This window comes from Pseudomonas sp. P4_B3 (assembly GCF_056402295.1).
Map to the genome: position 1 here is coordinate 57,672 of NZ_JBFUHR010000022.1, position 44,294 is coordinate 101,965.

43 protein-coding genes and 1 pseudogene (1 of these 44 only partly in view) are annotated in these 44,294 nt (G+C 59.5%); 16 read left to right on the forward strand and 28 right to left on the reverse strand.

The window, feature by feature from the left end; all coding sequences use genetic code 11:
• On the forward strand, window positions 1-144 hold the final stretch of the coding sequence (locus AC1DWG_RS24055; RefSeq protein WP_477764640.1) for a sigma-54-dependent transcriptional regulator. Its footprint begins 1,194 nt before the window's first position; only the last 144 of its 1,338 coding nucleotides appear in the window; its start codon lies beyond the left edge, outside the window; it ends in the stop codon at window positions 142-144.
• A gap of 91 nt (window positions 145-235) precedes the next feature.
• On the opposite strand, the gene thiO is transcribed toward AC1DWG_RS24055, so the two are convergent.
• From thiO to AC1DWG_RS24090, 7 genes are read right to left on the reverse strand one after another with little or no spacing between them, the layout of a single operon-like run.
• The gene (gene thiO, locus AC1DWG_RS24060) at window positions 236-1,336 is read right to left on the reverse strand and encodes a glycine oxidase ThiO (protein ID WP_477764641.1); all 1,101 of its coding nucleotides are present in this window, start codon (window positions 1,334-1,336) and stop codon (window positions 236-238) included.
• Window positions 1,337-1,388: 52 nt separating this feature from the next.
• Window positions 1,389-1,790 (reverse strand): type IV pilin protein, encoded by a 402-nt coding sequence (locus AC1DWG_RS24065; RefSeq protein WP_414875864.1) that lies wholly within the window; start codon window positions 1,788-1,790, stop codon window positions 1,389-1,391.
• Between the two features lie 14 nt (window positions 1,791-1,804).
• Complete coding sequence (locus AC1DWG_RS24070; protein ID WP_477764642.1) at window positions 1,805-2,203, reverse strand: hypothetical protein; 399 nt, start codon at window positions 2,201-2,203, stop codon at window positions 1,805-1,807.
• Entirely contained in the window at window positions 2,190-2,669 is a 480-nt protein-coding gene (locus tag AC1DWG_RS24075) for a pilus assembly PilX family protein (protein ID WP_477753707.1), read from the reverse strand. Before AC1DWG_RS24075 ends, AC1DWG_RS24070 begins: the two co-directional genes overlap by 14 nt.
• Before the next feature lie 10 nt (window positions 2,670-2,679).
• The gene (locus AC1DWG_RS24080) at window positions 2,680-3,387 is read right to left on the reverse strand and encodes a PilW family protein (protein WP_477753708.1); all 708 of its coding nucleotides are present in this window, start codon (window positions 3,385-3,387) and stop codon (window positions 2,680-2,682) included.
• Window positions 3,384-3,833: a type IV pilus modification protein PilV gene (gene pilV / locus AC1DWG_RS24085; protein ID WP_477753709.1), complete on the reverse strand. Its 450-nt coding sequence runs from the start codon at window positions 3,831-3,833 to the stop codon at window positions 3,384-3,386. Before pilV ends, AC1DWG_RS24080 begins: the two co-directional genes overlap by 4 nt.
• Entirely contained in the window at window positions 3,830-4,303 is a 474-nt protein-coding gene (locus AC1DWG_RS24090; protein ID WP_477764645.1) for a GspH/FimT family pseudopilin, read from the reverse strand. The genes pilV and AC1DWG_RS24090 overlap by 4 nt, the downstream gene beginning before the upstream one ends.
• A 130-nt stretch (window positions 4,304-4,433) precedes the next feature.
• Here AC1DWG_RS24090 and AC1DWG_RS24095 point away from each other — a divergent pair, with 130 nt between their 5' ends.
• Window positions 4,434-4,973, forward strand: a complete 540-nt coding sequence (locus AC1DWG_RS24095; RefSeq protein ID WP_477753711.1) for a GspH/FimT family pseudopilin — start codon at window positions 4,434-4,436, stop codon at window positions 4,971-4,973.
• On the opposite strand, the gene ispH is transcribed toward AC1DWG_RS24095, so the two are convergent.
• The 5 genes from ispH to ribF all read right to left on the reverse strand — a co-directional run bounded on the left by ispH (window position 4,942) and on the right by ribF (window position 10,752).
• Entirely contained in the window at window positions 4,942-5,889 is a 948-nt protein-coding gene (gene ispH, locus AC1DWG_RS24100; RefSeq protein ID WP_477753712.1) for a 4-hydroxy-3-methylbut-2-enyl diphosphate reductase, read from the reverse strand. The two genes, AC1DWG_RS24095 and ispH, sit on opposite strands and share 32 nt — an antisense overlap.
• A 129-nt stretch (window positions 5,890-6,018) precedes the next feature.
• Complete coding sequence (gene fkpB / locus AC1DWG_RS24105) at window positions 6,019-6,456, reverse strand: FKBP-type peptidyl-prolyl cis-trans isomerase (protein ID WP_172435403.1); 438 nt, start codon at window positions 6,454-6,456, stop codon at window positions 6,019-6,021.
• Window positions 6,457-6,463: 7 nt separating this feature from the next.
• Window positions 6,464-6,976 (reverse strand): signal peptidase II, encoded by a 513-nt coding sequence (gene lspA / locus AC1DWG_RS24110; RefSeq protein ID WP_477764647.1) that lies wholly within the window; start codon window positions 6,974-6,976, stop codon window positions 6,464-6,466.
• The gene (ileS, locus tag AC1DWG_RS24115; protein ID WP_477753714.1) at window positions 6,969-9,800 is read right to left on the reverse strand and encodes an isoleucine--tRNA ligase; all 2,832 of its coding nucleotides are present in this window, start codon (window positions 9,798-9,800) and stop codon (window positions 6,969-6,971) included. Before ileS ends, lspA begins: the two co-directional genes overlap by 8 nt.
• 13 nt (window positions 9,801-9,813) lie before the next feature.
• Window positions 9,814-10,752, reverse strand: a complete 939-nt coding sequence (gene ribF / locus AC1DWG_RS24120) for a bifunctional riboflavin kinase/FAD synthetase (protein WP_477753715.1) — start codon at window positions 10,750-10,752, stop codon at window positions 9,814-9,816.
• Here ribF and AC1DWG_RS24125 point away from each other — a divergent pair.
• Window positions 10,660-10,905 (forward strand): hypothetical protein, encoded by a 246-nt coding sequence (locus tag AC1DWG_RS24125; RefSeq protein WP_458237013.1) that lies wholly within the window; start codon window positions 10,660-10,662, stop codon window positions 10,903-10,905. The two genes, ribF and AC1DWG_RS24125, sit on opposite strands and share 93 nt — an antisense overlap.
• On the opposite strand, the gene murJ is transcribed toward AC1DWG_RS24125, so the two are convergent.
• The gene (gene murJ / locus AC1DWG_RS24130; protein WP_477753716.1) at window positions 10,883-12,421 is read right to left on the reverse strand and encodes a murein biosynthesis integral membrane protein MurJ; all 1,539 of its coding nucleotides are present in this window, start codon (window positions 12,419-12,421) and stop codon (window positions 10,883-10,885) included. The genes AC1DWG_RS24125 and murJ overlap by 23 nt on opposite strands.
• Before the next feature lie 252 nt (window positions 12,422-12,673).
• Here murJ and rpsT point away from each other — a divergent pair, with 252 nt between their 5' ends.
• Window positions 12,674-12,952, forward strand: a complete 279-nt coding sequence (gene rpsT, locus AC1DWG_RS24135; protein ID WP_007970922.1) for a 30S ribosomal protein S20 — start codon at window positions 12,674-12,676, stop codon at window positions 12,950-12,952.
• A 97-nt stretch (window positions 12,953-13,049) separates the two neighbouring features.
• On the opposite strand, the gene AC1DWG_RS24140 is transcribed toward rpsT, so the two are convergent.
• The 5 genes from AC1DWG_RS24140 to rplU form a co-directional block, all read right to left on the reverse strand.
• The gene (locus AC1DWG_RS24140) at window positions 13,050-13,514 is read right to left on the reverse strand and encodes a CreA family protein (RefSeq protein ID WP_008022496.1); all 465 of its coding nucleotides are present in this window, start codon (window positions 13,512-13,514) and stop codon (window positions 13,050-13,052) included.
• Window positions 13,515-13,526: 12 nt separating this feature from the next.
• A complete protein-coding gene (gene proB, locus AC1DWG_RS24145; RefSeq protein WP_150727089.1) occupies window positions 13,527-14,645 on the reverse strand; it encodes a glutamate 5-kinase in 1,119 nt (372 codons plus the stop codon).
• A 137-nt stretch (window positions 14,646-14,782) separates the two neighbouring features.
• Entirely contained in the window at window positions 14,783-16,006 is a 1,224-nt protein-coding gene (cgtA, locus tag AC1DWG_RS24150; RefSeq protein ID WP_008052064.1) for an Obg family GTPase CgtA, read from the reverse strand.
• Between the two features lie 195 nt (window positions 16,007-16,201).
• On the reverse strand, window positions 16,202-16,459 hold the full coding sequence (rpmA, locus tag AC1DWG_RS24155) for a 50S ribosomal protein L27 (RefSeq protein ID WP_003281574.1): 258 nt from the start codon (window positions 16,457-16,459) through the stop codon (window positions 16,202-16,204).
• Between the two features lie 35 nt (window positions 16,460-16,494).
• Complete coding sequence (gene rplU, locus AC1DWG_RS24160) at window positions 16,495-16,809, reverse strand: 50S ribosomal protein L21 (protein ID WP_003176051.1); 315 nt, start codon at window positions 16,807-16,809, stop codon at window positions 16,495-16,497.
• A gap of 239 nt (window positions 16,810-17,048) precedes the next feature.
• Here rplU and AC1DWG_RS24165 point away from each other — a divergent pair, with 239 nt between their 5' ends.
• The 3 genes from AC1DWG_RS24165 to AC1DWG_RS24175 all read left to right on the forward strand — a co-directional run bounded on the left by AC1DWG_RS24165 (window position 17,049) and on the right by AC1DWG_RS24175 (window position 19,030).
• Window positions 17,049-18,017 (forward strand): polyprenyl synthetase family protein, encoded by a 969-nt coding sequence (locus AC1DWG_RS24165; protein ID WP_477764648.1) that lies wholly within the window; start codon window positions 17,049-17,051, stop codon window positions 18,015-18,017.
• A 207-nt stretch (window positions 18,018-18,224) separates the two neighbouring features.
• Window positions 18,225-18,566 (forward strand): zinc ribbon domain-containing protein YjdM, encoded by a 342-nt coding sequence (locus AC1DWG_RS24170; RefSeq protein WP_095946014.1) that lies wholly within the window; start codon window positions 18,225-18,227, stop codon window positions 18,564-18,566.
• 206 nt (window positions 18,567-18,772) lie between these two features.
• Complete coding sequence (locus tag AC1DWG_RS24175) at window positions 18,773-19,030, forward strand: PA4570 family protein (RefSeq protein ID WP_223528321.1); 258 nt, start codon at window positions 18,773-18,775, stop codon at window positions 19,028-19,030.
• Between the two features lie 132 nt (window positions 19,031-19,162).
• Here AC1DWG_RS24175 and AC1DWG_RS24180 read toward each other — a convergent pair whose 3' ends face one another.
• From AC1DWG_RS24180 to AC1DWG_RS24190, 3 genes are all read right to left on the reverse strand, one after another.
• Window positions 19,163-19,780, reverse strand: coding sequence for an FKBP-type peptidyl-prolyl cis-trans isomerase (locus AC1DWG_RS24180; protein WP_477764649.1), 618 nt, complete (start codon window positions 19,778-19,780; stop codon window positions 19,163-19,165).
• A gap of 121 nt (window positions 19,781-19,901) precedes the next feature.
• Window positions 19,902-20,192: a DUF6482 family protein gene (locus AC1DWG_RS24185; protein WP_477755803.1), complete on the reverse strand. Its 291-nt coding sequence runs from the start codon at window positions 20,190-20,192 to the stop codon at window positions 19,902-19,904.
• A gap of 135 nt (window positions 20,193-20,327) precedes the next feature.
• Window positions 20,328-20,816: a TIGR00645 family protein gene (locus AC1DWG_RS24190; RefSeq protein WP_007990463.1), complete on the reverse strand. Its 489-nt coding sequence runs from the start codon at window positions 20,814-20,816 to the stop codon at window positions 20,328-20,330.
• 170 nt (window positions 20,817-20,986) lie between these two features.
• Between AC1DWG_RS24190 and AC1DWG_RS24195 the strand changes: the two genes are divergently transcribed.
• A complete protein-coding gene (locus tag AC1DWG_RS24195; RefSeq protein ID WP_477764650.1) occupies window positions 20,987-22,816 on the forward strand; it encodes a hypothetical protein in 1,830 nt (609 codons plus the stop codon).
• Window positions 22,817-22,822: 6 nt separating this feature from the next.
• On the opposite strand, the gene AC1DWG_RS24200 is transcribed toward AC1DWG_RS24195, so the two are convergent.
• Together AC1DWG_RS24200 and AC1DWG_RS24205 are read right to left on the reverse strand one after the other, a co-directional pair.
• Entirely contained in the window at window positions 22,823-23,164 is a 342-nt protein-coding gene (locus AC1DWG_RS24200) for a PA4575 family protein (RefSeq protein ID WP_477755805.1), read from the reverse strand.
• Window positions 23,165-23,484: 320 nt separating this feature from the next.
• Window positions 23,485-25,923: a Lon protease family protein gene (locus AC1DWG_RS24205; protein ID WP_477755806.1), complete on the reverse strand. Its 2,439-nt coding sequence runs from the start codon at window positions 25,921-25,923 to the stop codon at window positions 23,485-23,487.
• 254 nt (window positions 25,924-26,177) lie between these two features.
• Between AC1DWG_RS24205 and AC1DWG_RS24210 the strand changes: the two genes are divergently transcribed.
• The 3 genes from AC1DWG_RS24210 to AC1DWG_RS24220 all read left to right on the forward strand — a co-directional run bounded on the left by AC1DWG_RS24210 (window position 26,178) and on the right by AC1DWG_RS24220 (window position 29,562).
• Entirely contained in the window at window positions 26,178-26,666 is a 489-nt protein-coding gene (locus AC1DWG_RS24210; RefSeq protein WP_007970900.1) for a DUF3015 domain-containing protein, read from the forward strand.
• Between the two features lie 244 nt (window positions 26,667-26,910).
• Complete coding sequence (locus tag AC1DWG_RS24215; RefSeq protein ID WP_477764651.1) at window positions 26,911-28,764, forward strand: Lnb N-terminal periplasmic domain-containing protein; 1,854 nt, start codon at window positions 26,911-26,913, stop codon at window positions 28,762-28,764.
• Window positions 28,765-29,067: 303 nt separating this feature from the next.
• Window positions 29,068-29,562, forward strand: a complete 495-nt coding sequence (locus tag AC1DWG_RS24220; RefSeq protein WP_477756669.1) for a GreA/GreB family elongation factor — start codon at window positions 29,068-29,070, stop codon at window positions 29,560-29,562.
• Here AC1DWG_RS24220 and AC1DWG_RS24225 read toward each other — a convergent pair.
• Window positions 29,559-30,686: pseudogene (locus tag AC1DWG_RS24225) on the reverse strand (glutamate dehydrogenase). The gene AC1DWG_RS24220 and the pseudogene AC1DWG_RS24225 overlap by 4 nt on opposite strands.
• Window positions 30,687-30,839: 153 nt before the next feature.
• A complete protein-coding gene (gene ettA, locus AC1DWG_RS24230; protein ID WP_108216411.1) occupies window positions 30,840-32,504 on the reverse strand; it encodes an energy-dependent translational throttle protein EttA in 1,665 nt (554 codons plus the stop codon).
• Between the two features lie 288 nt (window positions 32,505-32,792).
• On the opposite strand from ettA, the gene AC1DWG_RS24235 reads away from it, so the two are divergent.
• The 5 genes from AC1DWG_RS24235 (at window position 32,793) to AC1DWG_RS24255 (ending at window position 41,249) form a co-directional block, all read left to right on the forward strand.
• Entirely contained in the window at window positions 32,793-36,641 is a 3,849-nt protein-coding gene (locus tag AC1DWG_RS24235; protein ID WP_477788440.1) for a sensor domain-containing protein, read from the forward strand.
• Between the two features lie 238 nt (window positions 36,642-36,879).
• Window positions 36,880-38,133 carry a serine hydroxymethyltransferase gene (gene glyA, locus AC1DWG_RS24240; RefSeq protein WP_477788441.1) on the forward strand — a complete coding sequence of 418 codons (1,254 nt, stop codon included), beginning with the start codon at window positions 36,880-36,882 and terminating at the stop codon, window positions 38,131-38,133.
• Between the two features lie 340 nt (window positions 38,134-38,473).
• Window positions 38,474-39,787, forward strand: a complete 1,314-nt coding sequence (locus AC1DWG_RS24245; protein WP_477764654.1) for a C4-dicarboxylate transporter DctA — start codon at window positions 38,474-38,476, stop codon at window positions 39,785-39,787.
• Window positions 39,788-39,835: 48 nt separating this feature from the next.
• The gene (locus AC1DWG_RS24250; protein WP_477755053.1) at window positions 39,836-40,540 is read left to right on the forward strand and encodes a FadR/GntR family transcriptional regulator; all 705 of its coding nucleotides are present in this window, start codon (window positions 39,836-39,838) and stop codon (window positions 40,538-40,540) included.
• A 25-nt stretch (window positions 40,541-40,565) separates the two neighbouring features.
• Complete coding sequence (locus AC1DWG_RS24255; RefSeq protein WP_477764655.1) at window positions 40,566-41,249, forward strand: GntR family transcriptional regulator; 684 nt, start codon at window positions 40,566-40,568, stop codon at window positions 41,247-41,249.
• A 131-nt stretch (window positions 41,250-41,380) separates the two neighbouring features.
• Here the strand turns inward: AC1DWG_RS24255 and yjiA are convergent, their stop codons facing one another.
• The 3 genes from yjiA to AC1DWG_RS24270 all read right to left on the reverse strand — a co-directional run.
• Window positions 41,381-42,355, reverse strand: a complete 975-nt coding sequence (yjiA, locus tag AC1DWG_RS24260) for a GTPase (protein ID WP_477788442.1) — start codon at window positions 42,353-42,355, stop codon at window positions 41,381-41,383.
• 56 nt (window positions 42,356-42,411) lie between these two features.
• On the reverse strand, window positions 42,412-42,609 hold the full coding sequence (locus AC1DWG_RS24265) for a YbdD/YjiX family protein (protein WP_007895266.1): 198 nt from the start codon (window positions 42,607-42,609) through the stop codon (window positions 42,412-42,414).
• 15 nt (window positions 42,610-42,624) lie between these two features.
• The coding region (locus AC1DWG_RS24270) for a carbon starvation CstA family protein (RefSeq protein WP_477788443.1) at window positions 42,625-44,294 on the reverse strand (1,670 nt) is incomplete at its 5' end.

A 44,294-nucleotide genomic window follows, 5' to 3' on the forward strand; every position in this document is an offset into this window, starting at 1 on the left:
GAAACCTACCTCGAAAACGTCGAACGCCAATTGCTGCTCCAGGCCCTGGAGGAAACCCGCTGGAACCGCACGGCGGCGGCTCAGCGGTTGAACCTGTCATTCAGGTCGATGCGTTACAGGCTCAAGAAGTTGGGATTGGATTGATGCTTTAAAAAGATCGCAGCCTGCGGCAGCTCCTACCTGGGAGCGTACATTCTGCAGGAGCTGCCGCAGGCTGCGATCTTTTGTGCTTGCTTCAAAGTCTTCCGGCAGGCGCATAAGGCGCCGGATCGATAATCGGCGCCCGGCCCAGCATCACATCGGCAAACAGCTGGCATGACGCCGGAGCCAACACCAGCCCGTTACGGTAATGCCCGCAGTTGAGCCAGAGCCCGTCAAACCCCGGCACCGGGCCGATATAAGGAATGCCCTCGGGTGATCCCGGGCGCAATCCGGCCCAATGCCCCACCACTTCAGCATCGACCAGCGCCGGGATCAATTCCACCGCGGACGCCTTCAGGCTTTCCAGTGCCGACCCGGTCGGCGTCTTGTCAAAGCCTTCATGCTCCAGCGTGCTGCCGATCAGTATGTGCCCGTCGCGCCGGGGAATCGCATAACGGCCCTTGGCCAGGACCATGCTCGGCAGGAAATCCGCCGCACACTTGTAGAGAATCATCTGCCCTTTCACCGGCTCGACCGGCAGCGTCAGATCAAGAAGCTTGAGCAAATCACCGCTCCAGGCCCCCGCCGTCAGGACGACTTGATCGCCCAGGACAGTACCAGTGGAGGTCTGTACGCCGACCACTTTATTGCCGTCACGAACAAACCCGCTGACTTCGCACTGCTCATGAATCGTCACGTTCGGCAGCGCCAGCAACGCGGCCTTGAGTGACTTCACCAGACGCGGATTACGCACGTTGGCGACGTTGGCCATGTAGATCGCCCGGGAAAAACCGCTGCCCAGCACCGGCACGGCGTCATGGGCCGCCAAAATATCCACCGCACTCAACGGACGATTTTCCCGGGCGGCCCATGCCAGCGCTTCAGCCTCGTCATCCAGATCCAGCCAGTACAGACCAGTGGTGTGCACTTCAGGATCAACACCGGTGGCGGCAAACAAGCGCTCGCCCAGTTGCGGGTAGAAGTCCTGGGACCAGTGAGCCAACGCGGTGACCGCTGGGCTGTAGCGCCACGGGTAAAGCGGCGAAACGATGCCGCCACCCGCCCAGGACGATTCCTGGCCGACGCTCGAGCGATCCAGCAGCACAACGCTTTGCACTTCGGAGGCGAGATTGAAGGCCGTCAGCAAACCAATCACCCCACCGCCGACAATCACCACTTGCTGTTGCCTGGTCATGTTCTGATCCAATCGTTAAATAGACAGAGAGTGCAAAGGCACCCGAAAAAACTCAGCGCCCCCAGCAGTCTTTGCTGGTCAGACCGGATTTTGCGTTGACCATGCCGAGGACCCCGGTATTGGTGATGGTCAGATCACCACACTTGTCAGTGGCCATGCTCGAGTCAGCCTTGCGCACCGCCGTCAACAGGAAGGTCTGGTCGGTCAGGGTCGGTGTGATGGCATAGTAATCATTGCCGGCACTGAGGCCCGTCGCATCGGTGTAGGCATTTTTTTGCGAGTAGAAGCGCTCCAGCAGCTGCGCCTGCTCCGAGAGCAGACCGGCCACTTCTGCGCGACGGCCCTTGTTCAGGTATTCGGTGAAACTCGGGGCAGCAATGGTCATGACAATCCCGATGATCGCAATCACGATCATGATTTCGATCAGGGTAAAACCGCGGTTGGAACTACGCATGCCTCAACTCTCACTTACTGTATTTGTCGCCACATGATGCGACGGCTGCCGCCGGATTTTTCCATCCCCGCAGTACCGTCGCCAGTGGAATCGTTCACGGCCCCGTCCTGGGTCGAATGCTCGCCGATAAAGATCACGCCATCGGATAGTGTGTCGCTGTTGTCGACCACTCCATCGGCGTTGCTGTCGAGCATCTTAACGCTGATCGCCTCCGGCAGCTTCAGGCAGACGGCTTTCAACCCCTGATTGCTGTGGTAAAAACCGTACCAGTTGCCATTGGCCAGACAGGTTGGCCGGTTCAGCGCTGGCGAATCCGCTGACGTGGCAGCGTGCGCCGACATCGACAGGTCAAGCGCGACTACGACATAGATCAGTTGTGACCATAACCTGACAGGTCGCTCAGTACTTCGCATAGATGCTCTCCACCACACTGCGCGAATGCCCTGCGATGCCGACCGCCGTTACCCGATACAAGGTCGCCGGGGTATTGATGGGCACATTCACCGCATTTCGGCTGACACCGATATTTTGCACGCCATAAAAGCCCTTGCCCGATGCAACCCAGGTCACGCCTGAAGAGGCGTTGAAACCGGCAGCAGTAATAGTCGAAGACTCGGACGGTGGTGCGCATTGAACGATGCCGCTACAAACAGGTAACGCATAACTGTCCCGCCGCACGGCACTCTCGCCCACCCGCAATGCGGCTTCGGCACTCTGGAACGACTGATTGCGCAAGGCGACGCCACCGGCCATTTTTTCCTGCAGGGTAGCGCTCTGCATCGATGAAAGACCAATCAACGTCAGCAAGAGCAGGAACACCAGACTGACCAACAGTGCCATGCCGCGCTGGGTATCACACGTCATGGGAGACCGACTCATTGGCACCCTCTCATGGCAAGCGGTTGCGCAGAGCGGCAACCACGTTGAAGGTTTGATCGCTCACCCGGTGATTCGGATCGAAGAGGGTCAGGCTCAGGCGAACGCTACGAATCAGCGCGGGGTCCGGCGGGTTGCTACTGTAGCGCGAGGCAGCCAGATCAGTGGCTGTACTGGCCAGGCCGAAGCTCACGTCGAAAGCGCTGACGTTGTCCACCAATACCTGGTCTGCTGCGGCCCCGCCTTTCATCAGCAGTTGGTTGTTGCTGAAGCTGTAAATCAGCCGCCGGATCGGAAAGGCCAGTTGCCCTGCCACTGGCGTCCGACCTTCACTGTAGGCCGTCGAATTGGTTCGACAATCGGAAAGCACGGTCCAGTCCGGCTTGCCGCCATTGCCGCCGACATCCGCCGTAACCAGCGTCAACTTGCGGCCGCCGTTGTCCCAACGGATCGGTGCTAGCTGACTGGCATGGAAATCACCTTTCTCACTTGAATCGGTGATCGTTTCCAGACAACCGAACATCCCGACCATGCGGACTTCCTGAATCATTTTGCTCAACACGAAACGTGCGTCCTCCTGCATGTTCGCGGCAGCGTTCTGGCTGAGATAAGTGTTCTTGGCTGCGATAAAAACCTGTACCACGCCCAGCACCACAACCAGGCTCAAAGCCATGGCGATCAGCAGCTCGACCAGGCCAAACCCCTTGCTGCGGCGACTCACGGGGTCACCACCGGATCAATGGCCGTGCGACTGGTCAGGACGAAGCTGCGCCGCGAGTCGGCGGCCTTCGCAGCCCGTGAGTCGTCCCAGGTTATCGTGATGGTGTACACCTTCTGATTGACGGTGACACTGCCCGTCGCGGAGGCACCGAGTGAACTGACAATGCTGGCGTTGAAATCAAACAGGTCCTGATCCCGGGTAACGTCCGGATTGCCCGAAGCCGGCGGCGCAATCGTGTAATCCGCAGCGGCGTTGGCGCGAATGCGGTCCATCAGGTCGTAGGCGATAAAACTGGCCTGACTGGTCATGCGCGCGCTGTCCGTGTATTTCAACGCATTGAGCTGAAACGCCGCTGCCCCCAGCAACCCCACTCCCAGAATGACTAACGCCACCAGGACTTCGATCAGCGTCATGCCCTCTTGCGTGCGCTTGCTCCCTGCTTTCATCCGCAATTTCCACCCAATAGAATTCGTCCGTTCAAACACACCGTCAGCGTCCTGCCTTGTGCTCCCCGCCCATAGCTGATCACCACCTCTGAGGACGGTGATGACAATCCGCCCATACTGTTGAAATCGATGAAAGTCAGGCCTGAGGTTAGCGCCAGAGTTGCGCTGCTGCTCATCGCCGGAACAACCCGCAATACATTGGCCAAAGCGCCTGTACCGTCGTAAACCGCCAGCTCCCCGCTCCAGGCATCCCCACCGGCCGTCGGGCGCACCCGTGTGGTGTTGCCCCGATCGATGGCTTCGAGCCGGGCAAAATTCAGGGCTCGTCGCAGGTCAGCGATTTCAGTATCAGCCCTGGTTGTTTGCGTCGAGCGGGTAAACGCCGGAACAGCCAGAGTCAGCAAAATCAGAAGGATCGCGAGCGCGACCAGCAACTCGATCAGCGTGAAACCTTTTGTAGGATGATCCATCGGGGCCTTCTGTTTCCTTCAGCTATACCTGCCCTTACGCGGCACAACATTCGAGCGATGCGGTGCGTTTGCGTTGGCATTTCTCGCGCAGGGATTGCGCGAGCCACAGCACGCCACGGAGGGATATGTCATGCGGCAACAAGGCTTCAGCCTGATCGAACTGCTCATGGGACTGGCAATTACGGGAATTGTTCTGCATTTGGTCAGCCCGACATACGGAGCACTCATCGAGTCGAACCAAAGAGAGCAAGCGGCACAGGCTCTTTCCAGCGGTATTCGCACCGCCCGGACTGAAGCCATCGTCCGCAACCAGGCCGTGGTGATTCACGGCATCAATGGCGACTGGAGCCAAGGCTGGCGGATGATTCTGGATATCAGCGGCAAGGGGGAAATGGACAGCGACAATCCACTGCTGGCCGAACGCCAGAGCGGCGCACGAGTGTCGATTGTGGGGAACGGTACGGTCGAAAGCTCAATACGCTTCAGAGGTCAGGGCGAGCCACTGTTTGGAGGGACATTGCACATTTGCGCCGTTCGCGACCCGGTGAGCCAACATCAAGTGGTGTTGGCACGGACCGGTCGCGTCAGCCTGCGCAACGACAAGGCTGAGCAGGCGTTATGCAAAGAAAGGAATAAATTCAGAGCAACGAGCGAACGCGCAGTTCTTTAGGCATCGAGAACGTGATGTTCTCCTCGCGACCGGCCAGTTCATCGGCACCGGTAGCCCCCCAGGCCTGCAACTGCTGGATCACGCCGCGCACCAGGACTTCCGGGGCAGAGGCGCCAGCGGTGATGCCGATATGCTCGACACCGTCGAACCAGCTCTTTTGCAGGTCTTCGGCACCGTCGATCAGGTAGGCCGGAGTGGACATGCGTTCCGCCAATTCGCGCAAGCGATTGGAGTTGGAGCTGTTCGGGCTGCCGACCACCAGCACCACGTCGCACTCGTCGGCCAGTTGCTTGACCGCGTCCTGACGGTTTTGCGTGGCATAGCAAATGTCGTCCTTGCGCGGCCCACCGATGGCCGGGAAGCGCGAACGCAGAGCGTCGATAACGCGGCTGGTATCGTCCATCGACAAGGTTGTCTGGGTCACGAAGGCGAGCGTTTCAGGGTTGTTCACCTGCAACGCCGCGACATCTTTCTCGTCTTCGACCAGGTAGATCGCGCCACCACTGCTGGCATCGTACTGGCCCATGGTGCCTTCGACTTCCGGGTGACCGGCGTGGCCGATGAGAATGCACTCTCGGCCGTCACGGCTGTAGCGCGCCACCTCAATGTGGACTTTGGTCACCAGCGGGCACGTGGCGTCGAACACTTTCAGCCCACGGCCAGCCGCTTCGCTGCGCACAGCCTGGGAAACGCCGTGGGCACTGAAGATCACAATGACGTCGTCCGGCACCTGGTCCAGCTCTTCGACGAAGATCGCACCACGGGAGCGCAGGTCTTCGACGACAAACTTGTTGTGAACCACTTCATGGCGCACGTAGATCGGTGGCCCGAAGACTTCCAGGGCGCGGTTGACGATTTCGATCGCCCGGTCCACACCGGCGCAGAAGCCACGGGGATTGGCGAGTTTGATTTGCATGCTGTGCCTCGTGTCTTGCCCTGTAGGAGCGAGCTTGCTCGCGAAATCCTAAAGGACACCGCGTTAATTCAGAAGAACGCGTATTCGTTAACGATCATCGCGAGCAAGCTCGCTCCTACTGAAAAGCAGTTACAGCGCTTTGACGGAAATGATTTCCACGTCAAAGGTCAGCGTCTTGCCAGCCAGCGGGTGGTTGAAGTCGATGGTCACTTGCGCATCATCGAACTCTTTCACCACGCCTGGCAACTCAGTATTGGCCGCATCGTTGAAGATCACCAGCAAGCCAGGCGACAGTTCCATGTCCTGGAACTGCGAGCGCGGGATGATCTGCACGTTTTGCGGGTTCGGCTGGCCGAAAGCGTTTTCCGGCTCGATGCTCAGCGTACGCTTGTCACCGGCCTTGAAACCGAACAGGGCCGCTTCGAAACCTGGCAACAGGTTGCCGTCACCGACCTTGAAGGTCGCCGGGGCCTTGTCGAAGGTGCTGTCCACGGTGTCGCCGTTCTCCAGGCGCAATGCGAAATGCAAGGTGACTTCCGTGTTCTGGCCGATGCGTTGCTCAGCCAATACCTGTTCAGTCATGAACGGTTTCTCCGGTCTTTTTACTTTTGAACATATCCAGTGCCAGCATGACAGCACCAACCGTGATTGCACTGTCGGCAAAGTTGAACGCCGGGAAATACCAGCGGTTCTGCCAATGCACCAGAATGAAATCGATCACATGGCCCAGGGCAATGCGGTCATACAGATTGCCCAGTGCGCCGCCGAGTACCAGTGCCAGCGCAACCGCCAGCCAGGTCTCGTTGCGCCCCAGACGCTTGAGCCACACCACCAGCACCGCACTGACCACGACAGCGATCAACGCGAACAGCCAGCGCTGCCAGCCGGAGCTGTCAGCCAGAAAGCTGAACGCCGCACCGGTGTTATAAGCCAGGGTCCAGCTGAAGTAATCGGGGATCACCACGATTTGCTGGTACATCTTCAGCGAGCCTTCGAAGTAGAACTTGCTGGCCTGGTCGATGACCAGGACCAGCAAACTCAACCAGAGCCAGCTCAGCCGTCCGAAACGGCCAACGGCATTAGGCATAGTGACGGACCTCGCCAGCGCCGCTGATGTTATCCACGCAACGGCCGCAGATTTCCGGATGCTCCGGGTTCACACCGACGTCTTCACGGCAGTGCCAGCAACGGGCGCACTTGGCGAAGGCCGACTTGACGATCTTCAGCTTCAGGCCGCTGACTTCGGTGACCACGGCATCGGCCGGTGCCTGCACCAATGGCGCGACACTGGCGGTCGAAGTGATCAGCACGAAGCGCAGTTCGTTGCTCAGCTTGGCCAGGTCGGCGGTCAGCGCGTCTTCGGCGAACAGCGTCACTTCGGCTTGCAGGTTGCCACCGACAGCCTTGGCCGCGCGCTGGATTTCCATTTCTTTGTTGACCGCGACCTTGACCGCCATGATCCGGTCCCAGTAAGCGCGATCCAGCTCGAAGCCTTGCGGCAATTCGGTCAGGCCTTCGTACCAGGTGTTGAGCATGACGGACTCGTTACGCTCGCCCGGCAGGTACTGCCACAGTTCGTCGGCGGTGAACGCCAGGATCGGCGCGATCCAGCGCACCAACGCCTCGCAGATGTGGAACAGCGCGGTCTGGCACGAACGACGGGCCTTGCTGTCGGCGCCAGTGGTGTACTGACGGTCCTTGATGATGTCGAGGTAGAAGCCGCCCAGTTCCTGCACGCAGAAGTTGTGGATCTTCGAGTACACGTTCCAGAAGCGGTACTCGCCGTAGTGCTCTTGCAGCTCGCGTTGCAGCAGCAGGGTACGGTCTACGGCCCAACGGTCCAGAGCTAACATTTCTTCGGCTGGCAGCAGGTCGGTGGCCGGGTTGAAGCCGGTCAGGTTCGAAAGCAGGAAACGCGCGGTGTTACGGATACGCCGGTAGGCGTCCGCACTGCGTTGCAGGATCTGCTCGGAAACCGCCATTTCGCCCGAATAGTCGGTCGAAGCAACCCACAGACGCATGATGTCGGCGCCCAGGGTGTCGTTGACTTTCTGTGGCGCGATCACGTTGCCCAAAGACTTGGACATCTTGCGGCCGGACTCGTCGACAGTGAAGCCGTGAGTCAGCAGTTCGCGATACGGTGCGTGGTTGTCGATGGCGCAACCGGTCAGCAGCGACGAGTGGAACCAGCCACGGTGTTGGTCCGAGCCTTCCAGGTACAGGTCGGCGCGTGGGCCGGTTTCGTGGCCCATCGGGTGCGAACCGCGCAGGACGTGCCAGTGCGTGGTACCCGAGTCGAACCAGACGTCCAGGGTGTCGCTGATCTTGTCGTATTGCGGCGCTTCATCGCCCAGCAGCTCCGCGGCGTCCAGCTTGAACCAGGCTTCGATGCCTTCTACTTCAACGCGCTTGGCAACGATTTCCATCAGCTCGACGGTACGTGGGTGCAGCTCACCGCTTTCCTTGTTCAGGAAGAACGGGATCGGCACGCCCCAATTGCGCTGACGGGAAATGCACCAGTCCGGACGATTGGCGATCATCGAGTGCAGGCGCGCCTGGCCCCAGGCCGGAACGAACTGGGTCTCTTCGATGGCTTTGAGCGAGCGCTGGCGCAGGGTGTCGCCGGTGGTCGGCTGCTTGTCCATGCCGATGAACCACTGCGCGGTGGCGCGGTAGATCAGCGGGGTCTTGTGGCGCCAGCAGTGCATGTAGCTGTGTTCAATGATAGTGGTGTGCAGCAGCGCACCGACTTCGGTCAGCTTGTCGACGATGGCCGGGTTGGCCTTCCAGATGAACTGGCCACCGAAGAACTCCAGCGACGGTACGTAAACGCCGTTGCTTTGTACCGGGTTGAGGATGTCGTCGTTGACCATGCCGTACTTCTTGCAGGTCACGAAGTCGTCTACGCCGTAGGCCGGAGCGGAGTGAACCACACCGGTGCCGGCGCCCAGTTCAACGTAGTCGGCCAGGTAAACCGGCGACAGACGGTCGTAGAACGGGTGACGGAAGTTGATCAGTTCCAGCGCCGAACCGGAGGCAGTAGCGATTACCGAACCTTCCAGCGAGTAGCGCGCCAGGCACGACTCGACCAGCTCTTCGGCCAACACCAGCAGTTTGTCGCCGGCATCGACCAGGGCGTAGTTGAATTCCGGGTGGACGTTCAGCGCCTGGTTGGCCGGGATGGTCCACGGGGTGGTGGTCCAGATCACGATCGAGGCAGGCTTGGCCAGCGATGGCAGACCGAAGGCGGCAGCCAGTTTGGCTTCATCGGCAATCGGGAAGGCCACGTCGATGGTCGAGGACTTCTTGTTCTCGTACTCGACTTCCGCCTCGGCCAGGGCCGAACCGCAGTCGAAGCACCAGTTAACAGGCTTCAAGCCCTTGAACACGAAACCGCCCTTGACGATTTCGGCCAGGGCACGGATTTCCCCGGCCTCGTTCTTGAAGTCCATGGTCTTGTACGGGTTGGCGAAGTCGCCCAGCACACCCAGACGGATGAACTCGGACTTCTGCCCTTCGATCTGCTCGGTGGCGTAGGCCCGGCACAGCTCGCGGGTCTTGTCTGCACCCAGGTTCTTGCCGTGGGTCACTTCGACTTTGTGCTCGATCGGCAGGCCATGACAATCCCAACCCGGGACATAAGGCGCGTCGAAGCCCGACAGGGTCTTCGAACGAATGATCATGTCCTTGAGAATCTTGTTCAGCGCATGACCGATGTGAATCGAGCCGTTGGCGTACGGAGGGCCGTCGTGCAATACGAACTTCGGACGATCCTTGCCAATCTCGCGCAACTTTCCGTACAGGCCAATGCTGTCCCAGCGCTGCAGAATCTGCGGTTCGCGCTGAGGCAGGCCGGCCTTCATTGGGAAGGCGGTGTCCGGAAGGTTTAGCGTGGCTTTATAGTCGGTCATTTAAGGCTCTTCATTAGCGATGGGCGCTAGGTGCGGCTAGTGCACGGGCGGCGGCGACATCCGCGTTGATCGCCGTTTTCAACGCCTCCAGAGAGGCGAAACGCTGCTCTTCACGCAGCTTGTGGTGGAAAACCACCGTTAAACGCCGGTCATACAGATCGCCGGCAAAATCTAAAAGATGTATTTCGAGGTGGGCCTTGCCATCACCTTGAACCGTGGGCCGCACGCCGATATTGGCGACGCCGGGCCAGGTCTTGCCGTCGATGTCGACGTTGACCAGGTAAACCCCGGAAAGCGGAACGCGACGGCGCTTGAGTTGTATGTTGGCCGTGGGCGTACCCAACTGGCGAGCCAGTTTCTGGCCGTGCAGCACCCGCCCGGTAATCTGGAACGGCCGACCGAGCAGTCGCTCGGCCAAGGCAAAATCAGCTGCAGCCAGGGCATTGCGGACCTGAGTGCTGCTGACGCGAATACCGTCCAGCTCAACGGTTTGCGCCGCCTCGACGGTAAAGCCCTGAACGATGCCGGCTTGTTGCAGGAAATCGAAATCCCCTACGCGGTCGCAGCCGAACCGGAAGTCGTCACCGACTTCAAGGTGCTGTACGCCAAGGCCGTCCACCAGGATGGTATCAACGAATTCGCTGGCGCTGAGCTTGCTCAGCCGCTGGTTGAAGGCCAGGCACAGGACGCGGTCGACACCTTCGTCGGCCAGCAGCTGCAGTTTGTCCCGCAGCCGGGCCAGACGGGCCGGGGCCGTGTCCGGGGCGAAAAATTCTCGCGGCTGCGGCTCGAAAATCACAACGCAGCTGGGCACGCCCAACTCGAGCGCACGTTCACGCAGCCGCGCCAGGATAGCCTGGTGACCACGGTGAACACCGTCAAAGTTGCCAATAGTGGCGACACAGCCCCGATGCTGGGGGCGCAGATTGTGGAGGCCTCGAACCAGCTGCATAACGCGCTTCTTGCTCATAAAGTGGTCGATTATAACCACACCCGGCGGCCGACGACAGGCAACACCGTAACCCAAAGTGATCGAGCCGACAAAACTGTCGGCTCGCCCGTGTTTATCGAAGCCAGAACCTCTATTCCAGCGTCTTGCGATTGAAGTCGCGCAAACGGAAACCCATCAACACTAACATGCCGAAATAAGCCACTACACCCGCCGCCACCAACGCCCCCAGACGCAAGAAGCGCTCGAGCATATGTCCCTGATCCCAGGCTGGCATAAAGTGCATCACACCCAACAATACCGCGGACATCACCGCCACCGCGACCAGCAGTTTGAACGCGAACTTCGCCCAGCCCGGCTGCGGCTGGTACATCTGCTGTTTGCGCAGTTGATAGAACAGCAAACCGGCATTGAGGCAGGCGCCAGCACTGATCGCCAAGGCCAGGCCCGCGTGAGCCAGCGGCCCGATCAGCATCAAGTTGAACAACTGGGTGACCACCAGGGTGAAAATCGCAATTTTTACCGGTGTGCGGATGTTTTGTTGCGCATAAAAGCCGGGGGCCAGCACTTTGATCACGATAATCCCGAGCAAACCGACCGAATAAGCGATCAGGGCACGCTGGGTCATCGATGCATCAAACGCATTGAACTGGCCGTACTGGAACAAGGAAACCGTCAACGGCTCCGCCAGAATCCCCAATGCCAGCGAGCAAGGCAGCACCAATACGAAGCACAGGCGCAGACCCCAGTCGAGAATGCGCGAATACTCGTGACGATCCTTGTTGGCGTAGGTCTTGGCCAGGGTCGGCAGCAGAATCGTCCCCAGCGCGACGCCCAACACGCCGGACGGTAGCTCCATCAAACGGTCGGCGTAGTACATCCACGACACGGAACCGGCAACCAGGAACGAAGCGAAGATGGTGTTGATGATCAGCGAAATCTGGCTAACCGAGACACCGAGGATTGCTGGCAGCATTTGCTTCATTACGCGCCAGACGCCGGTGTCGCGCAGGTTCAGGCGTGGCAGCACCAGCATGCCGATCTTTTTCAGGTGCGGCAGTTGATAGAGCAACTGCGCCAGGCCACCCGTCAGAACCGCCCAGCCGAGCGCCATTACGGGCGGATCGAAATACGGCGTCAAAAACACCGAAAAGATGATCATGCTGACGTTCAGCAGGGTCGGCACGAAGGCTGGCACCGAAAAGCGATTCCAGGTATTGAGGATCGCGCCAGCCAACGACGACAGGGAAATCAGCAGGATGTAGGGAAAGGTCACCCGCAGCAGACTGGAGGTCAGCTCGAATTTTTCCGGCGTGTTGGTGAAACCCGGCGCGGTCACCCAGATGACCCACGGCGCGGCAATCATGCCCAACACGGTAACCAGCGCCAGCACCAGCGTCAGCAGGCCCGAGACGTAGGCAATGAAGGTTCGGGTCGCTTCCTCGCCCTTCTGGCTTTTGTATTCGGCAAGAATCGGCACGAACGCCTGGGAAAACGCCCCTTCGGCAAAGATCCGCCGCAGCAGATTGGGCAGTTTGAAGGCGATAAAGAAGGCGTCGGTCGCCATTCCCGCGCCAAATGCGCGCGCGATGAGGGTGTCCCGAACAAATCCCAGAACCCGGGAAAGCATCGTGATAGAGCTGACGGCGGCCAACGATTTGAGCAGATTCATGGAAAGAGTTTGTGCCTGTCGATAAACAGCAGGCGAACTACGCGCCTACTTATGCGATACTCCGCGCCGCAACAGCACAGAGCCAAAGCTCGCGAGTTTACAGGTCGCACGCTGGAAAGAAATCTCCAAGCTTGCTTCACCTACCACTTAGCGGAACGTCTCAACCGCCCTTGACAAGAACTCAACTCATCGGCATGATTCGCGGCCTATTTTGTTTGCTATTTCCTAAAAAGTCTTTCGAGGAGCTCGACGGTGGCCAACTCACCTTCCGCCAAAAAACGTGCAAAACAGGCTGAGAAGCGTCGCAGCCACAACGCCAGCCTGCGTTCCATGGTTCGTACCTACATCAAGAATGTAGTTAAGGCCATCGACGCAAAAGACGCTGCCAAAGCTCAAGCCGCTTACGTTCTGGCTGTGCCAGTTATCGACCGTATGGCCGATAAAGGCATCATCCACAAGAACAAGGCCGCTCGTCATAAGAGCCGCCTGAATGGCCACGTCAAGGCCCTGAACGTTGCCGCTGCCGCCTAAGCGACTCGTTCATTAAAAAACCGACCTCAGGGTCGGTTTTTTATTGCCTGCGATTTGTAGGAGCGAGCTCGCTCCTACATTGGCGATTTGCGTCAGATTATTGGGCGTGGGCCCACGGCAAAATCGGAATCGCCGTCACCGCATTCTGCGGACTGCCCTCGATCAAGCGATCGCTGTAGACCAGATACACCAGCGTATTGCGCTTCTTGTCGAGAAAGCGCACCACCTGCATGGTCTTGAACACCAGGGACGTGCGCTCCTTGAACACCTCGTCGCCATCCTTGAGTTCGCCCTTGAAGCTGATTGGCCCAACCTGACGACAGGCGATAGATGCCTCGGCACGATCCTCGGCCAACCCCAGACCACCCTTCACGCCGCCAGTCTTGGCCCGCGACAGGTAGCAGGTCACACCATCGACCTTGGGGTCATCAAAGGCCTCGACCACGATCCGGTCATTCGGCCCGACAAACTTGAACACCGTCGACACCTGACCGATCTCTTCGGCCGAAGCCAGCAGGGGCATCGCCAACAGCAACCCCAACAATCCTTTTGCCACGCGCATTCAGGTATTCCTTCAGACCAGAATCAGGTTATCGCGGTGAACCAGTTCCGGCTCCGCCATGTAACCCAACAGACCGACAATCGCCTCAGACGACTGACCAATGATTTTTTGTGCTTCCAGCGCACTGTAGTTGGCCAGGCCACGAGCGATCTCGCGACCGTCCGGCGCCACGCAGACCACCATCTCACCGCGACGGAAGCTGCCCTGCACCAATTTGACCCCAACCGGCAGCAAGCTCTTGTTGCCCTGGGACAACGCAATCACCGCACCCGCATCCAGCACCAGGGTGCCACGGGTTTGCAGGTGACCGGCCAGCCACTGCTTGCGTGCCGCCAGCATGCCGCGCTCCGGCGAGAGCAAAGTGCCGATGCGCTCGCCCGCCTTGAGGCGATCCAGCACGCGCTCGATGCGCCCACCAACGATGATGGTGTGAGCACCGGAACGGGCCGCCAGACGCGCAGCACGCAATTTGGTCTGCATGCCACCACGCCCCAGCGCACCACCGGTGCCGCCCGCCACCGCGTCGAGCGCCGGATCATCGGCACGCGCCTCGTAAATCAGCTGGGCATCCGGATTGTTGCGCGGATCAGCGTCGAACATGCCGTCGCGATCCGTCAGAATCACCAGCAAATCCGCCTCGACCAGGTTCGCCACCAGCGCTGCCAGGGTGTCGTTGTCGCCAAAACGAATTTCGTCGGTGACCACAGTGTCGTTCTCGTTGATCACCGGAATGACTTTCAGCTCGACCAGTGCACGCAAGGTACTGCGAGCATTCAGGTAGCGCTTGCGGTCGGACAGGTCGTCATGGGTCAGGAGAATCTGCGCGGTATGCCGGCCATGCTCGGCAAAGCTCGATTCCCAGGCCTGCACCAACCCCATCTGACCGATTGCAGCAGCGGCCTGGAGCTCGTGCATCGCACTGGGTCGCGAGGTCCAGCCCAGACGGCTCATACCGGCCGCCACCGCCCCGGAGGACACCAGCACCAGCTCGACACCCGCCTCATGCAAGGCCACCATCTGCTCAACCCAGACACCCATTGCCGCGCGATCCAGGCCTTTGCCGTCCGCCGTCAGCAAAGCGCTGCCGATCTTCACGACCCAACGCTGCGCACCTGTCACCTTGCTCCGCATCATCTTCAACCTTAGCTTGAGGACAGCGCGACCTAGCACTGCCCGTGACGTTATTCGTGGTTATTCGTGACCAACAATCGATTTCCAGATACCAAAACGCCGCTCGATTGAGCGGCGCTTAAGTTTATCGCAACGAATCAGTCACGCACGTAAATGATTTCCGGACCGTCTTCGTCATCCACATCTTCTTCGTCCCAATCATCGTCACCGATGTCGTGGACCGACTTCACGCCGCTGCGACGCAGGGCACGCTTGTCATCCAGCGCCTGCAGTTGCGCGCGAGCTTCGTCTTCGATGCGCTGATCGAGATCGGCCAGCTCTTCCTTGTAAGCTGGGTCATTGGCCAGGCGATCAGCACGATCTTCCATGTAACGCATGATGTCGTGGCACAGACGCTCGGTACCGAGCTTGGAGATGGCCGAGATCACGTAGACCGGACCAGTCCATTCCAGGCGATCAACGATTTCCTTGACGCGAGCATCGTGCTCCTCATCAAGGATCTGGTCGCACTTGTTCAGGACCAGCCAGCGATCACGCTCCGCCAGGGACGGGCTGAACTTGATCAGCTCGTTGACGATCACTTCAGCGGCATCCGGTGCGCTGGCGTCATCCAGCGGCGCCATGTCCACGAGGTGCAGCAGCAGGCGCGTACGCGCCAAGTGCTTGAGGAAGCGAATACCCAGACCAGCACCTTCGGAAGCGCCTTCGATCAAACCCGGAATATCGGCAATGACGAAGCTCTTCCAGCGATCGACGCTGACCACACCCAGGTTCGGCACCAGCGTGGTGAACGGGTAGTCGGCAACTTTCGGCTTGGCAGCCGAAACCGAACGGATAAAAGTACTTTTACCGGCGTTCGGCAAGCCCAGCAGACCTACGTCAGCCAGTACCTTCATTTCCAGCTTCAGGTCGCGCTGCTCACCCGGCTTGCCCGGAGTAGTCTGGCGCGGCGCACGGTTGGTACTGGATTTGAAACGGGTGTTGCCCAGACCGTGCCAGCCGCCCTGCACTACCATCAATTTCTGACCAGCCTTGGTCAGGTCACCGATGACCTCCTGAGTCGCGGAGTCGATCACCGTGGTGCCGACCGGAACGCGCAGGATCAGGTCTTCACCCTTCTTGCCGGTGCAGTCGGTGCTGCCGCCGTTGGAACCACGCTCGGCATCGAAGTGCCGGGTGTAACGGTAGTCCACCAGGGTGTTGAGGTTTTCGTCGGCCATCATGTAGATGGAACCGCCGTCACCGCCATCACCGCCGTTCGGACCACCGTTCTCGATAAATTTTTCCCGACGGAAACTCATGGCGCCATTGCCGCCGTCACCAGCCTTTACGCGAATCGATACTTCATCAACAAACTTCATAACAAACGCCTCTCGCCATACGGACGAGCCGAAAAACAATCAAGACATAAGACTCTTGCAAAAATGAGCGCAGCGACCCCAAACCACGACACCTACATCGTACGCCAACAGCCCATACAAACAGCTTTGCAAGAGACTCACCCCACAAACGAAAAAGCCCCGTCGCGAGACAGGGCTTTTCCAGCGATCGCGCAATTAAGCCGCGACTACGCTCACGTAACGACGACCGAAGGCGCCTTTTACTTCGAACTTGATCACGCCTTCGACTTTAGCGAAGAGGGTGTGATCCTTACCCATGCCAACGCCGTAGCCAGCGTGGAATTGGGTGCCGCGCTGACGCACGATGATGTTGCCTGCTTTGATAGCCTGGCCGCCATACATCTTCACGCCAAGGCGTTTGGCTTCTGAGTCGCGACCGTTACGGGTACTACCACCAGCTTTTTTGTGTGCCATGAGTTCAATTCTCCTAGTGAGGAATTAGGCTGAAATTAAGCCTGAATACCGGTGATTTTGATCTCGGTGTACCACTGGCGGTGGCCCATACGCTTCATGTGGTGCTTACGACGACGGAACTTGATGATGCGGACTTTATCGTGACGACCTTGGGAGATCACTTCAGCCACAACGGTAGCACCAGCAACAACTGGAGCGCCGATATTCACGTCGTCACCGTTGGCAACCAACAGAACGCGATCAAAGGTAACGGATTCGCCGGTAGCGATTTCCAGTTTTTCGATCTTCAGGTATTCACCTGGGGCGACTTTGTACTGCTTGCCGCCAGTAACGATTACTGCATAAGACATGGTATTTCTCCGATAATCCTGCTCACCCAGCTCTTTATAAGAAGAGGTATTGGCTGGCATGGCTGCATGGGGCTGGAGGCCCGCTTGCAATTGCGTAAGGCAGGTGCTGCCCAGGAAGTTCAGGGTGCGCGATTGTACGCAAGCCACGAGCGCCTTGCAAGGGGCCGTCCATCGCGCCTTGACAGGCCCGGACGCGGGTCCTAGCATGCCGCGCAACCCTTCTGGAGCGACTGTCGCTGATGCAACCCCAAGCTTTCTACCGCGCGGTGGCGGACGATTTTAGCGCCGTCGACGGCATCATCAAGAAGCAGCTGACTTCGCGCGTGCCGCTGGTCTCGAAAATCGGCGATTACATTACCTCGGCCGGCGGTAAACGCCTGCGTCCTTTATTGGTGCTGCTGTGTGGCAAGGCCCTGGGTCGCGAAGGCGATGACCTGCGCCTGCTGGCCGCGACCATCGAGTTTCTGCACACCGCCACCCTGCTGCATGACGATGTGGTCGACATGTCCGGCATGCGCCGTGGCCGCTCGACCGCCAACGCCATGTGGGGCAACGCGCCAAGCGTGCTGGTGGGTGATTTCCTGTATTCGCGCTCGTTCGAAATGATGGTCGAGCTGGGCTCGATGCCAGTGATGAAGATCCTGTCGCAGGCCACGCGCATCATCGCTGAAGGCGAAGTGTTGCAGCTATCGAAGGTTCGTGACGCCAGCACCACCGAAGAAACCTACATGGAAGTCATCCGCGGCAAGACCGCGATGCTCTTCGAAGCCTCGACCCACAGTGCTGCCGCCCTGTGCGAAGCCACGCCGAAACAGGCCGAAGCCCTGCGTACATTCGGGGATCACCTGGGGGTGGCCTTCCAACTGGTCGACGACCTGCTGGACTACAAAGGCGACGCCGAAACCCTGGGCAAGAACGTCGGTGACGATCTGGCCGAAGGCAAGCCGACCCTGCCGCTGATCTACACCATGCGTGAAGGCACACCGGAGCAGGCCGCCCTGGTGCGCAAGGCGATCCAGAAAGGCGGAATCGAAGATCTGGAAAGCATCCGCGAAGCCGTGGAAGCCTCGGGCTCGCTGGAGTACACCGCGCAACTGGCCCGCGATTATGTGGCCCGTGCGATCAAGTGCCTCGAAACGCTGCCGCCGAGCGAGTTTCGCGATGCCTTGGTCGAGTTGAGCGAGTTCGCGGTAGCCCGCACGCATTGATACGCCCTCTGTAGGAGCTGGCTTGTCGGGTCGCCGCATCGCAGCGAAGGCGGTGTTTCAGACACACCGCGTCGCCTGGTTCGCCGGCAAGCCGGCTCCTACAGGAAAGCGGCACCGCAGCGTTCGCCGGCAAGCATCCCGCCCCTCTCCCGCTTAAAACCCTATACAATGTGCGCTTTTTAGCGATCCTGAATCCAAGGAGCCTTAGTGAGCACGTTGCCACCCTGCCCAAAATGCAATTCCGAATACACCTATGAAGACGGCGCGCAGCTGATCTGCCCCGAGTGCGCCCACGAATGGTCCGCCAGCGGTGAAACCGAAGCGGTGTCCGATGACGCGGTGAAAAAGGATTCGGTCGGCAACGTCCTGCAGGACGGCGACACCATCACCGTGATCAAGGACCTCAAGGTCAAGGGTACGTCTTTGGTGGTCAAGGTCGGCACCAAGGTCAAGAACATCCGCCTGTGCGATGGCGATCACGACATCGATTGCAAGATCGACGGCATCGGACCGATGAAACTCAAGTCCGAGTTCGTCAGGAAAGTCTGAACCTGCTGTCTTCCATCCCGCGCCCGGCCGCGGGATGGCGCCTCACCCTCCCCCGCTTGGCCCAGTCAATCCTCGCAATAGCCAGACGCCAGTCGTTTTTGACCTGACGCAATCCTTACCTGGAAAAAAGCGCAAACCGCCAATAGGCTCTTGCTATTTAGTGAATAAGAATTATTCTCATAAAACCTTCAGTGGAGATGAGAACCATGACTTATCTGATCGATGCCTGGCTGGACCGCCCACACCCTTACCTCAGAATCCTGCATCGGGAAACCGGGGAAGTCTGTGCGGTGCTTGAAGAAGAAGCCTTGAACGAACTGCAAGACCAGGGTGATCTTGACCTCAATGGCCTGAGCTCCAGCGAGCCGGTGGTGCTCAAGGAACTGGTGCGTAATCTGTTTCTGTTCTGCTATGCCCGGGCGTTGCGCCCGACGACGGATCTCAATGGCAAGTTTCATCCATGAGAGACACTGCAAAACACTGTAGGAGCGAGCCTGCTCGCGAAAAACTCAAAGACACCGCGTTCATTCAGAATGGCCACGTTATCGTTGACGCCCATCGCGAGCAGGCTCGCTCCTACAGGTAATCAGCGGGTATTACAGAACGTCGAGCAGTTCGACGTCGAACACCAGTACGCTGTGCGGCGGGATGCTGCCAACGCCTTGAGCGCCGTATGCCAGTTCGCTCGGCACGTACAGGCGCCATTTGCTGCCGGCGTTCATCAGTTGCAGGGCTTCGGTCCAGCCGGCGATCACGCCGCCAACCGGAAATTCTGCAGGCTCGCCGCGCTCGTAGGAGCTGTCGAACACAGTGCCATCAATCAGGGTGCCGTGGTAGTGAGTACGCACAGAGTCTTCACGGGATGGCTTGACGCCTTCGCCAGCGGTCAGCACTTCGAACTGCAGACCGGAAGCCAGAGTGGTGATGCCGTCACGCTTGGCGTTTTCAGCCAGGAAAGCCAGGCCTTCGCCAGCAGCCGCTTCAGCCTTGGCTGCAGCTTCGGCCTGCATGATTTCGCGGATGACTTTGAAGCTGGCGGACATTTCTTCCTGACCCACACGGCTTGGCTTGCCGGCGAATGCGTCGGTCAGGCCAGCCAGGATCGCGTCCAGGCTGACGCCCGGTGGCGGGTTGTCGCGCAGTTGGTCGCCCAACTGACGGCCAATACCGTAGCTGACGCGGGTTTCGTCGGTGGACAGATTTACTTCGGACATGACACTGCTCCGCTGTGCGGACGGCTCGGGAACTTGCCATGCGTGCACAGCGCGTCCCGGAGCGCCCGGAACCAAAAGGGCCAGCAGACTAGCACAGATGTCATGCCATTGATGAGGGACCTCAGGCGATCGGCACCTTCAGGTTTTCTTCCACGTCGGCAACCAGCCCGCACATTTCGTCATGCACGACCGTGTGCACAAGGTTGAAGTGCAACTTGGGAAAGGAGCGCAGCACATCACGGGCATGCTCCACCGAACGCAGGCTCATCATCTGGCCGTGCGTATCGCTCAGGGGGTACGCCGCGCCATGCATCCGTGCTTCCAGCAGGTAAATGCCCCCCTCCATGGAGATCAGGTTCAGCTCATCGACCTTTCCGGCGATGGCATACGCATTCAACTCATTCAGGGTCATGAACGCACCTCACGCAGTGGCGAGCCAACATACTTACAGGGATAGGCCTCGGCGCATCAAAGCACAAGCCACAAACGACGCCGCCCGTCTGTTTTGCAACAGACGGGCGGCGTGTTTCATGGGGCCAGCAATGGATCAGTGCTTGGTGACTTTATCCAGGTAACCCATGGCGAATGCCGATACCACGAAGGTCATGTGGATGATCACGTACCACTGCAAATGCTCGGGATCGACGTTCTTGGCATCCATGAAGATGCGCAGCAGGTGAATGGACGAGATCGCCACGATCGACGCCGCCACCTTCATTTTCAGCGACGAAGAGTCCATGGTGCCCAGCCAGTTGAGCTTTTCCTTGGAGTCGTCGATGTCCAGCTGCGAGACGAAGTTCTCGTAGCCGGAAATCATCACCATCACCAGCAAACCGCCCACCAGCGCCATGTCGATCAGCGACAGCAGCACCAGGATCAAGTCCGATTCGGCCATCGAAAACACGTTCGGGATGACGTGAAAGACTTCCTGGAAGAATTTCAGCGCCAGCGCCAGCAACCCGAGGGACAGGCCGAAATAGATCGGCGCCAGCAGCCAGCGCGAGGCGTACATTGTATTTTCGATAAAGCGTTCCATTGAATCTCACATGTGGGCTGAAAATGGCCGCGAGTATACCAGCCGCCCGTCTATACCCAGAAGCAGCCAGAAACCGTCGAAAAATCCGCCACCTGCGCCTGTGTATCAAAATTTTTCTGCTAGTGTCCAAATCATTGACCGCTCAGTGATATCGGACAGGAAGACTGGAAATGGATGTGCGATTGCCTTTGACGAGTGCCGGAATTTGCATGGCGCTGCTTCTAAGCGGCTGCTCACCCAGCGATGAAAAACGCCAGGTCAGCCTCGAAGAAAAAACCGCGCAATTCGAAAAGTCGCTGGACGCCATCCAGGATCCGAAGCTCAAGGATGCCGTGTCGGAGCTGGGCGGCTCACTGCTGCTGCTCGAGCGCGCGCAACTCAAGCTCGAGAGTAAACAGGTGGAAACCGAATACGGCGAAGACGCCCTCGCCATGCTCAAGCACTACCCGACCCCGCAGGCCCTGGTCGACGCCTACATCAACGGGTTGTTCGTGCTGCAAAAAGACTCCAGTTCCGACTATCTGACCGATCTGCAACCGGTGTTTCCCTTCACTTTCAGCGTTCCTGCCGCGTTTTTGTTTCCCCATGGCCTGGAATGGCAGTCGGTCACACTAAGCAATAAACGAGTGATCCCATTCCAGCCGGAATGGTCAGAAACCGACCCCGGCATTCAACTCAGCCCATCGAGTTCCAACCTGACCACCCCCGATGACCTGACTGTGGCCTACCCCTTCATCGAAGGCCTCGACATCGACAGAAAGCAGCAACCGCAACCGGTGAGCCTGCAGGGCAAAGTCGAGGTCATCGCGCCACGCCGCCTCTACAGCTTCGACCTGACGAAAAAGGACATAGGCCAGACCCGCACCAATGACAACCTGAGCGTCACCCTGCTCACACTGACGAACAACTACGCGGAAATCGAATACAACAACAGCGCGCCGCTAGCCCCCGAAGTCAGAGAAACACCGCTGAACCCACTGATCGTCCAGGCCACGGACAGCACCGGGCAATTCCTCTCGCGCGCCGGCTCAATCAACGAAACCGCGGTACAAATTGCGTTCTATCAGCAGCAGCTGGCCAAGATGCAGCAGCAAAAAAACTGGAGCGAGGCCCTGGAAAAACAGCTCGACGAAGAACAGCGCAACTTTGAGAAACAGCAGACTCGACATTATTCGAAGGTGTACTTCAACGGGACGATCGAAACCCTCGAAGTCAGCATGCTGGATTTTTCCGCCGTCACGGTCACCCGCAAGAGCCTCGACCTGCCGGTCCGGCACTTCGATGCCGAGACCACGGACAAGACCATCCAGCCCTTGAACCTGCCCGTGGTGGTCTATGACGACCAGGCGCCCGGTTGGCTCAAAGGGGCAACGCTGAGCGAGGATCAACTGAAAAAGAACGTCAGCATCAGTCAGTCGGTCGATGACCCCAGTGCTGCGCGAATCGAACTCACTCATCTGCGCAGCTTCAACGATGAACTGCTCGGCACATCGTTCAACCCCGGTGAAAGTCCGGTGAGTTTCTTTACCGAAGACGCGAGTGGCAAACGCGACGAGCCGATCGAGTTGCCGCCCGAGGCGTACCAGATCGATCCCCTGCGCGGCACCATTACCTACGATCTGAATCTGTTTCCGCAAACGCCGGCCTATGCGGTGGGGTCGATGCCGCTGTTCCTGGCCACCGTCGAGCAAAAAACCGTCGACGCCCGCCAACTGCCCAAAGGCCTCGAACTTAAAGCCAATGCTCTGGTGGTTGATTTGAAGCAGTTTCCCGCCCAGGACTGGCGCTTTTTCGCCAAGGACGACACCGGCAATTACTTGAAGGAGATTCTATCGGTCAGCCATGGCGCGAGCGCACAAGGGCCGGCGCAGTTTGCCGTGCATTACTTCTACGGACAGCCTACGCGCCTGGAAACCTATCAGCGCACTGACCTCGCCACCGTGCAGTATGGTTTCGAGGTCAAACTCGACAAGGCCGACATGACGCGCCTTGATCAATAGTGCGAATCAGTACTCGGGGTGAAACTCGAAGCCGCCCATGTTTCGGCAGCGACCACCGTTGATTTCCCGCAGTTGGGCTTGCAGGTGCAAGCACCAGATTTGCGGATCGTTGGCCAACTCGTAGCCGTGCAAGGTCAGGCTTTCAACGATGGTGTCGAGGATTGATTCAGCGACGAACGGACCGTGAAACGGGCCTTGGGCCTTGATGGCCGAAGGTTGTTCACCGGCCATTCCGGCGGCGAACAGCAGAGTCCACATGCCCGTATCTCCCGCCAACGGACGGATGGCACACTCGATACGGGTCTCAAGGCCCAGGCATTGACGGGTAAGGCAGAGGTTGCGCGACATGGCGGCGACCCTCGGTAGATCCGGTATTCAGCCCCCATGTGAAGGCTGTTTCGATCCTGTGATTACTGTCGACATCCCTGAGCTGAGAATAGAAGAAAAGTCTGGCTTGCAGGCAGTGCGATACCGAAAGGCGCCGAATGGTCACCGCGTGAATGTTGACGTCATTTCGATGACGCTTTTCGACATTCACCACAAAAAACCGTGGGAGCGAGCCTGCTCGCGATGGCGGACCTTCAGTCAACATAGGGGTTGAATGTCAGTCCTTCATCGCGAGCAGGCTCGCTCCCACAGTACCGAGGTGAGCCAGACTCAAACAGGTATCAAGCCGGTTTGGTTTCCGCCAAAGCCTCTTGCGCCAACTCCTTCTCGGCCTCTTTCAGATCATCTTCACTGATCATTTCCGCGATAACCCGCAGGCGCTCCACGACCCGTGCGTTCACGCTGCCTTCAGGGAATTCGCCATTCTCGTCCGGCTCGCCGGCTGGCTCGCCAACCAGCAAACTCAAGGCTTCGTCGGCCTGACGGACCGCGTAGACATGGAATTGCCCCGCACGTACCGCCGCCAGCACCTTCTCGTCGAGCATCAGCGTGGCGACGTTGGCGTGAGGAATGATTGCCCCCTGCTCGCCGGTCAACCCGCGGGCCTCGCACAGACGGAAGAAGCCCTCGATCTTCTCGTTGACTCCGCCGACCGCCTGCACTTCGCCGAACTGGTTGATCGAACCGGTGATGGCAAAGCACTGCTTGAGCGGGGTTTTCGACAAGGCCGAGATCAGGGTGCAGGCCTCGCCCAGGGAAGCACTGTCGCCATCGACATAACCGTAGGATTGCTCCAGGGCGATACTCGCGGAAATCGCCAGCGGAAACTCCTGGGCGTAACGACTGCCCAGATAACCGGTAAGGATCATCACGCCTTTGGAGTGGATCGGCTGGCCGAGGTTGACCTCGCGCTCGATGTCGACAATGCCGCTGCCGCCCGGGTACACCGTGGCGGAAATCCGCGCCGGTATACCAAAGGCCGAATCGCCGACTTCCAGCACGGTCAGGCCGTTGCACTTGCCGACTGCCGCGCCCGCGGTGTCGATCAGGATGATCCCGGCCAGCATGTCGTCGAGAATCCGCGCCGAAACCCGCCCGGTCCGCGTGGCCTTGGCTTTGAGTGCCCGTTCAATGTGCCCGGCATCGGTCATTTCATCACCGGCCAGATGGCGGATGAAGTCCGCCTCGCTGACCAGTTGGAACAAGTCACCGATACGCGCCGACAAGCGCCCCTGGTGCTCGGCCAGACGCGCACTGTAGGTTGCCAGGCGGGCCACCGCATCGGCGGTCAGCGGTGCCATGCCTTCTTCGGAAGTACGGGTTTTGAGCAACTGGGCGAACTGCTCCAGGCTCTCGTCGACCATCGGGATGTCTTCATCGAAATCCACCAGGACGCGGAACATTTCCTGGAAGTCCGGATCGAGGTCTTGCAGCGTGTAATACAGCTGACGGGCACCAATGATGACGACTTTGACCTGCAACGGAATGTGTTGCGGTGTCAGGGTCACGGTGGCCAGACGGCCCAGCTCACCCAGCGGCGACTCCATTTTCAGCTTGCGCGATTGCAGGGCGCGTTTGAGCGCATCCCACACGAATGGCTCGCTGAGCATCTTGTCCGCTTCAAGGATCAGGAAACCGCCATTGGCCCGGTGCAAAGCACCCGGCCGCAGTTGGCGGTAGGTGGTGTACAGCGCGCCCTGATCGGTGCTGTATTCAATGCGACCGAAGAGGTTTTCATAGGTCGGGTGCGGCTCGAACACCACCGGCGCACCGCCGCTGGCCGAATGACCAACCACCAGGCTCGGCGCGTATTGCTCTTCCAGCAACTTGCGGGCGACGGCATCGGTCTTGCTATCGTCCACCAGTTGCTCGACCACCGTCTTGAGCAAATACACCTGCATGGCTTGCAGATAACCGCACACCGCGGCGTTCTCGGCGTATTTCTCCGACAACGGCGACAGCAACGGCTGCAAGGCCAGGGTGATGGTTTCTTCGTTCAGATGACGCAGTTGGTTGCTCGATTCGCGCTTCCATTGCGGCAGGCTGGCGAGCTCTTCGTTCAGGCGCTCCTCCAGTACCGAAATATCCTCGTGAAAGCGCTCGCGCTCGGCTTCCGGCAGTTGTGCGAATTCAGCTTCGTCCAACGCCTTGCCATCGCCCATTGGGGTGAAGGCGATATTGCTGGCGTCGCGGTAGAGTGCGACGTCCTTTTCCAGGGCCAGACGCTCGATGACGTCCAGGGCCTTGTCGTAGCGCTGGTTGAAGGCGCGGTCGATGGCGCTTTTCTTCTGTTGGTAGGACGGATGCTCGAAGACTGCCGGAAACGTCGCCAGCAGGTTGTCGATCAGACCGTTGATATCTCCAATGAAGTTACCGGCAGTGCCCGACGGCAATTCCAGGGCACGTGGTTCGCGCGGCTCATCGAAATTGTTGACATAGACCCAGTCCGCCGGGGTCTGCAGGCGCTTGCCTTCGGCCTTGAGATAGCGTTTGACGAACGAGAACCGGCCAGTGCCGGGCTCGCCCATGACGAATACGTTGTAACCGGGGCGTGGCATGGCCACACCGAACTGCAAGGCTTCGACCGCACGTTCCTGGCCAAGCACACCGCGAAAGGGCTCCAGATCATTGGTGGTAGAGAAGCTGAACTGTTCAGCGGAAAACGGACGGGTCAGCGCTTCGGGCGCTAGACGCAAGCTGGCAGCAACAGGATCAGGCATCGGGCTTCCTTAACAATCAGGCGGGGCAGATGGCAGCATTCTGGCGCCGCCCATACCCGACTGGCAAGGAGCGCCGCAGGCCTGAGCATCGTCAATCCGCCAACCCCAGGCGGGCCGGGCTTGCGCCACGGTTTCCCATGAATCTTTTGCAAAAAATCACGGAGCCCCGTGATCGTGCCTAAACTCCAGACTGCGCGGCTGGACTAATGACCGGCCCACTTGTCCATTGGTAGGCACATAAAGAGAACAAAGCTATGAAACGGATTCTTCTCGGTACTCTCTTCACCGCCGTATCCATCAACGCCATGGCTCAGGCGCCGGGCGGCCCGGATTGCGGTTGGGGCAACATGCTGTTCGAAGGTCAGCGTGGTACTCCGGCCCACTTCCTGGCATCCACCACCAACGGCACCTCCGGCAACGCAACCTTCGGCATGACCTCCGGTACCAACGGTTGCGCAACCAACGCGTCGCTGACCTATGGCGGTAAATCCTGGTTTGCCATGAATGGCATGATGAACGAGCTGTCCGAAGACATGGCCAAAGGTCAGGGCGAAGCGCTGACCACCTATGCCGTGGTACTGGGCGTGGCGCCGGAAGACCGTGCGCACTTCGCCGCCGTCACTCACGAGCACTTCCAGCAGATCTTCAGCAAGGCTGACGTGACTGCCGAAGACGTGCATACCAATACCCTGGCCGTGCTCAAAGCCGACCCTCGTCTGGCCAAGTACGCGACCCAGGCATAAGCTCCACTCGCCCCCGCTTCTTTCGGGAAGCGGGTTTTGTTTTTTGGACGCGACCACCTTTGGATGTCGCTGACTGTAGGAGCTGGCTTGTCGGGTCGCCGCATCGCAGCGATGGTTTCAAAGGCGCCGTGTTTATCCGGTAGACACGCGTTATCGTTAACGACCTTCGCTGCGATGCGGCGACCCGACAAGCCAGCTCCTACGGGCAAACGGCCTTTGTTTTTTTCGACTTAAGTTGCCATCTATGCTCAAACGCCTTGCCTGGCTGGCGCTGTGTGCCTGCGCCCCGCTGTCCGCCGCGCCTCACATCGACCCACAACGTTTGCAGCAACTGGCCAACGACCCTTTCTGGATATCCCTAGGCCATTACGAAACCGCCAAGCTCGGTGGCTGGCGCAGCTATGTCAGCGACCCGAAATTCTTCCTCGCCGCCGATGGCAATGAACACCCGGACAATGAATTGGCTGCTACCGTACAAGCCTTGTACGCCCCGGCCAGTACCGGTGAACAGCACGCACAATGCGTCTACCCGGCCCGCACCCGCTGGCTCGAAGAGCAGCTCGGCCTGACCGGCCTGCCGACGCCGGCCTGCGCCGAATTCAAGCAATGGTTCAAGGACGTCTCGCCCGACAGTGCGGTGATGATCTTCCCGGCTGCGTACCTGAACAGTCCATCCTCGATGTTTGGCCACACCCTGCTGCGCATCGATCAGGCCGAAGTGAAGAGCGACAAGACTTCGCTGCTCAGTTACGCGATCAACTTCGGCGCCTACATCGAGGGCTCGGACAACAGCATCCTCTATGCCTGGAAAGGCCTGATGGGCGGCTATCCCGGCCTGTTCGCGCTGGTGCCCTACCAGGAAAAACTCTCGGAATACCGCAGCCTGGAAAACCGCGACCTGTGGGAATACCGACTGAACCTGACCCAGCAGGAAACCGCGCGCATGGTCGAGCACGTCTGGGAGCTGAAGCAGATCAAGTTCGACTATTTCTTCTTTGACGAGAACTGCTCGTACCGCTTGCTGGAACTGCTGCAAGTGGCCCGCCCGAGCCTGCGCCTGACCGAGCAGTTCCCACTCACCGCCATCCCGACCGACACCGTCAAAGCCGTGAAAAATGCCGGGCTGGTGGAATCCATCCAGTATCGTCCGTCCCGGGAACGCGAGTTGCTCAGTCGCGCCGAACCGTTGAACCCTGAAGAGCAGCAATGGGTACTGAACGTCAGCGCCGATCAGAACCAATTGCAGGACCCGGCGTTCAAGGCACAACCCCGCGACCGCCAGGCGCTGATCATCGATGCGGCCTATCGTCTGGAACGCTACCGCGCCAATGGCCGGGAGCGCGACCCGGCGCGCGCCCAGCGCAGCTTCGAACTGCTGCGGGCAATCAACCAGAACCCGGCGCCGGAGCTGGATATCCCGCAACCCGGCCTGCCTGAAGACGGTCACGAGTCCCGTACCTGGCAACTCGGCCTCGGTACCCGTGGCGATAAAGCCTTTGGCGAGTACGGCTTGCGCATGGCTTATCACGACCTCAATGACAACAGCGAAAGCTTTCCCCTTGGCGCGCAGATCGAAATCCTGCAATTGAAACTGCGCCAGTACGAAGGCAATGACTGGCAAGTGCAGCGACTGGACCTGGCGACCATTCGTTCCCTGACCCCGCGTAACGAGTTGCTGCAACCGCTGTCATGGCAAGTCACCGGTGGTCTGGAGCGGGTGCCAGGCAAGCATGATGACCAAACCCTGGTCAGCCACGTCAACGGCGGTGGCGGTGGAACCTGGCAATTGGGCGACGATCTGCTCGGTTTTGCCCTGGGCACCGTGCGTATCGAACACAACAACGACTTCGCCGCATTCATCGCGCCGGCCGTTGGTTTCAACAGTGGCGTGCTGTGGAAAAACCCGCTGGGCAACTTGAGCCTGGAAGCCAAGGGTGATTTTTTCACCAATGGCGAAGTGCGTCGTAGCCTGAGCCTGAATCAGCAATGGGAAATATCCCGCAATCTCGGTCTGCGCTTGAGCGCCCAGCGTGAGTTCAGCCATTTGGCGACGGCCGAGAACGAAGTGATGCTTGAGCTGAAGTGGTATCACTACTGACCTGACACGCTACTCCCACAGGGGGAATGGATTTTTCACCGCCCGCGCACACCATCCTCGCGAGCCAGCTTCTAGACTTTCCTTATAGACCCCAGGGGGCCGGGGTTCCGAGATGCGGCGTTGCGTGGTCGTGGACCGCGGCGGATGAGCGCAACAGTCATCAGGAAGAATGGGGCAAGGCCTGACAGCAACAGAAAAATCAGGATGCCGCTCGGGCCTATCACTCGCCGTAAGTCGCTTTCAGACATCCAGTGAAACCAGATGCCTGCGACCATGACCCAAACCCTATACCGGGAGAATTCCATGAGCCGTGCCTTCGTCAATGAAGATAACGCCAGCGCGCAAGCCGATCAGCCTGTCGAACGGCAGGTCAGCGCGCAGCCCAATTACGTCACGCCGCAAGGCCTGAAGCTGTTACAGGGCAAAGTCGCCGAACTGCAAACCCTGCATGCCGAGCAATCGGCAAAAGGTGAGCAGGCGGACAAACAGCGCCTGGCCGATCTCGAACGTGATCTGCGTTATTTCAAACAGCGCCTGGGCAGCGCTCAGGTGGTACCCGCCGCGACCTCGACCCAGAAAGTGCAAATCGGCAGTTGGGTGACCTACGCCGATGAACACGCCACCGAGCGCCGGGTACAACTGGTGGGCGAAGATCAGGCCGATGCCGCCCACGGCCTGATCAATTGGGGTTCACCGCTGGGCCGGGCGCTGCTCGGCGCACAACTCAACGACGAAGTACTGTGGCAGCGCCCCGCCGGGGATCAAATGATTGAAGTGATTCGCATCGAACCGACTTAGACGACGCCTTGGGCCAGCATCGCATCGGCGACCTTCACGAAGCCGGCGATGTTCGCCCCCTTGACGTAATTGACCCGACCGTCCTCTTCGCCGTAATGCACGCAAGCGTGGTGAATCGACTGCATGATCGCGTGCAGTTCGCTGTCCACTTCGCCACCGGTCCACGCCAGGCGCATGGCGTTCTGCGACATTTCCAGCCCGCTCACCGCCACGCCGCCGGCGTTGGACGCCTTGCCCGCTGCGAACAGAATGTCGGCCTCGATGAACAGGTCCATCGCCTCGAGGGTGGTCGGCATGTTCGCGCCTTCGGCCACACAGATGCAGCCGTTGCGCAGTAAGGTGCGAGCGGCTTCGACATCCAGTTCGTTTTGCGTTGCGCACGGCAGCGCGATATCGCAGCTCAGGCTCCATGGCAGCTGACCGGTGCGGAACTCCAGGTCAAAACGGCCAGCCAGGCCACGGCGCTTGAGCATTTCTTCGGCGAAGTACACGCAACCGAAACCGGAAGCTTGCGGGCGAATCAGGCTGCCGCCGTAGCTTGGGCCTTTGCCGGTCAGCACACTGGTGAACTGGTTGTTCAAGCGCTAGTGCTGGCCGAACAGGAAACCGATTTCCCGCGCACCGACGCCGATGTCCCCGGCTGGCACGTCAACGTCCGCACCAATGTGGCGGTACAACTCGCTCATGAAGGCCTGGCAGAAGCGCATGACTTCCGCGTCGCTTTTGCCTTTGGGGTCGAAGTCCGAACCACCCTTGCCACCGCCCATGGGCAATGAAGTCAGGGAGTTTTTGAAGGTCTGTTCGAAGGAGAGGAATTTCAGCACGCCCATGTTCACCGACGGGTGAAAACGCAGACCGCCCTTGTACGGGCCGATCGCGCTGTTCATCTGGATGCGGAACCCGCGATTGACCTGGACTTTGCCCCGATCGTCGACCCACGACACGCGAAACACCAGCGCCCACTCCGGCTCGCAGATGCGTTCCAGAATGCCCGAGGTCAGGTAATGCGGATTGGCTTCAAGAAACGGCCACAGAGTGCGCAGGACTTCTTCTACAGCCTGGTGGAATTCGGGTTGATCCGGAGTTCTGCACCAACAGTTACACCGCCATCGCTGGCAAGCCAGCTCCTACAGTGTCCGTGAGTTTTTCCGGATCTCGGGCAATCCACATTCCTGTAGGAGCTGGCTTGCCGGCGATGAACTCACCGCGATACCACTGAAAAAACGCAAAAAAAACGGAGCCCGAAGGCTCCGCTCTCTTATGCAACCAACCCGAAATCAGGCCAGTTTCTTGTGGCGTACACGATGCGGCTGAGCAGCTGCTTCGCCGAGACGCTTTTTACGATCGGCTTCGTATTCGCTGTAGTTGCCTTCGAAGAACACCGCTTGCGAGTCGTCTTCGTACGCCAGGATGTGAGTCGCGACGCGGTCAAGGAACCACCGATCGTGAGAGATCACAATGGCGGCGCCCGGGAAGTCCAGCAGGGCTTCTTCCAGGGAACGCAGGGTTTCGACGTCGAGGTCGTTGGACGGTTCGTCGAGCAGCAGGACGTTGCCGCCCTCTTTCAGGGTCAGGGCCAGGTGCAAGCGACCGCGCTCACCACCGGACAGGTCCTTGACGAACTTCTGCTGATCGCCGCCCTTGAAGTTGAAGCGACCGACGTAGGTACGCGACGGGATCTCGTAGTTGCCGATGCGGATCTGGTCGGAACCGTCGGAGATCTGCTGGAACACGGTCTTGCTGCCGTCCAGATCCTCGCGGCTCTGATCCACACAAGCAAGCTGCACGGTTTCACCGACTTCGATGCTGCCCGAATCCGGCGTTTCCTTGCCCATCAGCATGCGGAACAGGGTCGACTTACCGGCACCGTTACCGCCGATCACGCCGACGATGGCGCCTTTAGGCATGGAGAACGACAGGTTGTCGATCAGCACGCGATCGCCGTAGCCCTTGGTGACGTTCTTGAATTCGATGACCTTGTCGCCCAGGCGCGGACCGGCCGGGATGTAGATCTCGTTGGTTTCGCTGCGCTTCTGGAATTCCTGGGATTGCATTTCTTCGAAGCGTTGCAGACGTGCCTTGGATTTCGACTGGCGGGCCTTGGCGCCTTTGCGCACCCACTCCAGTTCTTCCTTCATGGCTTTTTCGTGGGCCGACTGCTGCTTGGATTCTGCAGCCAGACGATCGGACTTGGCTTCCAGCCAACCCGAATAGTTGCCCTCGTAAGGAATGCCCGCGCCACGGTCCAGTTCCAGAATCCAGCCGGCAACGTTGTCCAGGAAGTAACGGTCGTGCGTGATCGCTACCACGGTGCCCGGGAAGTCGTGCAGGAAGTGCTCAAGCCAGGCGACGGAATCGGCGTCCAGGTGGTTGGTCGGTTCGTCGAGCAGCAGCATGTCCGGGGCGGACAGCAGCAGGCGGCACAGGGCTACACGACGCTTTTCACCACCGGACAGAACTTCGACCTTGGCATCCCAGGCCGGCAGACGCAACGCGTCGGCGGCGACTTCCAGCTGGCGCTCCAGGTTGTGACCGTCGCTGGCTTGCAGGATGGCTTCGAGCTTGGCCTGTTCGGCCGCCAGTTTGTCGAAGTCGGCGTCTTCTTCAGCGTAAGCTGCGTAGACCTCATCCAGGCGAGCCTGGGCATTCTTGATCACGCTGACCGCTTCCTCGACCACTTCACGCACGGTTTTGGTCGGGTCCAGGATCGGCTCTTGTGGCAGATAACCGATGTTCAGCTCCGGCATTGGGCGGGCTTCGCCCTCGAACTCGGTGTCGACGCCGGCCATGATTTTCAGCAACGTGGACTTACCCGAACCGTTGAGGCCGAGCACGCCGATCTTGGCGCCGGGGAAGAAGGACAGAGAAATATTTTTCAGGATTTCCCGCTTCGGCGGAACAACTTTGCCCAGCCGATGCATGGTGAATACGTATTGAGCCATGGAGAACCTAGGGTCAGTGACTGATGAATGATTGGAGCGCAGGCGATGCCCGGCCAGACCGTGCGCGTCGCTCGCTTGAGGCTATCAATACGTGCGCGCTGAAAAAGTCTGAGTCTAGGAGCTGGAACGCTCCCGCGTAACCGGCAAAGCTACCTTAATGACAGATGGCAGTCCAGCCGACGGGCAGGGACTGGCACTTCGCCACAACTCAAGGCATGCTAGCCGCCCTTCGGGCGTCCGGCTTATAGTGCACGTCGCGCCAGTCCAGCCAAACCGCAGGATTACAGCTTGTCCAAAGCCCCTCCGCCCCTGACTTCCAGTGAGCCGGCCACAGCGCCCGGCTCCCCCCTGCGCGGGACCTTGAAGGGCACCTTGGCGACACTTGCACTATTGCTGCTGGCCCTGTTGTTCTGGCAATTGCTCGATCAGTTGCGCGAAACCCAGAAAAACCAGCGTCAATACACCATCGATTACACCGCCGATCTAGCCGCGCAGGTCAGCCTGAACATGGCGCTCAACGCGCAGATCGCCCTCAACCTGTTGCCGATCGTCGAGCAACCGCAGGACGCCGATGAGCTGCAGGCGCTGCTGCGCAAGCTGCAACAGTCGCTGCCTGATCTGCGCAGCCTGGCGTTGCTCAGCCCCTCGGGAAGAGTCATCAGTGACAGCGCTCCCGACAGCGATGACAGCGACTACCTGGGTGAACTGATACGCCGCAGCCACGCCCAGACGCACTACTTCAGCAACGCCACCGACGGCTCCGTGGTGCATTTATTGTTGCATCAGGCCAGCGGCAGTTCCCGAGGCTATTGGGTCTTGCGTCTGCCCCCCACCTTCTTTTCGTCCTTGATCAAGCAAAGCGAGGCCGGCCGCCGCCCATTGTGGCTGGTGGAGAACCGCATCAATCATCAGATCATCAGCCGCGACGATGCGCTGCCCTCGGTCAATCCGGGCACGCTGACCGAGGACGATGTCGCCAACAGCGTGCTGACCGTTGCGCTGAGCAGCAGCGATTGGCAACTGCGCGGCTTGTTCGACCGCCAGCGCGTGCTGGAAGAGCTGCTGCCGGCGTTCATCGGCAAATGTCTGCTGGGCCTGGCGTTTTCCATGCTGCCGTTCATCGCCTTGCTGAACATGCGCCGGCGTCAGCGCCAATTGAGCGAAGGCCGCCGGCGTTATCAGGACATTTTCGAAGGCACCGGCGTAGCCTTGTGCGTCCTCGACATGTCCGGGCTCAAGGTCTTTTTCGACAAGGCACAACTGCAGGGCAGCGAGCAACTGCAAGCGTGGCTGGCGATCCCGGAACAACGCCGGCAATTGCTCAAGGAATTGCGGATCTCCGAGGTCAACCAGGTCGCACTGCAACTGCTTAATGTCGATAGCGCTGACAAAGCCTGGAAACTGCTGATCGACGGCCATCCGCAGGACGGCACCGCCATCGGCAACCAGGTGCTCGACGCGATGCTCAACCGGCAGCAACTGCTTGAGCTGGAAATCAAACTGCAGGATGCCAGCGGTCGCGACCAGCATCTATGGCTGGTGCTGCGCCTGCCGCAAACCCAGGACGACTATAACGCAGTGATCCTGAGCATCACCGACATCACCAGCCGCAAGCTCATCGAATTGTCACTGCAGGAGCGCGAAGGGTTTTGGTCGGACGTGGTGCGCACCGTACCGGATCACCTGTATGTGCAGCATGTTTTCAGCCAGCGCATGATCTACAGCAACCATCATCTGGGCCAGACACTGGGTTACAACCGCACCGAACTGCACCAGATGGGCGAATACTTCTGGGAAATCCTCCTGCACCCCGAAGACGCCGACTATTACCATCGCTCCCGCCAGGTCCAGCGCCAGGCCGGTTATCGCCAATTGATGCAGTGCCAGTTACGCTTCCGTCATCGGGACGGCCAGTGGCGACGCTTCGAGATTCGCGAGCAGGCACTGGCGCGGGACAAGGACGATCAGGTCACGCGGATCATCGGCGTGGCCAAGGACATCACCGACCAGCTTGAAGCCAGTGAATCCCTGCGCGACAGCGAACAGCGCTACCGGATGCTCGCCGAAAGCATCAGCGACGTGATCTTCTCCACCGACAGCCGCCTGAACCTCAATTACGTCAGCCCTTCCGTGCAAGCGGTGCTGGGTTACGACGCCGAGTGGATTTTCCAGAACGGCTGGCAGTCGACCATCGCCAACCCGCAACAACTGACCGGCATCTACCACCTGATGGACCGGGTCAGCAAAGCGCTGGATCAGCCGGACCAACTGGCGCTGCTGCGCAGCCAGGTGCAAACCCAACTGTTCCTGTTCGATTGCCTGCGGGCCGACGGGCGCAAGATCCCGATCGAACTGCGCCTGGTATTGGTCTGGGACGAACACGGTACGTTCGAAGGCGTGCTCGGCGTCGGCCGCGACATCAGCCAGCAACGCCGGGCGGAAAAAGACTTGCGCATGGCCGCCACGGTATTCGAACACTCGACCTCGGCGATCCTGATCACCGACCCGGCCGGCTACATCGTCCAGGCCAACGAGGCCTTCAGCCGTGTCAGCGGCTATGCCGTGGAGCAGGTCCTCGACCAGCTGCCGAACATGCTGACCGTCGACGAGCAACAGGAATCCCATCTGCGTTACGTCCTCAAGCAATTGGCCCAGCACAGCACCTGGGAAGGCGAAGTCTGGCTCAAGCGTCGCAATGGCGAGCACTACCCGGCCTGGGTCGGGATCACCGCCGTACTCGATGACGAAGGCGACCTGGCCAGCTATGTGTGTTTCTTCAGCGACATCAGCGAGCGCAAGGCCAGCGAACAGCGGATTCACCGCCTTGCCTACTACGACGCCCTGACCCACCTGCCCAACCGATCGCTGTTCCAGGATCGCCTGCACACGGCGTTGCAATCGGCCGAACGGCAGAAGTCGTGGGTGGTGCTGATGTTCCTCGATCTCGACCGTTTCAAGCCGATCAACGACTCCCTGGGCCACGCCGCCGGCGACCGCATGCTCAAGGAAATGGCCACGCGCCTGCTCGGTTGCGTCGACGATGACGACACCGTGGCGCGCATGGGCGGTGACGAATTCACCTTGCTCCTGCAACCACGAGCCAACCGTGAAATCGCCCTGAACCGGGCGATTCATGTGGCCGAGCAGATTCTCGCCAGCCTGGTGAAACCGTTCGTGCTCGAAGGCCGCGAGTTCTTCGTCACGGCCAGTATCGGTATCGCCCTGAGCCCGCAGGACGGCAACGAACTCAGCCAGCTGATGAAGAACGCCGACACGGCGATGTACCACGCCAAGGAACGTGGCAAGAACAACTTCCAGTTCTATCAGGCGGACATGAATGCCAGCGCCCTGGAGCGACTGGAGCTGGAAAGCGACTTGCGCCATGCCCTGGAACAGAACGAATTCGTGCTGTATTACCAGCCGCAGTTCAGCGGCGACGGCAAGCGCCTGACCGGTGCCGAGGCATTGTTGCGCTGGCGCCATCCACGCCGCGGTCTGGTGCCGCCGGGGGATTTCATTCCGGTGCTCGAAGAGCTCGGGCTGGTGGTGGATGTCGGCGACTGGGTGATCAGCGAAGCCTGCCGCCAACTGAAGGCCTGGCATCAGGCCAGGGTACGGGTGCCGAAGGTGTCGGTGAACATCTCGGCGCGGCAGTTCTCCGATGGCCAGCTTGGCACGCGAATCGCCACCATCCTCAAGGAAACCGGCCTGCCGCCGGCGTGCCTGGAACTGGAGCTGACCGAAAGTATCCTGATGCGCGAAGTCAGCGAGGCGATGCAGATCCTCGCCGGGCTGAAAAACCTTGGGCTGAGCATCGCGGTGGATGACTTTGGCACCGGTTACTCATCGCTCAACTACCTCAAGCAGTTCCCGATCGACGTACTGAAGATCGACCGCACCTTCGTCGACGGCCTGCCGTCGGGTGAGCAGGATGCGCAGATCGCCCGGGCGATCATCGCCATGGCCCACAGCCTGAACCTGGCGGTGATCGCCGAAGGCGTGGAAACCCACGAACAGCTTGATTTCCTGAGGGAGCACGGTTGCGACGAGGTGCAGGGTTACCTGTTCGGTCGCCCGATGCCGGCGGGCCGGTTTGAGGCGCAGTTCAGTAACGACGCCCTCTTCATGTTCGACTGAAGTTTTGTGGTGTTGCCGAAAAGATCGCAGCCTGCGGCAGCTCCTACAGGGATTGATGTCGGTCACAGAATCTGGCGGCTACCCCTGCCGAAGGCTGCGATCTTTTGAGGCCGGCACAAACACCATCTATCCACGCATGAACACCACTTGTCTGCGACATGATGCCGTTTCATATGCCATCTAAAACCCATTGGGTTAGAATGCCTCCCTTTTCCGCCCCCGATCCTTGAGGACCGCCATGTTCAGCCGTGATTTGACTATTGCCAAGTACGACGCCGACCTTTTTGCCGCCATGGAGCAAGAAGCTCAGCGCCAGGAAGAACACATCGAGCTGATCGCTTCGGAAAACTACACCAGCCCAGCGGTGATGGAAGCTCAAGGCTCGGTACTGACCAACAAGTACGCCGAAGGCTACCCGGGCAAGCGCTACTACGGCGGTTGCGAGTACGTCGACGTGGTTGAGCAACTGGCCATCGACCGCGCCAAAGAGCTGTTCGGTGCCGACTATGCCAACGTTCAGCCGCACGCCGGTTCGCAAGCCAACAGCGCCGTTTACCTGGCCCTGCTGTCGGCTGGCGACACCATCCTGGGCATGAGCCTGGCCCACGGCGGTCACCTGACCCACGGTGCCAGCGTTTCGTCTTCCGGCAAGCTGTACAACGCCATCCAGTACGGCATCGATGCCAACGGCCTGATCGACTACGACGAAGTCGAGCGCCTGGCCGTTGAGCACAAGCCAAAAATGATCGTGGCCGGTTTCTCTGCCTACTCGCAGATCCTCGACTTCCCGCGCTTTCGCGAGATCGCCGACAAAGTAGGTGCCTATCTCTTTGTTGATATGGCTCACGTTGCGGGGCTGATCGCCGCTGGCGTCTACCCGAACCCGGTTCCATTCGCTGACGTGGTGACCACCACCACCCACAAGACCCTGCGCGGTCCACGTGGCGGCCTGATCCTGGCTCGCGCCAACGCCGACATCGAGAAGAAACTGAACTCCGCCGTATTCCCGGGCGCCCAGGGCGGCCCGCTGGAGCACGTGATCGCCGCTAAAGCGATCTGCTTCAAGGAAGCGCTGCAGCCTGAGTTCAAGGTTTACCAGCAACAAGTGGTGAAGAACGCCCAGGCCATGGCCGGCGTGTTCATCGAACGCGGCTTCGACGTGGTTTCCGGCGGTACTCAGAACCACCTGTTCCTGCTGTCGCTGATCAAGCAGGAAATTTCCGGTAAAGACGCCGACGCCGCTCTGGGCAAAGCGTTCATCACCGTGAACAAGAACTCCGTGCCAAACGACCCACGCTCTCCGTTCGTCACTTCCGGCCTGCGCTTCGGCACCCCGGCCGTGACCACTCGTGGCTTCAAGGAAGCAGAGTGCAAGGAACTGGCCGGCTGGATCTGCGACATCCTGGCTGACCTGAACAACGAAGCGGTGATCGACGCCGTTCGTGAGAAGGTCAAGGCCATCTGCAAGAAGCTACCGGTGTACGGCGCTTAATTGCCCCGTTAAATCCGCAGCATGAAGAACCGGCCAAGTGATTGGCCGGTTTTTTTTCGCCCGCAAATTGACACCGCTTACCTGTAGGAGCTGCCGAAGGCTGCGATCTTTTGATCCTCAAAAAAGCAAAATCAAAAGATCGCAGCCTTCGGCAGCTCCTACGAGACCAGCACCACTGGTCAGACCGGTCATGCCAATTTTCTAATTTTTACTTGCGAACACCCAAAAATAGCGCCTAGACTGCGCCTGCACTGGACATACCGGTAAGACCACAATAATTAAGTCCTGAATCTGATGTGCCCCGCACACGGAAGCCAGGACACCGACCAGGATTCCTCCCATGCTCAGATGGTGCTCGCGTTCAATCTTCCTCCAAGTGGTTCTCGGACTGGTGCTCGGCATCGTCTGCGGGCTGACCCTTCCCGAATACTCCGCTCAGCTCAAACCGCTCGGTGACGGTTTTATCAAGCTGATCAAAATGCTCATCGGCCTGATTGTGTTTTGCGTAGTGGTCAGCGGCATCAGCGGTGCCGGCGACCTGAAGAAGGTCGGCCGAATCGGCCTGAAATCGGTGATCTACTTTGAAGTGCTGACCACCATCGCCCTGGTGATTGGCCTGGTGTTCGCCTTCAGCACTGGCATCGGCAGCGGCGCGAACATCCATCTGGAGCAGCTTTCCGCAGCCGATATGGGCGACATTGCCCAGCGCGGTCAGCACATGCACACCACCACACAGTTCCTGATGGACCTGATTCCGACTTCGGTGATCGGTGCCTTTGCCGATAACAATATCCTGCAGGTCCTGCTGTTTTCAGTGTTGTTCGGCAGTGCACTGAATCTGGTGGGAGAAGCGGCATCGGGTATTTCGCGTCTGATCAATGAACTCAGCCATGTGATCTTCCGCATCATGGGCATGATCGTGCGACTGGCCCCCATCGGTGTATTCGGCGCGATCGCCTTCACCACCAGCAAATATGGCCTGGACTCGCTGCAACACCTGGGCAGCCTGGTCGGCCTGTTCTACCTGACCTGTACTGCCTTCGTGGCCCTGATTCTCGGCCTGGTAATGCGCCTCTCTGGCTTGAAGATGTGGCCGTTGCTCAAGTACCTGCGCGAAGAACTGCTGATCGTCATGGGCACCGCGTCCTCCGATGCCGTGCTGCCACAAATCATGCGCAAGCTTGAGCATCTGGGCATCGGCAGTTCGACGGTCGGGTTGGTGATACCTACCGGTTACTCGTTCAACCTCGACGGTTTCTCGATCTACCTGACCCTGGCCATTGTGTTCATCGCCAATGCCACCGGCACGCCGCTGGCGATGACCGACCTGCTGACGATTCTGTTGGTGTCGTTGATCACCTCCAAGGGTGCCCACGGTATTCCAGGCTCGGCGCTGGTGATCCTGGCGGCCACCCTGACAGCCATTCCGGCCATTCCGGTGGTGGGTCTGGTGCTGGTGCTGGCCGTGGACTGGTTCATGGGCATCGGCCGGGCGCTGACCAATCTGATCGGCAACTGTGTGGCGACCGTCGCCATCGCGCGGTGGGAAAAGGACATCGATGTGCAGCGGGCGAACAAGGTACTTTCCGGCCAGGCGGGTTATACCTTCCAGCCGAGAAAACCGGTTGCTCAAGCGGCAGCCAAAGAATTCTGAATGACCGCCGTGCCTGCCGACCGCAGGCACGGCTCATGGAGCAAGCAAGTGATTACCTCATCAACCGTCGTCAACTCAGTGGTAGAAAAACTTCGGGCCGCTTTGGCCCGTGGTCAGTGGCGCTCCGGCGAAATGCTGCCGGGGCAACGCGAACTGGCCGAACAACTGGGCATCAGCCGCCCGAGCCTGCGTGAGGCGGTCATCGTCCTGGAAACCCTCGGCCTGGTGCGTTCGATGCCGGGCAAAGGCGTGGTGGTGCTCGAAGCCAATCTCGCCGACAGCCAGACGCATGACAGTGCAGTGGCCGCAGCGAGCCTGGAAGACGTGCTGCAACTGCGCTACACGCTGGAGCCGTTCATCGTCGGCCTCGTGGCGCAGTCCATCAGCAGCAAGGAAGTCGGGCAACTGCGCCTGACCTTGATGGACATGCGCGAAGCCCTGGAGGCCAATGACAGTGAAGCCGGCGTAACCGCCTACATCGCGTTCCACGAAGAGCTGTTCACGCTGACGTCGAACCCGATCTTCCAGAGCGTGGTCCAGCAAACCAGCAATGCCCTCAAGCAAAGCGCCGAAGTGTTGCGCAACTCCCCGGAGCATCTGGCTGAGCGCCTTGAAGAAAACGAAGCGGTGGTGCGGGCGATCCGCAGCAAGAACAGCGCCCAGGCCAGCGCCGAGATGCGTCGGCACATTTTGCGCGAAGGCCAGCGCATGGGCATCGAACTGAACATCCCGGAAGACAACCTCGGCAGTTGAAACCTCTTCGAACTGGAGATTGGCCATGAACAGCTTCGCCTCGCCACAAACGCTCGCCACCCTGCCCGTCCGCCCTTCGGTGGATGATCTGTATTCACGAGTCCTCGATGCCATTTTCGAACAGCGCATCCATTCGGCCAGTCGCTTTACGGAAGAAAGCCTGGCGCAGATGTTCGGTGCAAGGCGCAGCGACATGCGTGACGTGCTGACGCGACTGTCCCATCAGCAGATCATCATTCTTCGAGTCAACCATCGTCCCCGCGTCGCCGAGCTTGATGCCGAGCAGACCCGGCAGACACTGCATGCCCGGCGTCTGGCCGAGATCTTGCTGGTGCGGCTGGCCTGTCAGCGACCCTGCGCGCAAGACCTGAAGCAACTGCGGGCGCTGGTCGATAGCGAGCGTCAATGCACCGAGCGTGGACGGGGAATTCGTTTGTCGGGAGAGTTTCATCTGCAGTTGGCACAAATGGCGGGGAATGCACCGTTGGCGCATTTTCTTGAGAGCCTGGTACCGCTGACTTCGTTGGCGATTGCGCAGTTTGATCTGCCGCAGAAGGATTATTGCGTGGAGCACATGGAGATTCTGGATGCGTTGGAGCGAGGAGACGCCGCGACGGCGCAAGCCGTGCTTAACCGGCATCTGGATTATCTGGAAGATTTGTTGCTGAGCCCTGCATCGGCACTGGACCAAAACTGTGCCACAGGTTAGTCCGCTTTCGTCGGAACGCCGCCCGGAGCAGCCTCGCCCCCACAGGGGACTGCACTTCAAATGTGGGAGCGACGGTGCGGCGATCCGACCTGCTCGCGATGGCGGCTCAAGGCTCGCTGCAACTTCTGACTTTAATCCGCCGCCACCCGCGCAAACCCCTCGCGAATCTTTTCTTCCGGCAAGTCATCGGCAATGAACACGATCACGCTCTCGCGCACTTCCTCTTCAGCCCACTCTGTATCCCAGTCGAAACCATAAAGCTTCAGCACACCCTGAAACACCATGCGACGCGATTCGCCGAGGATATTCAACACACCTTTGTAGCGCAGCAGTTGCTTGCCATGGTCTTCCAGCAGCTCATTCATGAACTCGCTGAGCCTGTCGATATCCAGCGGCTTGTCGGTGCGCAGCACCAGGCTGGAAATGCGGTCCATGGACGGAGCAGCCTGGCTGACCGGGCGCAAACTCACGCCGCCACCGAGGTCTGCATTGAGGTTGAAACCGCGGACATCAAGCAGTTCAGCCAGGTCGATCCTGCCGTGGTCAACCATGCGAATCGGCGCTCGACGGTTGATACGGGTCAGGCGCTCGCTCAGCGCGGTAAAGGTTGACTCGTCCACCAGATCGCGCTTGCTCACCAGCAAGCGGTCGGCAAAACCGATCTGTGCCTGGGCGATGGTCTGGGTCAGATGCAGATCAGCGTGGGCGGCATCGACCAGGGTGATGATGCCGTCGAGGATATAGCGTTCACGCAGTTCTTCGTCGATGAAGAAGGTTTGTGCCACGGGCGCCGGGTCGGCCAGGCCGGTGCATTCGATCACCAGGCGGTCGAAGGCGATGTCGCCGCTGTCCAGGCGTTCAAGTAGCAGGTACAAGGCCTTGGTCAGGTCGGTGTGGATGGTGCAGCAGACGCAGCCATTCGACAGCGTCATCACTTGCACAGGCTCGTCGCCCAACAACTGGGTATCGATACCGGCATCGCTGAATTCGTTCTCGATCACGGCAATTTTCAGGCCGTGCTCGGCTTTGAGCAGGTGGCGCAACAGGGTGGTTTTACCAGCGCCGAGGAAGCCGCTGAGGATTGTGACCGGGATGGGTGTGAGCAAAACAAAAATCTCCCCTACGCTTAAAAAACTGTAGGAGCGAGCTCGCTCCTACAAGATCAACAACACTTCGGCCCACCCTTGCCACCGTAACGGGCTTCCTGACGCTCCCGAAAGAACATCTCATAGCTCATCACCGGTTTGTCCGGGTGCTTGGTCTGCATATGCTCGACGTAGTTGTCGTAGTCGGGCATGCCGACCATCAGGCGCGCGGCCTGACCGAGGTATTTACCGAGGCGACTCAGGTCATTGAACATGGTGCAAATCCTCGATCATGCTTCCGGCAGCGCCTGGAATGGCGCTTCCTTATCCGTACGCTCCTTGCTGCCCCAGGCGGAGATACCAACCTTGAGCGCGAAGAACAGGATGCTGAACACCACGAACAGGAACAGCGCGGTCAGCGTTGCGTTGGTGTAGGCGTTGAAGATCACGTGCTGCATCTGGGTGATGTCCTTGGCCGGGGCGAGGATCTGACCGTTGGCCAGGGCATCGCTGTATTTCCTGGCCAGCGACAGGAAGCCGATCGCCGGGTTGGCATCGAACAGCTTGATGAAGCCCGCCGTGGTGGTGCAGATCAACAGCCATACCGCCGGCAGCAAGGTCACCCAGATGTAGCGTTGGCGTTTCATCTTGATCAGCACTACGGTGCCAAGCATCAGCGCGATACCGGCCAGCATCTGGTTGGAGATACCGAACAGCGGCCACAAGGTGTTGATGCCGCCCAGCGGATCGATCACGCCCTGATACAGCAACCAGCCCCACATGGTCACGCAACCGGCGGTAGCGATCAGGTTGGCAGTCCAGGATTCGGTGCGGCGCAGGGCCGGCACGAACGAACCGAGCAAGTCCTGGAGCATGAAACGCCCGGCACGGGTACCGGCGTCGACCGCGGTCAGGATGAACAGCGCTTCAAACAGGATCGCGAAGTGGTACCAGAACGCCATGGTGTTTTCACCCGGCAGAACACTGTGCAGGATTTGAGCGATCCCCACCGCCAGGGTTGGCGCACCACCGGCACGGGCCAGGATGGTGGTTTCACCGATGTCGTGGGCCACCGCTTGCAGGGCTTCCGGCGTGATGGCAAAGCCCCAGTTGCTGACCGCTGTTGCTACCGCCACCACATCCCCGCCGACAACCGCAGCCGGACTGTTCATGGCGAAGTACACGCCCGGTTCGATCACCGACGCGGCGACCATGGCCATGATCGCCACGAACGATTCCATCAGCATGCCGCCGTAACCGATGTAGCGGGCGTTGGTTTCGTTATCCAGCAGTTTCGGCGTGGTCCCGGAGGCGATCAGCGCGTGGAAACCCGACACCGCGCCACAGGCGATGGTGATGAACAGGAACGGGAACAGACCGCCCTTCCATACCGGGCCGGTGCCGTCGATGAACTGGGTCAGAGCCGGCATTTTCAGCTCGGGCATGGTGATCAGAATGCCGATGGCCAGGGCGACGATGGTGCCGATTTTCAGGAAGGTCGACAGGTAGTCACGGGGTGCCAGAATCAGCCACACCGGCAACACCGCCGCGACAAAACCGTAACCGATCAGCATCCAGGTGATCTGGATACCGGTAAAGCTGAACGCCTTGGCCCACACCGGATCCGCGGCAATCTGCCCGCCGAGCCAGATCGAACCGAGCAGCAATAGCACGCCGATCACCGAGATTTCACCGATGCGACCCGGACGGATGTAGCGCATGTAAATGCCCATGAACATCGCGATCGGGATGGTCGCCATCACCGTGAAAATGCCCCACGGGCTTTCGGCCAGGGCTTTCACCACGATCAACGCCAGCACCGCGAGGATGATGATCATGATCAGGAAGCAACCGAACAGCGCGATGGTCCCGGGGATGCGGCCCATTTCCTCACGGACCATGTCGCCCAGCGAACGGCCGTTGCGGCGGGTGGACATGAACAGGACCATGAAGTCCTGCA

Coding starts and splice junctions, on each gene's coding strand:
- thiO (WP_477764641.1), bottom strand. CDS start 1,336: ATGACCAGGCAACAGCAAGTGGTGATTGTCGGCGGTGGGGTGATTGGT.
- AC1DWG_RS24065 (WP_414875864.1), bottom strand. CDS start 1,790: ATGCGTAGTTCCAACCGCGGTTTTACCCTGATCGAAATCATGATCGTG.
- AC1DWG_RS24070 (WP_477764642.1), bottom strand. CDS start 2,203: ATGCGAAGTACTGAGCGACCTGTCAGGTTATGGTCACAACTGATCTAT.
- AC1DWG_RS24075 (WP_477753707.1), bottom strand. CDS start 2,669: ATGAGTCGGTCTCCCATGACGTGTGATACCCAGCGCGGCATGGCACTG.
- pilV (WP_477753709.1), bottom strand. CDS start 3,833: ATGAAAGCAGGGAGCAAGCGCACGCAAGAGGGCATGACGCTGATCGAA.
- AC1DWG_RS24090 (WP_477764645.1), bottom strand. CDS start 4,303: ATGGATCATCCTACAAAAGGTTTCACGCTGATCGAGTTGCTGGTCGCG.
- AC1DWG_RS24095 (WP_477753711.1), top strand. CDS start 4,434: ATGCGGCAACAAGGCTTCAGCCTGATCGAACTGCTCATGGGACTGGCA.
- ispH (WP_477753712.1), bottom strand. CDS start 5,889: ATGCAAATCAAACTCGCCAATCCCCGTGGCTTCTGCGCCGGTGTGGAC.
- lspA (WP_477764647.1), bottom strand. CDS start 6,976: ATGCCTAATGCCGTTGGCCGTTTCGGACGGCTGAGCTGGCTCTGGTTG.
- ileS (WP_477753714.1), bottom strand. CDS start 9,800: ATGACCGACTATAAAGCCACGCTAAACCTTCCGGACACCGCCTTCCCA.
- ribF (WP_477753715.1), bottom strand. CDS start 10,752: ATGCAGCTGGTTCGAGGCCTCCACAATCTGCGCCCCCAGCATCGGGGC.
- murJ (WP_477753716.1), bottom strand. CDS start 12,421: ATGAATCTGCTCAAATCGTTGGCCGCCGTCAGCTCTATCACGATGCTT.
- AC1DWG_RS24140 (WP_008022496.1), bottom strand. CDS start 13,514: ATGCGCGTGGCAAAAGGATTGTTGGGGTTGCTGTTGGCGATGCCCCTG.
- proB (WP_150727089.1), bottom strand. CDS start 14,645: ATGCGGAGCAAGGTGACAGGTGCGCAGCGTTGGGTCGTGAAGATCGGC.
- cgtA (WP_008052064.1), bottom strand. CDS start 16,006: ATGAAGTTTGTTGATGAAGTATCGATTCGCGTAAAGGCTGGTGACGGC.
- rpmA (WP_003281574.1), bottom strand. CDS start 16,459: ATGGCACACAAAAAAGCTGGTGGTAGTACCCGTAACGGTCGCGACTCA.
- rplU (WP_003176051.1), bottom strand. CDS start 16,809: ATGTCTTATGCAGTAATCGTTACTGGCGGCAAGCAGTACAAAGTCGCC.
- AC1DWG_RS24165 (WP_477764648.1), top strand. CDS start 17,049: ATGCAACCCCAAGCTTTCTACCGCGCGGTGGCGGACGATTTTAGCGCC.
- AC1DWG_RS24175 (WP_223528321.1), top strand. CDS start 18,773: ATGACTTATCTGATCGATGCCTGGCTGGACCGCCCACACCCTTACCTC.
- AC1DWG_RS24180 (WP_477764649.1), bottom strand. CDS start 19,780: ATGTCCGAAGTAAATCTGTCCACCGACGAAACCCGCGTCAGCTACGGT.
- AC1DWG_RS24185 (WP_477755803.1), bottom strand. CDS start 20,192: ATGACCCTGAATGAGTTGAATGCGTATGCCATCGCCGGAAAGGTCGAT.
- AC1DWG_RS24190 (WP_007990463.1), bottom strand. CDS start 20,816: ATGGAACGCTTTATCGAAAATACAATGTACGCCTCGCGCTGGCTGCTG.
- AC1DWG_RS24195 (WP_477764650.1), top strand. CDS start 20,987: ATGGATGTGCGATTGCCTTTGACGAGTGCCGGAATTTGCATGGCGCTG.
- AC1DWG_RS24200 (WP_477755805.1), bottom strand. CDS start 23,164: ATGTCGCGCAACCTCTGCCTTACCCGTCAATGCCTGGGCCTTGAGACC.
- AC1DWG_RS24205 (WP_477755806.1), bottom strand. CDS start 25,923: ATGCCTGATCCTGTTGCTGCCAGCTTGCGTCTAGCGCCCGAAGCGCTG.
- AC1DWG_RS24210 (WP_007970900.1), top strand. CDS start 26,178: ATGAAACGGATTCTTCTCGGTACTCTCTTCACCGCCGTATCCATCAAC.
- AC1DWG_RS24215 (WP_477764651.1), top strand. CDS start 26,911: ATGCTCAAACGCCTTGCCTGGCTGGCGCTGTGTGCCTGCGCCCCGCTG.
- AC1DWG_RS24220 (WP_477756669.1), top strand. CDS start 29,068: ATGAGCCGTGCCTTCGTCAATGAAGATAACGCCAGCGCGCAAGCCGAT.
- ettA (WP_108216411.1), bottom strand. CDS start 32,504: ATGGCTCAATACGTATTCACCATGCATCGGCTGGGCAAAGTTGTTCCG.
- glyA (WP_477788441.1), top strand. CDS start 36,880: ATGTTCAGCCGTGATTTGACTATTGCCAAGTACGACGCCGACCTTTTT.
- AC1DWG_RS24245 (WP_477764654.1), top strand. CDS start 38,474: ATGCTCAGATGGTGCTCGCGTTCAATCTTCCTCCAAGTGGTTCTCGGA.
- AC1DWG_RS24255 (WP_477764655.1), top strand. CDS start 40,566: ATGAACAGCTTCGCCTCGCCACAAACGCTCGCCACCCTGCCCGTCCGC.
- AC1DWG_RS24265 (WP_007895266.1), bottom strand. CDS start 42,609: ATGTTCAATGACCTGAGTCGCCTCGGTAAATACCTCGGTCAGGCCGCG.